This window comes from Kistimonas ophiarachnellae (assembly GCF_057552235.1).
Genome location: NZ_BAAJPA010000017.1, coordinates 1 through 57,100 on the forward strand (window position 1 = coordinate 1; position 57,100 = coordinate 57,100).

Sequence of the window (57,100 nt, forward strand, 5' to 3'; positions counted from 1 at the left end):
GACTTGCTTTATCCTCCTTTTTAACTACTTACAATATTGCCTTAGTTTCCTGTCGATCATGTGGCCATCAGGAGAAAATCACAGAAGATACTACAATTGAAGACTTACAAAAGAATCACACAGAAAACTACTGCATGCGTGATAATATGTTTGCGGTGTCAGAGCGGTGCTGGTTTGTTGATGAAAAAGAAAACAAAATAGATACACTCCGCTATCGAATCATAACACCCGACAACCCACCTGATTGCATGAGCAGGCCCACAAATCCAGCAACACAAGAAACCTACTGTGAAAAAGCCCGGCTATTGGTTCAATCCAGACAACCTGTGAAAACCATTGATATATCGACACTCAAGAAAACCTTCCTGAAAATCGAATTAGAATCTACCATTAAACATAGAGAAGCGTGTGAGCAATCGTTAAATTTATCCATTACACAATATAAAGAATCAGTAAAAAAACAATATGAACAAGAGCTGGATAATACAACATTCAATGCAAGACTATACATTTCCGAAAGCTTGACCAATATCGATCAGCTCATCAAAATAGCAGCACCTGAAATCAATACGACTGTGCAACAAACCCTCCCAGACAACCAACCGGTTGATTCAAGCCTGAAGAATGAACTCCTCGCCCTCAAGGAGTCTATCAACGATACCCTTAATCACATCAACACATTCAGTAATAACCATGTAAAATGCCTGGAACTTGAACATATCAGCAGACATTCACCACCGTTTGCGATGTCACTGCTTACTATTGATGAATCTCAAAAAAAATGTACAGACCCCATGGTAAACCATCTAAAAGAAAAAGCTGATGAACAGCGACAGATGGCCGATCAAAAAACAGTGTCATTAAGCCAAAATATACAAAAATCTTTTTGGAAAACCTGGATAGACAGCAACTCAACATCATCATCAGCAGCTACTGCAGCAGAGGATGAAAATAAACAGCGATTAACGGAAGCTCTCAGGAATAACCTGATTGCACTGAAAAAGGAGGCTGAAGCTCTCATTAATCAGTAAAGAAAAAAACAATCCCGGCAGAGCGACTGTCAGCAATACACCACAGGCTCTACATTCTACCCTCAGGCACGATAATTAACACACCCGTACCCAGCCTGAATGGAAGTATTGCAACAAAATGTGTCTAAGCACTTGTGTTTTTCATACTTTAACGTAAAAAAATACCTGACCAACAATACCGGCACAAAACAAATGCGGATACTGGCTGACCATGATTGACTAGAAGCTTGTGAAAAACCAACATGAAATTCACCCAACACACTGAACACTTAAAGAGTATGAACCAAACGTAATAGGAATTGATCCAATGTTAGCATTTAAACCGGAAAACAGTAGCTTTAATATTCCTCAACCTTCCTGCCTGACACCAACATTAGTGGATGGGTCGGCAATCTCGGGAACCCACCATAGAAACAGGATGTACACCAGCGTCCCTATTGATGTTAACAACACTTACCTTGTTGATAATTGCAGCGGCGCATACAGTATAAAACGAATTAGCGAAGATTACCTTATTCATATAGTCAGTAAAAAAGATTCACTGGACGACATAAAACCATTTACAAAAAAACTTGCAGAAAAAAAAATACTGGTCATAAAAAAAACAGACAGAACCAACCTTATGGCAGAGCTGACAGATTCATTCCTGGACAAAGACTCAGGAAAACCCATTCACGAAAGTTTTACAAAACCAGAAATATCACCTGAGATTATGGCGAAAAAAGGTTTTAAATTTATTGGCGATAAAATAAATGATGCCGCACAATGCATTACTTGCAGCATGACTACTTATCTCTGGTCAAATCCAGAAATACAGAAAACCCATTTGAAACACCAAAGAACAGATGAGAACAGGAGGGGCATTCCATGCAATCCAGATGAAGCCTTCATGCTAGATAAATTACCCAGTTTTTCTAAACCTGACAGATTGCAGCTCATAGATACTGAACGCTATCAACTTATCACACCAGACAGTTCACTTCTCATACGTCAACGTCCCGGCGAGGAAGCAAAAGTAAAAAAAACATATTGTAACAACGCAGTAGTAATCATTAAATCCGGCCACCAACTCAACAGAATTGATCCATCAATATTTCAAGACGAACTAGTACATGCCGCACGGGAAGTGACAAAAGAAGATATGGATAAATCATTAATCACTACAGGCGAAAAATTAAAAAGACACAACAACGCCGTAAACACCTACGTCGAAAGCATGAAGGAATTTTATACCCGAAAATTCAACAACCTGGTTGATCAACACCTACAGAAGGCAGGCACATTAAAAATGTCCTGCAGTCAGCCAATAACAATCACATTACATAATACAGAAAATACAACCATGACCATTCCCGAGCTGAAATCAGAACTAAAAAAAATTGCAACTACAGTCAAAAAAGAAATAGCCTCTCTGAGCCAGGCAACCACGGAACTCATCAGGATAAGAAATACTACTACCAGCATCTTCCAGCTTCTCCAAACCATGACCGATACCACAGAGACCAACTGGCAACAATCACTGGAAAGTCAGCGGATCAAAGAACAGAAACAGGCACAGACGTTGAAGGATCAAATCTCCAAAAGCATTCTTTGCCAATATTGTTCGGATGAAACAAGGAAAGAATACCTGTTATTAGCGGCAAAGTGGGAGGTAGAGTCCTCCCCGGCGGCTGAAGCAATCCCTGCCATGGAGCAAAAGAATATCCTGCTGGGCACACTGCACGAACTCAGCGATAACGGAATTGCATTAATAGAGGAAGCAAAAAAATTTCAGGCACAATTAGCACTCGAAACCAATCTGGACGTGGTCTGGCCAGAGCGGCCTGACGCCTCCGGTTCGTGACCAGCCACTATGCCGCGTGATCCTGACGAAGCGATACGCGGCTTTTGTAAACGTCCCCTTAAATCTGGTTGGCGGCAGCTTCCGACCTCGCCTGAGACAACGCAGCCTGCTCTTTGCCCCCGAGGCTATTCTTGTCGATACGGTTACCCAGCAGCAGCTCAATCCGCCGGTTTACGTGGCTTTGCGGTGCCTCAGGCAACAGGGGATCACGGTCCGCCATCGCCACCACCTGCGTGACCTGCGTTTCCGAAAGCCCGCCGTGAACCAGGGTCAGCAGCGCCTCCCGGGCACGATCATAAGACAGTGTCCAGTTATCCCGGCCCGACCCCCGGGAAAAGGGCACGGCGTCAGTGTGGCCGGTAATGGTGACAGACAGATTCATCGCCGCGATCCTTGGCGCCAGCGCCAGCAGCAAATCCTCGAAATAGGGGGTCAGCGTCGTGCCACCCAGGCTGAACATCGGGCGACTGCCGTCTTCGATGATATCAATGCGAATCCCCTGCCCGTCGCGGCTCATTCGCAGGTTGCCAGCGTAGCCCGACAGCTCGCCGCCGTTCCCGACCGCAGACTCAAGTTTGGTAAACAGAATCGCCTGCGGCGACATGGCCGACGCCCGGGCGGGGGTTTCGTCAATGACGTCCACCACTTCCGCCACCGGCTTGTCAATCGGACCCGAGCGGGGTACGGAGCCCTGGAACTCCATGGGGTAGCGGCTGCCGTTGCTCTCAAAGATCCCGGGACGGCTGAAATAATCGGCGATCGCCAGTTTCTGCTCCTCGGAACTGACTTCCACCAGCCACAGCACCAGGAACAGGGCCATCATGGCCATGGCAAAGTCCGCCAGGGCGACTTTCCAGCTGCCGCCGTGATGCCCCCCGTGTCCCGGCCGGGCGCGACGGCGGATGATAATCGGTTCACTGCTCACGATTGCTTCCCTTCCCGCAGGAAGCCTTCCAGCTGGGCGAACGACGGCCGGTTCTCACCGAACAGCACCCGGCGACCGGCGTCCACGGCGATGGCGGAAGGACGACCACTGACGTGAGCCAGCATGGACTCCTTGGCGCATTCGAACATCAGCATCTGGTCCTTGATCGAGTGTTCAATGGCATAGCTGAGCGGCCCTACCAGGCCATAGCCCAGCAACACGCCGAGGAAAGTACCCACCAGCGCCGCGGCGATGCTCATGCCCATCTGCTCCACCGGCCCGCCCATGGACTGCATGGTGATCACGATACCCAGCACGGCGGCGACAATACCGAATCCGGGCAGGGCGTCGGCCACTTTCTGCAGGGCGTCCGCCGGGCGCCGGATATCCTCGGTGAGGGCGTAGAGTTCGGAGTCCAGCAGGCCATCGAGCTCGTGGGTGGAAATATTGCCCAGGATCACCAGGCGCAGGTTGTCGCAGATAAACGCCGTCAGTCGCTCATCATCCAGCACGCCGGAGGCCTGGAACAACTCGCTGCCGACGGGGTTCTCGATATGCTGTTCCATGGCGGCCACGCCGGTCCGGCGCCGCAGTTCAAACAGCTGGTACAGCAGGGTCAGCAACTGCTGATAATGCATCTGCCGGTAATGGGCGCCGGAAAAGCTGTTGCGCAGGTGCCAGCCGGTGCTGCGCACCACCGACATGGGGTTGGACAACAGAAAGGCGCCCAGCGCGCCGCCGGCGATGATCAGTATCTCCGGCGGCTGCCACAGGGCGGCCAGGTTGCCGTTGGCGAACACGAATCCGCCCAGGACGCTGAAAATCAGCACAGCCAGTCCAGCAATCTTCAACATAGGGGTTACAACACTTGCCTGTTAATCGTTTCAATAGACGGCAGAGGTCAGTCCTGCCATTCGTTCATGGGCTGGCGCAGGGTGGCCAGTGCTTTTTTGCGCAGCTGGCTGATACGCGCTTCCGTCAGGCCCAGCACAGCTGCAATTTCCTTCAGGTTCATCGCCTCCTGGTAGTAGAGGTAGAGAATCTGCTGTTCACGTTCCGGCAATGTTTTCAGCAGCGCAGACAGCTGCTTCTGCCGCCTGTGGGCAAATAAAGGTTCAGCCACGATGTCGTCGGACGCTGAAACAGGCTCCACGCCCATTTCACCCAGTCCCTCAAGACTGGCCAGGGTGGCGGTTTCAATACGCGCCTGCACCTGGCGGACCTCGTCTGCCGTCAGACCCAGCGCCGTGGCAATCTCATGGTCTTTCGGCGCGCGGCCTTCCCGCTGCTCAAAGGCGGCGACCGCCTGGCGGATGGACTGCCCCTGTCGTCTCAGGGTTCTCGGGCACCAGTCACTGCGACGCAGCTGGTCCACCATGCTGCCCCGGATGCGCGGCAGCGCGAATGCCTCAAACGGCACCCCTTCCGCTTCGTCGTAGCGCTGGGCAGCTTCCAGCAAACCGACCATGCCGTTCTGGATCAGCTCATCCAGCTCGGCGTCCCCGCCAAGGCGGTCGAGCAGATGCAGGGCGATGCGCTTGACCATGGCCACATGATCCATGACCCGCCGCTCGATGGCGTCCGCGGACTGAACCGACCGGTAAGCCCCCAGGGCCGCCCGGTCATACCAGGCCAGACTCGACTGCACCATGCTTCCCCCTGTATTCCCCGGACTTACTGGACGACGAATTCGGTAAAGTAGAGATCACTGATGGCAACCCGGCGGTTATTGAGGCTGGCCAGCTGCCGCACCAGCGCCAGCATCTCCAGCCGCACCGTTTCATAGCCATTGACGGACAGCACCTGGTCCGGATCCTGCTCGCGCAGCAACCGGATCATCTCGCTGCGCAGGTGCGGCGTTGTTTTTTGCAACAGCGCCAGCTGGGGTTCACTGTGCGTCATGATGACAGGCTGCGCCTTGAGGAACCGGTAGCTGTCCCCGCCCACAAGGTTCACCACCAGGGGATCCATGGTTAAATAGAGTGGCTCTGCAGATTGCGCGGCTGTCTGTTCCGCTTTCTTGCCGAACCCTGCCCCGTCCAGTCCACCCTGGTAATAGAACCAGCCGCCGCCACCGATCAACGCCAGCACCGGTATGATCAACCACTTCAGCGTTCCCTTACTCTTTTTCTCGCTCATCAGGCACTCCCTTTCTCAAACCGGTCGGACAGGCCGACATCAACCATCAGGCAAACACATCCAGCGCGGTCGGCGCGCCCGTGTTGACAGGCATCGCGGGCAGCTCAACCGGTTCTGCGTCCGCAACCCGGTCATAACGCCCCGGCAACTCGCCGGCCGGGCGTTCATGCCCACCCTCGCGACCACCACTGTTCTGCCGGACATCCACATCCACCCGCGCGAAACCTGCACCATCAAAAGCCGACCGTAAACGATCAACCTGACCTTCAATCATGTCCCGAACGTGCGGCACAGCCGTGGCAAAGCGGATTTTCAGATGATTGTCCTCAACCACAACCTTGACACCCAGCTGACCCAGCTCCGGTGGATCAAGACGGATACGCGCCTCCTTGACCTTGTCGCCTACCAGGGTTACCAGGCGCTGGTTCAGTTGCTGCCCCCACTGGGTTTCATCATCCGCCATACGCAGAGGTGCGCCACGGGTCATATCCGTTGCGGGCGGTTGAGCCATAACCGGCCGGTTGTCTGCCATCGGCATGGTTTCTGTTTTAACGGCCAGTGACGTGTTTGCAGCGCTCTCGGGAATGGATTGCAGCTGGAATACTGCACGTTCAGTGACTTTTAATGCGGGGGAAACCGGGGCGTTATCCTGCGAGTGGGTCTTGCCATGCTCAACCGGCCTGTCTTCCTCACGACCGTTTGTGACTAATCCACCGGTATAAAGCGATTCAGCATCCGGCAGCTGCGCCATTGCGGAACGGGCCGCGTCTCCGGCAGTTGTCGTGGTGGTTGCGGCGACAGGCTCCCGGGATACCGGCGCCTGCATAACCGACAACCATTCACGGGCCTGTTGACGAACCGTGACAGACGACACATCGCCCTGAGCCGATGGCTGACCGGGTAACCCGTCAACCCGGTCCGGCACAGCCTGCCGCCCAACCATGGCAGACGACACATCGCCCTGAACCGGCTGCTGGCTGAGCAAGCCTTCCACCCAGGCCGCCACAGCCTGACGCTGGTTGTCGTCCAACGGTTCGGAATTTACCTGCGCCTGAAACTGCAACAGCTGGTCAGCCACAACCTCCGGGGTTTCACCTTCCTGCTCCAGCGCTGACGCCAGCAGCGCCATCAACTGGTCAAACCCTGCCTCGCCGGATGAAGGCTGCACCGCCTGCCCCTGTGCCGCCTGGGGCCGGGCAACAGGCATATTCAGCAGGGCCATGCCGTTGAACATCATGAACGCCCCACCGTGCTCATGGCCACAGCCTTGTAGGCCTGCAGGGGCGGTTTGCTGGCCCGCAGCTGTTTCAGTTTTGATTCAATCCGGCCACGTTCTTCACGGCAGGCCTCGATCATGACCGGATAAAACGTCTTCAGCCGTGTAACGACCGATTCATCCAAAGCAACGCCTTCGGCTTCTGCCTTGTGGACGGTTATCTGTACCTGGTTGTCTAAACGGGTCAGCTCATCCCAGTCTTCCCGGGCAAGGGCCTGTTCAAGCGCCTGGCAATATTCAGCCAGTTGTTCGGAAGGCGTTAACTCAGCCATTAAGCTGTTCTCCCAGCTGGTCCCAGGCCTGTTGTATTTCACTGACAACCCAACCGGCTTCGTTGAGTTTTTCCAAATCATTGGTCCGGTTGGCGGTCATCAGGGTGCGGGAACAAAAGAGATAAAGTTCCGACAGGTTACCCGCCATCTCCCCACCGATCTCCTGGTCCAGGGACGACCGGAGACACCCCAGGATCTCAATGGCGCGACTGATCGCCATGCCCCGTTCGGCGGGCTGGTTGCGCGCCATGGCGCCCCGCGCCCGGGCGAGGTTGTCCTGCAGGGATTCAAACAGCATCCGCACCATCTGGTAGGGGCTGGCCATGGCCGCGCGCTGGTCGGTCTGGTTGCTCTTGTAGGCGTTCAACGCCTGGTTGGAATAGGTCATAGCCTTTACTGCCCGGTTTGACCGGATCACCGCCGGGCATTCCGGCGACAATCGCTGTTTATCTCGTAGCCTGTCCGGCCTCCCGAAGGACGCCGAAAGTGCCTGAACAAAAATGCTCTCCCGCGGGCATCGCCTGGTCGCCAGCAGCCAGCCATCGGCGGACTGCTGGCCGAGAACACTTGAGTTCGGGAACTTACACCAACAGGGTGTCGTGCATTACATATACGTCAGGGAACCCAGGGTGGCGTTCATCTGCTGGATCGCCATGTCCATGGCGACAAACTGGGCGGTATAACGCTCGGTCAGCGCCGCCGCCCGGCTGTCGAGTTCTTCCCACTGGACGCCGAAATCGTCGAGGTTATCCTCAAGGCTTTCCACCCGCGTGGTGATCAGCCCGTCGAAACTTTTGTCGTTTTCATCCTTGCCGCCGATGTACTGCTCCACCACCGCCTGCAGGTTGGCGACCACCCCTTCCGACCCGGTGAAGGCGTCGGCCACCGCCATCGGGTTGCTCTCGAAGGCTTTTTTCAGCTGGTCGTCGTCAACTTCCAGGTCACCGTTCATGGTGGTGATGACGCCCATCTCCGCCAGGGTGCCGAAGGCGGAACCTTCCAGCGGCGTGGACAGCGCGGAACGCAACTGCGACAACAGCGACTGGGTCATGGAATCACTGGCCAGCGCCGGACGACTGCCGCCTTCCGGCGTGCGGGTCAGGCTTTCAATGGCGCCGAACAGGGTGTTGTAGCTGTCGATCAGTTCGTTCACGGAATCGGTCATGGTGTCGAGGTCCGATTCCACGTCGACCCGGAAAGTTTCCCCGGCAGCGGCTTTTTTCAGGTCGATGGTGACGCCGCTGATGGCGTTTTCTACCTTGTTACTGGCGCTGGTGACCGTGATGCCATCCACAACCAGCTCGGCATCCTGTGCCGCCCGGAGTTCTTTCACCAACACGTTACCGCCACTTTCATTGGTAACGCTGATGGTATTGGCAGCACCCGTCTCATTGCTGGTCAGCACCAATTGGTCACCGTTGACGATGCTGGCTGTAACGCCGGGATTATCCTTCGACTTGTTGATGGCGTTCATCACCGACTCGAGGTCGTTTTCGCCCTCTTTCACGTCCAGCGTGAAGGATTCACCACCGACGTCTATCTTGTAGGTGCCTGCGGCCACGGAATCGCCTTCAAACACTGAAATCTTGTGCTTTTCGGCCAGCTGCTTAACTTCAACCTGATAACTGTTGGGCCGTGCGTCTCCATCCACAGTTACGCCGAACAGCTTTTCAGCGTCCTCATCCATGCTGACCTTGAGCGACCCGAACTCATCGGGGTCAGACAGCTTTTCCAGCGTCTTGTTAAACGCTCCGAGGGCGCTTTCCAGCTGTTCCAGCGCCGCCACCTCGTTGTTGATGGCCGTTTCGCTTTTCTGCAGCTGGTTTATTCGCGGCGCCATTTCCGACTGCACCATGGTCTGGACCATCAAATTGATATCCAGCCCCGAGCCCATGCCGGGCATGCTGATCGCCATAGGGTGACTTCCTTCCGTTCTGCCGTCCCACCGGACGGACGCATCGTGACCGGCCAATAGCAATTAGTGTGCCATCAGCACTCTTCGTTGATAAAAAATCCGCCTTCCGCCAGATCACCGGGATTCAGGCCCAGGAAGGTAAGGGGCGACAATTGACGTACGACAAAGTCATCCGCATCGAGGCATTCCACCACCAGGTCGCCGATGGGTAAACGACGAAGACTGAACCGCCAGCCCCGTTCGGCAACCACCGGATTCATCCGTGCGACATGGGCCAGCAATGGCTTCCGGAAGTTTTTTTCCGCCCCTTCCTGCGGTGTTTCTGGTGATGCCTGTCGACGGTCATCCTGCCCCACAGGCATCGTGCGACCCGCCGAGACAACTTTCCCGACCCGAACCGGGTTAACCGGCACAGACCTGTCGGATATACGTTCCATCCGTGATTCCCGGTGAGTCGAAAGACAATCGTTGTAAACAGGGTCACCCTGTGAAATCGCCGATTAAAAAAACGCCGGCACATCGCTGCAACCGGCGTTATTTATCGCATGCGCTTAACGAGCGATTAGCCCATCAGCTGAACGGCGTACTGCGGCAGACCTTTGGCCTGGGCCAGTACGGAAGAACCGGCCTGCATCAGCATCTGGCTCTTGGTCATGCTGGTGGTTTCCTTGGCGAAATCCACGTCCAGAATACGGCTCTGGGAAACGGTCATGTTTTCCTGGATGTTGGACAGGTTGCTGACGGTGGAGTCCAGACGGTTTTGGACGGCACCGAGGTTGGCGCGTTCGGAGTCTACGTGAGCCATTGCACTATCCAATGTTTTAATGGCTTGCTGAGCACCTGCGGCAGTTGTTAGATCAAGGGCTCCTACGTTCTCAGCCTTAACAACTGTACCTGTATTACCCATTGAATGCTTTGTAGCGTTCGTCAGAGCATCAATGGATGCTTGATCGTTTCCTGCAATGCTGAAGTCCAACACTTTTGCATCTGGATTATCTGAATTGTCGTCAGCCTTAACAGATATAGATACTTCCACATCGTAATCTTCGGCCATATTGTCTTCAATTTGGGTAACCAATCCCTCGATAGTGCTAGCGTTCAGCATTTCGGTATCGGTACCATCACTAGAATAATTGAAAGCGTATCCAGATGTTTCCCCGTCTGTTTCATGACGAAGAACTTCAACATTATTTTTGGATACGGTTTGAGCGAGAGAGTCTGCCCCCATTTCGCCAATACCGAAAGAAATAGTTTCATCAGCATTGGACCCAATCTGGAAAGTCAGTTTTTCTGCTGAACCATCCAGGAGTTTTCTACCTGAAAAAGTGGTGGTATCTGCAATACGGTTCATTTCAGTCTGCAACTGAGTGATCTCTTCCTGCATTGCAGCACGATCAGCTTCTGTATTGGTATCGTTAGCAGACTGTAACGCCAGATCACGCATACGGCCCATAATGTTGGAACTTTCCCCCATAGCCCCTTCCGCAGTCTGAGCCATAGAGATAGCATCGTTAGCATTACGCATAGCCACATCCAGACCGCTGATCTGAGTACCCATACGATTAGAAATCTGCATACCCGCCGCATCGTCGGCAGCACTGTTAATGCGCAGACCAGTGGACAGCTTCAGCATGCTGTTTTCCATGGCCTTCTGGGTGTTACCCAGGTTGTTCTGAGCGATCAGCGCGGTAGAGTTGGTATTGATGGACAGCATGTCATGACTCCGATAATTGCTGTGTTTTAGCGCCACTGGCGGCGTACGCAACAGAAGTCGTCTGTTAATTCAGGAACTTAAATATTTATTTTGTTTTTTTTGCCACTTTCCAGGCCGGAAAGTGGCAGGGAGGAAAAAAGAACCGCGAACGATCAGATGTAATTGAACAGAGAGAGCTTGTTCACCTTGCCATAACTCTGCTGCGTCGCCTGCAGCGCGGTAAATTCCATGGTCAGCTGGGTGATGGCTTCAGCGTAATCCAGGTTTTCCAGCGACCCTTTCATATCGGTCGTCATGGTGACGGACTCCTCATTGGCCTTCTGCGCCATCTCCAACGTGTTCATGCGTGCCCCCACTGACGTTAAGGTAGAACCGACGGATTGCATCGCGTCGTCTATGGTATCCAGGCTGGTTGCCAGTACGTTATCCAGTTCGGCGGGATCACCCGTTTTCAGGGCGTCAGATAATTTTTCCAGGCTGGTAAAAATATCGCTTCCATCCGCAGAACCGATCGAAAAAAAGATGTCTTCCGCCGTATCGCCCTGGGCAATGGTCCGGTTATCGCTGATGGGAATTTCACGACTACTGTCACCCCCGAGGTAAACCCAGTTGCCGTCGTCGTCTTTGGCCACCGGCGCCGTATCGCCCCTGGTGCCGCCAAACAGGTATTCGCCGCTGGCAGAGCGGGTATTCGCCATGTCTACCAGTTGTTCGGTCAGGTGATCCACTTCCTGGGCAATCGCCGCACGGTCTTCCGGGGTCATGCCATCGTTACCGGCGGACAGCGTCAGGTCACGCAGGCGCTGCAACGTGTCATTGACATCATTCAGCACCGTTTCTTCCGCTGACAGCGACAATTCTGCCGCCGCGATATTTTTCTGGTACTGCTCAAGCTGTGCCAGCTCGTCATTCATGCCCATGATCTGCAGGGCGGCCAGCGGATCATCAGACGGTTTCAGTATTTCCTTGCCACTGAGCATCTGCAGCAGCGACTGGTTGACCTTGCCGGTCGTCTGCTGCATGGAACTGTTCATGGTGGCATGCATTTGCATGGTGCTGATGCGCACGGTGTCACTCCTGTCAGCGATCAAAGGTTGAGGATGGTATCGAGCAGCTGCTGCGCGGTGGCGATCACTTTGGCGTTCGCCTGATACGCCTGCTGGTAAACCAGCAGGCTGCCCGCCTCTTCATCCAGGTTGACGCCAGCCACGCTCGCCAGGGCATTGGCCGCTTCCTCGTGGAGCACTTTCGCCGCGTTGTAACTGCTGCCCGCCTGCGCCGTGGTATTGCCCACGTCCGTCACCAGCAGGTTCCAGCTGTCGCCCAATGTATTCGTGCCGCCCACCAGGGGTTCTTTTTCCAGCGCGACCAGGTCCAGCAGGTTACTGTTGTCGCCCGGCTCATCCGGCTTGCCGGAGAAGGCCAGGTCGGCAGGGTCGGTCATGACCACGTCCATGGCGCTGCTGTAACCGCTGGTCGGGTCAACACCGAAACTGTCGCCTGCCGCCAGGCTGCCTTCGGCCACCTTGATGGTCATGCCGTCCACCGCAACGCCCGCCTCCAGGTCAGACGCCGCACCTTCGGACACCACTTTCCCGTCGCTGACCAGGCTGTAACGCAGCTCACCGTCGTCTGCTTCATAGACGTCGAGGGAATAGTCGCCGCCGGTAAGACTTCCACTGTCGCTGATTTCCACTTCCAGCAGGCCGCTGCCGGTATTGCCGCGGGACGCCTCAACCCGCTCGCGCATGGCCTCGGTGCTGTTGATATCGGAAAATAACGCCGAACCGGCGTTGCCGTCGAGGTCATAGCCTTCGCCCAGTTGTTCATTGATGGCGTCCGACATCACGATGGCAATCCTGCCCAGTTCACGCAGGGCAGGCTCAACCACCTGCTCACGGAAATCCAGCACGCCCTGGATACTGCCGCCAACGGATTTCAGCGGTTTTTCCGCCGTATCCGTGATCAGCGCCAGGCTCATCTGGTCACTGTCCGGATCGCCGTTACGAATCACCAGCTCATTGGCTTCGCCCCGCATGACCAGCGGCTCACCGAACGGCAGGTAAACATCCACGGTGCCGTCGGGACGGGTATCCGCCGTGACATCCAGCAGTTCCGACAGTTTCTGCACCGCCTGGTCACGCTGGTCCAGCAGTTCGTTGGGGACGCCGCTGCCAGACTGTGACGCCATGATGGAGTCATTAATTGCCGCGATATCCCCCATCAAACCATTGACGTCTGACACCATGACCTCCAGCTGGTCATTGGTCAGCTGCGCCTGTTTTTGCAGGCCGCCGTGCAAACTGTTGAAACGGGACGCCAGGTCATTGGCCTTGGCCAGCACCGTCTGCCGGGCCGCGTCGGAGGACGGGTCGCTGGCGGCGCTGTTCAGTCCGCCAAAAAAACCTTCCAGCGCCGGGGACAGGCTGCTGCCGTCGCCGGTCACCAGGGTTTCAAGCCGGTCGGCATGACTGTAATAGGCGGTGTGGTAACCGTAGGCGGTGGCGGTATCCCAGACCTGTCCGGCCAGGTAGCTGTCCGTCACCCGGCGGATATCGCTGACATACACGGTGCCGGTGGGCGACGTGGCGTAATTGACCTGTTGTCGTGTGTAACCGGGCACGGCGGAACCGGCGATATTCTTGCTGGCGACATTCAGGGCGGTCTGCGCGGCAAACATGCCGGAGATGCCCGTGTTAATCATGCTCATGGTTGGCTTTTTCTGATGATGCCGCCGGCCGGAGCTGGCGGGAACTAAAAGGGCTGGAACAGGAGTCGACACCTGTCGTTATTTATTAATTGCGGATAACCGAAACCCGTTACCCGCAACCTGATAAAACAGGGATCATTTCAGGCGATCAATACACTATCGAAACAAGGCGGCGTACTGTCGGTCTTCTTGCAGAATATGTTCCATCCACCACTTCTTGAGAAACGGCATGACTTCATAGATGTCCTGGTCTGACCGGACCGTCGACAACAACTGCTGCGTTTTCAGCATGATTTTTTCATGGATTAACCGATGCGCTTCAAGGCCCGGATAATTCACGCTCGCCATGATGGCTTCTTCCGTACTGAAATGCACTTTCGCATACTCTTCAAGCATCTTGAGCGTTGACTGGACAAAGGCCATGGAAGCGCCCATTTGAACATGGAAGTAAAAGGAATTGATGATACTGACCAGTCCCCTGTGCTGCTCATCAATGATAGTGACGCCGATATTGAGATCGTCATTCCAGACGATATATAACGGCTGTTCCATTAGCCTGTCTTTACCACCAGTGATGTTTATCACCTTCGGATTTCCTTTGTGTCAGGTAGTACGTCAGATTGATCACCCTGCAGGGTTTTCACCTGCAGGACCAGTTGCTCCGCCAGCCCGATACCGCCGCCTTCTGCCAGCGACAGGGCCAGTTCGCTATCGTGCCAGTCACGCATAAACGACTGTTCTCTGCTGTTGAACGGGTTACCTTCCGCCAGCACATCCCCCGCCTGGCGCATGCCTTTGAGCAATTGCTGGAGAAACAGCGCCTCAAATTCGGTGGCGACAGATTCCAGGGATGGAGAGTTGGATTTTACCGAGGGTTCCCGGACGCCGGACATCACTCCGGACGACACAAGCCGTGGATCAGGCGAACCGGTAATCATGTGCATATTCTCCGTATTTTCCGGGTACTCATATCACGATCAGCTCCGCCTTCAGGGCGCCAGCCTCTTTCAGCGCCTGCAACACCGCCATCAGGTCAGCGGGCGTCGCGCCCACATTGTTCAGCGAATCCACGACAGATTGCAGGGAACTGCCCCGGGGCAGGACAAACAGGCTGCTGCCTTCCTGTTCAACGGTGATATCACTGTTGGGCGTCACGGCGGTCTCGCCGCCACTGAGAATACCGCCCGGCTGACTGACGTCGGACGACTCACGAATATTCACCACCAGGTTGCCGTGGCTGACCGCCGCAGGCAGTACCTCGACATGTTCATTCATCACCACCGTGCCGGTGCGGCTGTTGATCACCACCCTGGCCGGCGGCTTCTCCGTGACGATGGGCATGGTTTCCATCATCGCCATGTAGGCGACACGCTGATCCGCGTCCCGGGGGGCCTGAACACTGATGGTGGCGCTGTCCAGGGCGCGCGCCGTCCCTTCGCCAAAGCGGTTGTCGATGGTCTGGGCGATATTCCGTGCGGTGGAAAAGCCGGGGTCGCGCAGGGTCATCACGATATCGCCGCCATCGGCAAAGCTGCCCGGCACTTCCCGCTCGACCGTGGCGCCGCCGGGAATACGGCCAACGGTCGGCACGTTCACGGTAATGCTGCTGCCGCTGCTGCCCTCGGCGCTCACACCCGACACCACCACGCTGCCCTGGGCCAGCGCGTAGACATTGCCGTCTACCCCTTTCAGCGGGGTCATCAGCAGGGTGCCGCCTTTCAGGCTGCCGGCGTCACCAATAGACGACACAGTTATATCAATACGCTGCCCCGCCCGTGCAAACGACGGCAGGCTCGCTGTCACGGACACCGCCGCGACATTTTTCAGGTTGGGATCAATCCCTTCCGGCAGCTGCACACCGAGCTGGCGCAGCATATTGGTCAGTGACTGGGTAGTGAACTTGGTCTGGCGGGTTTTGTCACCGCTGCCATCCAGGCCCACTACCAGGCCATAGCCCACCAGCTGGTTACGGCGAACGCCCTGGATATCCACCAGGTCCATCAACCGGAACGCCTGCCCCGGCTCCCGCGCCTGCACAGCGCCCGCCATCAAAACAAGGCTGCCAAGCACCGCAGCCGTCAATAGTCGTTTCATAGATCTCTCAGAACGGGAACCAGGCACTGTTGAAGAGCCGCGTCAGCCAGCCCGGCGAATTCGCTTCCGCCAGGAAGCCGGTGCCGGAATAGGTGATGCGCGCGTTCGCCAGGCGCTGGGATGAGACGATGTTCTCCGGGCTGATATCCTCGGGCCGCAGGATGCCGGAAATCCGGATGTATTCATCGCCCTGGTTCAACCGGATCCACTTCTCGCCGCTGACAGCCAGCGATCCGTTCGGGCGTACTTCCAGCACGGTCACCGTGATGCTGCCAGAGAGCATGTTCTGCTGGGCGCTGGCGGCGCTGCCGGCGAAAGAACGCTTGCCTTCCAGCGAGTTGTCCAGGGAATACCCGCTGCCGAAAATGGACGCCACGCTGCGTCCGAACAGGGTGGGGTCGGTGATCGAGGTGCTGCTGTCCTTGCTGAAATCCGTCCCGGAACTTTTACTTGAACGGGTCTGCTCATCCAGCCGGATGGTCAGGATATCCCCGACCCGGTACGCCATCCGGTCCTCGAACAGCGACGTGGCGAAACCGGCCTGGTACAGGCTGCCGTTCCGGTAACTGACCGGTTGCTCCGGCGGCAGCTGCGGTGGCTGCCAGTCGGTCTCGCCGGGGGTGGGTTTGGGCGGTATCGCGCTGCAGCCTGCCAGCATAAAAACGACAATCGCCGCAAGAAAGATCCGGGGCATGACGTTCCCTTTACAGCGTCTGGTTGGCGAACTGCAGCATCTGGTCGCAGGCGGCGATGACCTTGGCGTTCATCTCGTAGCCCCGCTGGGCGGTGATCATGCCTACCATTTCCTCCACCATGTTCACATTGGAGGATTCCAGGGTGAACTGCTGGATGGCGCCGGCGCCGTCCTCACCAGGTACGGCTTCCAGGGGCTGGCCGCTGGAACCGCTTTCGGCAAACAGGTTGTTGCCCAGCGCGGTCAGGCCGGCCGGATTGACGAAGTTCACCACGGTGATCTGGCCGAGTTCTTCCGGCTCCGCGTTGCCGGCCAGGGTTGCCGTGACAGTGCCGTCTTTCCCGATGGCGATGCCGGTCGCTTCCGGCGGCACTTCAATGCCGGGTTCCAGCAACTGGCCGCTGCTGGTGACAATTTCACCGTCCGCACTCAACTGGAACTGGCCGTTGCGGGTGTATGCCTGGCTGCCGTCGCTCATCTGTACCTGGAAAAACCCTTCGCCGACAATGGCCAGGTCCAGGGGCGCGGTGGTGGTCTGGAAACCGCCCTGGGTGAACACCTTCTGGGTGCCCGCCACCTGGACGCCGGTGCCCAGCTGGATACCGGTGGGAAATTCCTCTTCCTGGGTGTTGCTGGCGCCGGGCTGGCGCTGCACCTGGTAGAACAGGTCTTCAAACACGACACGGTCACGCTTGAAGCCCACCGTGTTGACATTGGCCAGGTTGTTGGAGATCGCCGTCAGCTGGCGGTCCTGTGCGGTCAGGCCTGTCTGGCTGACCCATAAAGCGGCATTCATCGTGTACCCAACCTCTTGACTGGTCACAGGCGACGCCCCGGCAGGGCCAGGGCGTCATCTTGTCGTTTAATCGTTTTAAAAAAACATCAGGTCCGCAGCAGCGTATCCCCGGCAGCAGCCATGTCCCGCGCGGTGCTCATGACTTTCAGCTGCATCTCGAACTGGCGGTTCAGGGACATGAACGACACCATCTCGCCCATGCTGTTGACGTTGCTGGATTCCAGGTAGCCGGCAAGCACTCGCACACTGTCGTCCGCTAACACCGGTGCGCCATCGTCAGTTCGGAACAGGCCGTCACTGCCCTTGGTCATGGTTTGATCAGCACCCACCAGCTCGAGCTGGTCGATCACTGCCATCTCGGTATCCCCTTCCGGCAGGATGCTGATTGTGCCATCGTCGCCGACGACCAGCTGCTCATGGGGGGGAATCGCCACCGGGCCATTCTGTCCCATCAGCTGCCGGCCCACGGAATCGGTCAGCATGCCGTCCGGGCTGACTTCAAGGCTGCCATTCCGGCTGTACGCCGGTTCTCCCTGTGCGTCGAGCACCGTGAAGAAACCCGGCGAGGCCAGGGCGATATCCAACGGGCGCCCGGTATGTTGTCGCGCGCCTTCGGCGAAATCCGTCCAGGGGTTGTCGCTGCCCACCATCACACGGGTCGGCATACCTTCGCCCTGCAGCTGCTCTGCAATAGCCTGGGAATAATCCGCCTTGAAGCCGTTGGTATTGGCGTTGGCCAGGTTATTGGCCAGCTGCTGCTGGGCCAGCAGGGTGCGCGACGCCCCGCTCATGGCGGTATAGACGACCTTGTCCATCAGACGGACTGCATCAGGATCTGGTTCATCTCGTCGCCGGCCTGGACCACCTTGGCGCTGGCCTGGTAGGCGCTCTGTGCCACCACCATGTCCACCAGTTCGCGGGTCATGTCAACGTTGGAGGCTTCCAGCGCGCCGGAAACCAATACACCGGCACCGGCGCTGCCGGGCTGGTCGAACATGGGCTCACCGGATTCATTGGTCGCCACCCAGCTGGTTCCACCCGTGGGACGCAGACCGTTGGTGTTGGGGAAAGTCGCCAAAGTCACCACACCCTGCAGCTTGGTTTCACCATTGTTGTACATGGCGAATACCGAGCCATCTTCCGCTACGGTCAGGCCGGTGTACTGCCCGGCGGCATAACCGTCCTGGCTGTTGGAAGATACTGAGGAACTGTTGCCGAACTGGGTCAGGCTGGTCAGGTCAATGGCAACATTTTGGGTTCCTGCCGCACCGGCATCAAATTCCACAGTAAAATTACCGTTGCTAACCAGTTTGCCGCTGGCATCAAATTCCAGTGATACAGAATCCCCATCATCGACCTTCACCTTTTCGCCATCCACCTCGTAGTGAACGTCCCACTCATTGTCGCCGGTTTTCACATAGTAAGCCGTTGCCGTGTGGGAATTACCCTGGGCGTCATAGATGGTTGATGACGTCGTGTAGTTGTAGCTTTCCGGCTTGGAAGAATCGAAATCCAGTGTGGGCACTTCTTCCCGGGTATCCAGGTTAGCCTTGAGGGTGATGTTGCCTGTCGCTTTGGAAGGCAGGTCACTGGTATCAATCGGGATATCTTCCAGGGAGCCGGTCACCACATTACCGTTGTTGTCTACCGGGTAGCCCTGCAGCCGGTAGCCCATGTTGTTGACAATATATCCTGCCTTGTCGGTCTCGAAATAACCGGCGCGGGTATAGACGGACTGTCCGGCGGCATCTTTCATCACGAAGAAGCCTTCGCCGTTGATCGCCATATCCATGCTGTTGGTGGTATAGCCGATTTCCCCCTGGCTGAAGGACTGCTTCACCTGGGACACATACACACCACCGCCGCTGGCGCCGGTATAGAGATCGGCAAACTGGGTGTCCAGTGACTTGTAGCCAACCGTATTGGCGTTGGCGATATTGTTACTGATCGTACTCAGGTCCTGGGAGGCCGTCTGCAGGCCCGTAATGCCGATATTCATTGCCGACATGCTTCAATCACTCCTGGTCGAAACGCTTGATCTGTGACAGGGCCTGCTGGAAAGCAGGCTGTTTGAACTGGCTGAACTGTTGGAAAAAGGGGCTGGGCGCCATGTCATCGCCGCCCGCGCCGTTACCCTGGATTTCCATAATGTACGACAGCGGAACAAGGCCGATGCCCTCGGCGTCCACCAGGATTTCCTGGCCGCTCCCCGGCATGACCACGCTGTTGACGGTGGTGCGCTGTACGACAGCGACCTCGGTTTCCCGACCGTCAAACGTAGCCATCGCTTCCAACCGGTACTTACCTTCCGGCAGGGGTTCATCCAGGTCCTTCAGGTCAAATTCCACCTGGCCGGATTGCTGGGCGCCCAGCGGCAATGTCGCCACCAGCTCATCGTTCTCGTCGTAGATATTGATCTTCAGGTCACCGGCGCTGGCGGGCAGCAGAATCTCGCCGTCCACCGTCTGTCCTTCCGACAGGTCCGCGCTGTTGGCCAGCACCATCACGTCCTTGCCCACCAGGGCCGAGGCATAGAGCGCCTGTGACGCATAAATCTGGGCGCCCAGGTCCGCCACCGCCCCCTTCATTTCGTCCATGCCGGACATCATGGTCAGGTCCGACAGCTGGCTGACCATCTGGCTGCTGTCCATGGGCGCGGTGGGGTCCTGGTTATTCATCTGCACCATCAGCATCTGCAGGAAGGCGTCGGAATCCAGGCCACTGGTGGAACTGGTTAACTGGGGTGGCGCTGTCGTCTGGGCGCCACTGATGCCGGAAACGGCCATGTCCTTATCTTCCTTTTACTGGCCCAGGGTCAGCAGTCGCTGCTGCATCTGCCGGGCGCTGTTCATGACTTCAATGCTGGTCTGGTAATTGCGCGAGGCCGACATCATGTCCGCCATCTCTTCCACCACGTTGACATTGGGGTAAAACACGTTGCCGTCGGCGTCCGCCATCGGATGATACGGCTGATGACGTACATTTGCCGGTGCGTCGCTTTCCATGATGTCGCTGACGGTGACGGAATAACCGGAGCCCGGCTCGCCGTTGACCTGTTCCATCACCGCGGCGAACAGTGGCTTGCGCGCCTTGTAACTGTCCGCTTCCGACGCCGCGGGCGTTTCCGCGTTGGCCAGGTTGCTGGCCACGGTATTGAGCCGGAGGGTCTGGGCCGTCATGGCCGATCCGGCGATATCAAAGATACGGTTGAGAGACACTGGGGGTTTCCTGCTGATTACTGCCCGTTGATCGCCCGTTCCAGCCCACGGACCTTCATGTTGAGAAAGGTGAAACTGGTTTCGTACTCCATGCGGTTACGGGCGAACGCCGCCTGTTCCTGTCCCAGCTCAACGGTGTTGCCGTTATGGGAGGGTTGCAGCGGCGACCGGTCATACACGACAGGTTGAGCCTGGTTGCCGCCGTCCAGCGACAGGTGACCGGCATCGGTCCGCGCCAGGGACAACTGCTCCTGCTGTTTCATAACGGCGCTGAAATCCAGGTCCTGCGCCCGGTAGCCCGGGGTATCGACATTGGCGATATTGCCGGCAATCACTTCTGCCCGCTGACTGCGCAGCGCCAGTCCCTGCTCATGCACCTGCAGGGTTTTGTCAAAACTGATACCCATTGACTGCTGCCCGATAACTGATGACGTTTTCAAACCGCAGCTTTAGCAATAGATGTGCCAATAAACATGGCATTAAAGATGCTAAGTGAAACCTCCTGTTTTTTTCGTTTTCCCCAGGACAATGCCCCATAGATATCCGCCCGATGGGCCGTGCACTTCCAATGCACAAGCTCACCCAATGAATACGCCCCTGCATACGAGGCGTAATCCGTCACGGCCATCATGCCGTTTATTGCCACGACAAAAAACGCCGGAAATATATTTCCCCCCGGAATCCTCCCGGCGAGGCAATCCATTGCATTTGTCGCTTGCCTGTCGATCCATAAAGATTGCCGCCGTCGTATGTATGACCCTGTTCCCTTCATGGCTTTATGCCGACACATTCGATCAGCAGGTGACCGATACAGCCCGGCAATACCTTCGGGAAAAAGCGAAGAAAACCGCGGCCGATATGCATGCGACCCGTTTCAAGGTGACAATCACGCCCCCGTCCGGCAGCCTCCGGCTTTCCCCCTGCCCTGTCACGCCCGAAATTATCGATATCAGCCGCGCCTCCCTGGGCGACCAGCGACTTAAAATGCGCTGTCCTGAAGGGCGGCAATGGTCATTTTTCCTGCGTGCAGACATCGCCATTTACCGACCGGTGCTGGTCACCACCCGTCCACTGGAAAGCGGCGTTCCCGTTGTCACATCCGCCGTTTCATTTCAGCTCATGAACCTCGCCGAACTGGACCGCGGTTACCTGACTGACCTGAAGGCACTGCGCTATCAAACGACACGGAAACGGATCAGGACAGGGACGCCGCTGAGACCGGACATGCTGACGGCCGCCAGCCTGGTCAAACGGGGGGAGCCTATCACCATCGTGTCCGGCATTGAAGGGGTAGAAGTCAGCGTGCGTGGCGAAGCGTTACAGGATGGCGCGCTCCATGAACAGGTCAGGGTAAAAAACCGTTCCAGCGACCGGATCATTCATGGCATAGTCACGGGGCGAGGCCAGGTCATGGTGAACTGATAAAATCGTCCGGTCGCATTTAACTTTTCCCATGACCTGACGATTACAGTCTGCCCACAGTTACGGTATACGACATGAACACCAGCAAGATCAGCGGCAATGACATCCTGTTACGAATGCCGGACACACGACGAACCGCCGACAAAAAAAGCGATACAGGGACTGACCACGCAGAACTCAGCGGGTCAGCCTCGTTACTGGAACAGGCGACCGCCAAAGCGCTGGCCGCGCCGGATATCGACAGGGACAAGGTGGAATCGGTTCGCAGGGCCATTGCCAACGGCGAACTGAAAATCGACACCGATCGTCTGGCACAGAAGATGCTAGAACTCGAAGATTCGATTTTCGGTACTGAAGCAGAGTAATCGCCCATGACCCAAGCGCGTATCCTGGACATCCTCGCCACAGACCTGGAACTGCTGAAACAACTCAGGCAGCTGTTCCAGCACCAGCAGATCTGTATCGCGGGCCGAAACGCCCAGTCCCTGCAGGAAAGCAGTCGGCTGATGAATACGATTGCCGATGCGACGCAACAGAATAACCGGGCAAAGATACGCCACCTTCAGCAGAACGGCATTGTGTTATCTGCAGATATGCCCTGGGAAAAAGCAGCCGAGCAGCTGATCAGTAACCTGCCGGCCCCTGACGCCAAACAGGCAACAGAACTACTTGACGCTGTAAAAACACTGGCCGAAGAGTGTCGCCTTATCTGCCAGAATAATCAGAAGACAATGGTGATGCAGCAGGCTTTGACCGGAAAGATGCTCAACCGCCTGCGGGGTTCGGAAACCGACAATGGCAGCGCATACGGCGCTGACGGTTCAACCCGGTCAACCAGCGACTCACTCTCACTGGCCATGGCCTGAGCCGCCAGGGAGACAGGATTGAGCCGGCGACACCGGCTCAGGATTCTTCATAACGCCCCAGGGCAAACCCCGCCGACAATTCATCCAGCATCTTCTGTTCACGACGCTGATCGTGCAAGTGCTGCAAAGCCTGTCGTTTTTCCAATAACTTGTCCGCTGTCTTCAAGGTTTTCTGCTGCTCTTTGAGCAACATCTCCCGTCGACGACACTGCGCCTGCTCCACCGCCAGCTGCTGACGCTGGTGCCGGATCACCTGGTCCAGCTGCCGCCGGAACTGCCAGCCGCCACTCAGCTCCAGCGCACTGACACAACTGCCTTCAGAATGACCGGATGCCCGCTGAAAGCCATCCAGCGTGTCGAGACGCGCCTGCTCTTCTTCCAGCTTCTGACGCGCCTGTGCGGTTGCCCGTTTTTCCTGGTCAAACGCTGCCTGCTGCAACTCTCGCCAGCAGGTCAGACCGTCTTTACGCTGACTCATACGTTACCTCCCTGGCCAGACGACCAGATACCCGCCAACGCCGTCACCGATGCATCGAATTCAGCGCTTTCCAGCATCCCCTGCTGCAACAGCCCCGTCATGGATGGCAGTTTTTTAATGGCGTCATCCAGCTGAACATCAGAACCCGCCTTGTAAGCGCCCAGCGTTATCAGGTCCCTGTTTTGACGATACAACGACCAGCTGCGCCGAAAATGCTGGGCAGACCGCAGATGGTCAGCGTTCACAATCTGCGGCATCACCCGGCTGGCGGACGCTTCAATGTCGATTGCCGGGTAGTGGCCGGATTCCGCCAACTCACGGGACAGGACAATATGGCCATCAAGAATGGCACGGGCAGCATCCGCGATGGGATCCTGCTGGTCATCCCCTTCCGACAGCACCGTATAAAACGCGGTCACGGAACCGCCGCCTGTACGGCCATTGCCGGCACGTTCAACCAGGCGGGGAATCAGCCCGAAAACGGAAGGCGGGTAGCCACGGGTTGCCGGTGGTTCTCCCACTGCCAGCGCCACTTCACGCTGCGCCTGGGCATAGCGGGTCAGGGAATCCATCAACAACAGGACATCCCGCCCCTGGTCACGGAAATATTCCGCCACCCGGTGGCAGAGATTAGACGCCTTGAGTCGCATTAAGGGGGGATCGTCAGCCGGCGAGACAATCACAACAGCGCGTCGCAACCCGTCTTCGCCGAGGATATGCTCAATAAACTCACGGACCTCACGCCCACGCTCACCGACCAGGCCGACCACAATGATTTCAGCCCTGGTAAAGCGGGTCATCATACCGAGCAGCACACTCTTACCGACACCACTGCCGGCAAACAGCCCCAGTCGCTGCCCCTTGCCCACGGTCAGAAGACTGTTGATGGCACGCACACCGACGTCCAATGGCTCTGTTACCGGGTGCCGGTTTAATGGATTGATCGTTTCACCTTCAAAAGGCACATGCTGATCAATCACCAGCGGCCCTTTGTCATCCAGCGGCGCACAGGTTGCATCAATGACACGCCCCAGCAATCCCGCACCAACCGGTATACCACTGGTGTCATCCAAAGGGATCACCCTGTCACCGGGACGCAGGCCTGACGCCTTGCCAACCGCCATCAGGTAAATCCGGTCACGGTCAAACCCGACGACTTCGGCTTCAATCCGTCGACGATCGGCCGTTTCTATCTGGCAACGCTGACCGGTACGAAGATCACAACCACTCGCTTCCAGCTTGAGCCCGGCGACACGCTGAAGCCGACCATAGACCTGTATCGGTGTGAGCCCACCAATCGTTCGCAGTGCGTTCTGACAGCGCAGGGCCAGGTCAGACATTTCCATGCCCCCGGTTTTCCCGAAGCTCCTGACGTACAACATCCAGGTAACGGTTCAGTCGTTCTGCCAGCCCGGCATCAATTTCAACCTGGTCGCACAAAAGACGACAGCCGCCTTTTTCCTGTGAGGCATCAGCGATCAGCTCGAACGGTAAATCCTGGCCGACCTCAAGCCCTTCCAGACCGGCTAATTCCTCAGGATGCACAAAAATCCGCAAGTGGGTGGAGTACCGCGGCAGCAGACCAGTAGCGTGACGGATAACACGACGCACCGTATCCGGCTGCAAATGCAGCTCCGCCTGAACCAGCTCCCGGGTCAGGCTGCTGACCAGCTGGATAACGGATTCTGTCAGCTGCTCATCCACGCCGGAAACATGGGCTTCCAGCTGTTCCGCCAGGCTTGCCAGCAGCTGCTGCCGGTCCTGAAACTGAACCCGTTGTTCACGCAAGCCTTCTGCATGCCCCGCCTCAGAACCTTTGGAAAAGCCCTGCTCATAACCAGAGTCGAAACCCTGCTCACGCTGCTTTTCAAGCGCTTCTTCATGGGCAACCGTCGCCTGACGAGAGGCTTCCTCAGCGGCCTGAAACCCTGCATCAAAACCGGCAGCACGCGCCGCATCCAGATCTTCCTGGGTGAAAACCGGTGGCTCCGGCTCACCTGGCGGCGGGTTCTCCACTGCCTGCTCCGGCTCTGTTGAAAACGGCCATGCCGTCGGTGCAGCCATCGTGGTTCGTGTCAGCCCAACAAACGGCATGGCGGGTTCTGTGGACGCCTTTCTGCTCAAGCTCGGAAACAGCGTTTCCATCGCAGAAATATCGTCCTTTCCCCCATCCGGTCGGCCTGCAGACATCAGTTAATCAGCTCCTCAGTCCCAAGCGACACTTCAATTGCACCTTCCACTTCCAGGGTGCGGGCGGTATTGAGAATATCCCGGCGTGCCTGCATCACACGACTCAGGCGCACCTGCCCGATAGCGTCCATCTCATCACGAACATAACCTGCAGCCCGCTGGGTCATGCAGGTGAACACCTTGCTGACCTGGGCCTGGGGCAGCCCCTTGAGCGCCATCGCCAGGACATCCTGCCCGGTTTTTTCCAGGATCACCCGCAACGGCTGTTCATCCAGCAGCAACAGGTGCTCGAAGGTAAAGCGCAGCGACGCCACCTGTTCCGCCACCTCATCGTTGTGCGTACGCAGATGCTCCATCAGGTAATCACCGGTACTCTCTTCCACGTGGTTCAGGATTTCCGCCAGCTGGCCTACACCATCAATGGTGTGGGAACGGCAAACCTGGTCATCGACGGTTTCCAGCAACGCACCGATGGCGTCTATGCTGGCCGCCGGAATCTTGTTGAGCGACGCCAGTCGTCGCACCACGTCCTGCTGTTGTTCCTGCGGCAGCAGTGACAGCACTTCAGCACTGCGATCCGGATCAAGGCAGGCCAGCAATACGGCCTGCAACTGGGGATGCTCGTGTCGTACGGCATCCGCCAGGATCTCCGGTTCCAGCCAGGCCAGCCGCTCCAGTACCGGGTTGAACTCGCCAACGGTCACAGATTGCATGAGGCTGTTGGCTTTCTTGTCACCGACCGCCCGACGCAGTGTGCGCTGCACGTAGTCACGGTCCGTCAAAACAGGCAGGCGTTCACTTTCCCGCAATACCTTTCCACTGACGTATTCAAGCTCCTGCATGGAGACATCGTCGAGGTGGTTCATGGCCCGGGAAAGACGGATCACATCCGAGGCCGGCATTTTTTTCAGCACCTGGGCCGCGGGGCCTTCGCCTAGCCCGAGCAGCATGATGGCAGCCATCTCCAGGGAGGAACGGTGCGGCGCGGCGTCATGGTGATCCGCCATGGATTCAATCGACATATCCATCGGTTACTCCGCCTTGATCCACTGTTTCAGAATATGGGCCACCAGCTCCGGGCGCTCACTGGCCAGCATCCGGGCCTGCTCCAGGGTGACGGGCAGATGACCGCCAACCGCAAAGGCCGGTGCCGGTTCAGGCGTCGCCATATCAACCGGCTCAATAATCGTTGCCGCCTTTTCCAGGCGGACACGTGTCGCACGCCGGCGTAACAGGACAACCCGGACAAACAGCGCCACACAGAGAATGATTAACAGGCAAACCACAACACCCAGGACATTCACCGCAGGCTTGCCGACATAATCCTGCAACACCGATTCCCAACCGGTCGCAGCCGGCGCGGCCGGCAGCGCCTGGACAAACGGCAGGCTGTGCAGGGTGACGGTATCGCCGCGGGCTTCATCAAAGCCCACCGCGTCGCGCACCAGCGATGTCATCAGCGCCAGCTGGTCCGCCGGCCATCCCTCACCGTCGATCGCCCGGCTGTTTACCACCACCGCGACACTGATTTTTCTGACCTGGCCGCTGGCTTCACGGATATTGCTGACCGTTCTCCCCAGCTCAAAATTACGGACGGACTGGGATTTCTGCCGCTGCTGGCTGTCCGCCTGTGCGTTATCTGCACCACCACGGTTACTGGCAACACCCGGCACACCACTGGCAGCCTCGTTATCCACCGCCTCTGAAGACACACTTTCACTGCGTACGACGGCGCTGTCAGGATCAAAGCCTTCACTGGTTTTTTCGACAATGCTGTAGTCAACGTCGACTGTCGTTTGAACCCGGATATTGCCTGAACCTACAACGGGCTCCAGCAGGTTGAGCACCCGTTCGATATACTGCCGCTCAAGCTGACGGGTATGTGTGATCTGTCGCGTTGTCAGGCTCAGGTCATCCGGCTGTCCGGTCAGCAACGTGCCATATTGATCCAGCACACTGACATTTTCCGGTTCCAGTTCTGAACGGCTGCCGGCCACCAGGTGAATCACGGCATTAACCTGGCGATGATCCAGCTCCATCCCCGGAACCAGATCCAGCACTACAGACGCCGACGCCCTGGACTGGCCCCGCATAAACGCGGTTCGCTCAGGGATCGCCAGGTGCACCCGGGCATTACGTACCGCATTCAGGGTCATGATGGTTTTTGCCAGTTCCCCTTCCAGCCCCTGGTTATAGCGGGTCTTTTCAACAAACTGGCTGCGCCCCAGGGCACTGTCCGTTTCCAGCACCTCCATCCCTTTCGGCATATGGGGAGTGATACCCGCGATAGCCAGCTGCATACGGGCATTGGCCTGGTGTTGCTCCGATACCAGGATCTGACCGGAATCCGGATGCAGCCGGTAGGGAATACCCTGCCCGTCCAGTACGGAGACCACACTGGCGGTGTCATACAACTCCTGACGTCCAAACAGGGGACGCCAGGCGCTATCGCCCTGCCAGAACAGCAGGGTGCTGGCAACCGCGATGATCAGCGCCGCACCGATACAAAGGGGAAGAATGGCTTTTCCGGGCTGCCAACTGGAAGCCCGCGATGCCAGAAAAGATGCGCGAAAGGCGCGAATGCGCGCCTTGAGTGTTTCAACGACAGTGGTCCGGGATTGTGTCACGTTACAGTCTCATTACACCGGCATGTTAAAGACGGTTTCATAGGCCGATACCACCCGGTTGCGCACCTGGATCAAGCCCTGGAACGCCAGGCTGGCTTTCTGGCTGACGATCATGGCGCCCGCCACATCATCACTGGCGCCGGTTTCTACCGCCGTGCGCAGACGATCCGCGTCCGCCTGCCGGTCATTGACCTGCTCAATGGCCCGCTCGAACAGATCGGCAAAGGACACCCGCTCCGCCGGGCCCAGGTTAACCGGCGCGCCAAGCGCAACCTGTGGTTTGACAGCATCGGCGTTCGCGGCCGGCATGGAAGCCAGGGGGGTTATGCTCATAAGAAATCCTTGGTAATCGGTTCAGTGTTCAGGCGAACATCAGGTTGCCAGCACGATGGGGCAGTGTGCCTGCCGACGGTTTATCCGGCGCCGGTGACTCGAAGGTCAGGCGGTCAACATCCACCCCCATTTCCCGCAGGCGGGCCAGCTTGTAGCGCAGCATCCGGGTTGAGATGCCAAGGGCCGCGGCCGTTTTGGCACGGTGCCCCCGGTGCTCGCACAAACTTTTCAGCACGTGCTGAAGTTCCGCCTTTTTCCGCCCAGCGCCGGGCAGCCGGTCAATTTCACGGGAAATTGCAGCCCGGGGAATCTCAACCGGTTTCGGCGCCTGCTCCAGCATCAGGTCATCGGGACGAATCACCCCGTCAAACGACATGACCACTGCCCGCTGGAGCACATTATCCAGTTCACGCACGTTGCCCGACCAATGGTGGAACAAGAGGCTGACTTCAGTCTCTGATGACAAGGTGGCAACAGGCACTCGCTGCTCCCGGGCCTGACGTTGTAACAACGCGTTCGCCAGTGGAACAATATCTTCGCGACGTTCACGCAATGGCGCCCAGTGCAGGGGAAATACGTTCAGGCGGTAATAGAGATCTTCGCGGAAGGCGCCGTCCGCCACCTGCTGGCGCAGGTCCCGGTTCGTTGCCGCCAGAACCCGGACATCCAGCTTCACCGGCTGACTGCCACCGAGACGGTCCACCTCCCGTTCCTGCAGAACCCGCAACAACTTGGCCTGTTGCGCCAGCGGCATTTCCGCCACCTCGTCCAGGAACAGGGTGCCGCCATTGGCCTGTTCGAACTTGCCTTCACGCCGGCTCACGGCGCCTGTGAATGCGCCTTTTTCATGCCCAAAGAGAATGGACTCCAGCATGCTCTCCGGCATGGCGGCACAGTTAACCGCCACAAAGGGCCCTTCTGCACGCCGGGAATGATCATGAATAAACCGTGCCAATACTTCTTTGCCGGTACCACTCTCACCGGTAATCAGTACGGTCGCCGGCGTTGCCGCCACCTTACGCGCCAGCTGCACGGTCTGGAGACTGGATGGCGCCACGGCTACCAGGCTCTCCCGGCCAGCCGTATTACCGACGACGGAACGAATGCACTGCAGCACCCCGGCATCATCCAGCGGCTTCACGAGGTAATCCACAGCGCCCTGGCGAATGGCATGGATTGCCCTCACCGTATTACCGCACTCTGCCACCAGCAAAACCGGCAACCCCGGCTGCATGATCACCAGTCGCTCAAACAGTTCATGGCCGTCACAATCCGCCAGCTCGACGGCAATGATCACCAGATCATACAGTCGCCCAGTGACGATACGCTGTGCCTGCTCAGCCCCACCGGCGACGTCCACCTCAAAACCACGGCCGATCAGCAACTCGCCGAGGCGACTGCGACAGACCTGATCATCGTCTACGATGAGAATACGACACATTGTGTATTGCCTTACTTACCCTGCCATTGATTCACAACCTCTCCAGGCTTGCGCTTTCACGCACTTACACCTGGCTGCCACGCTTGTTTTGTATGGATTCCTCTGACTGTTTGTCCTGCTGCTCACCCGGTGTGAGCAGCTGAATATCAACCCGCCGGTTACGGCTACGCCCGTCAGCCGACAGATTGTCCCCCTGCGGATAACGCTGCCCATGATGACGGACGGCTTGAATCAGTGACTTATCAACACCGCCGGCAATCAGGTAGTCTGCAACGGCCCGGGCCCGGTCACGGGAGAGGTCCAGGTTCAGGAGACGATTCCCGGCACAGTCAGAATGGCCGTCCAGGACAATGCCAGACACGCTCTCCGGTGCAAAAGCAAGGTAACGAATGATCAAATCCAGACGATTTCGCCCAGTACCAGGCTCCCGGGAACCTGAAGCAAAAAACACCGAGGATTGCTTGATTTTTTCCAGCCGCACCGGGGGCAACAGCTGTCGACAACGATTGAATTCGGAAAATGGCTGCTGGAAATCAACGGAGGAGATATCAAGAATGACGTTATCGCCATCCCGGTTGCTGATGACGATCTGGCCCCAACGGCCTTTTTTGAGCTGATCGGCCAGTTGGTACACGTTATGAACAAAGGCAACCCGCCCTTCCCTTCGGGCAAACCCATGCTCCAGCACCTGCGGCGCCAACGCCTGCTGCCAGGGCGCAGCAATCAAATACAATGTTGTCCCGGCCCGGGCATCGGGATGCAGCGGAACATCCAGTATCAGCTGAAGCTCTTCCCGGTCCCGGCTTTGCAGATACAGCCTGTTTTCTTCAAGGCTCGTCAGTGTCATGCGACACTCTGCCTGACTGGAAGAAAGCCGCCACACCGTTTTACCCAACCGCCTCACGACATCACCCGGCTCTTGAGCGACACTTCCGGGAGAAAACGTCATCAACGGAAGCACTGCCAGCATGCACAGACCAGTCAACATCCAGCGGATGCTGCTCATGCGATGCAATAACGGGGTTGGCAGACGAAGCCTGCACTTGAGCATTAATACAAACGGATTCACGTTAGCGTCAGGTCACTGATACGGCTACCGGATTCATGAAATACCGAAACCAGGAAAGAAAAAGAGCACCTAATCCCAGGCGCCATCGTACTGCCATAAAATCTGTTTTTTATCAAAACAGGCATGACAGCCAACAACATGACAACAGTAATGCAACGAACCGCCAATGTCGTTGATCACACGCAAGAGAATTGTCATTAGATAAATGATTAATTAATCCTATCCAAACACATAACAATCCCCCTGCAAAAAGGACGCTAATTTATTTCAAATTCAAAAAAATACAAATAGAACAGCCGTAAGATATATCCGAACAACGACAGGTATTTACACCTAGAAATAAAATAAACACAGATCCGTACAGACACGGAAGAACGCATTTAAAAAACAAGAAATCACGATTTAAAAATGCATTTCTGCGAAATTGTCAGAACTTTACACGGATGAATACAGATTGCACCAAGTGAAACCATCTAATTTCCGACCAATAACTATTTACATCTCACTGACACCCGGCCGACGGTTTATACCACCATCATTGTTGGCAAATAAATTGCTCATTTTTAAAACTATGGCATCATAGACTGTTAATCCGTTCAGAGACGGATAGCACACCCAAGCCATTCAATTAGCATTCTGGCACCATTTTGTCCTGACCATCCCGGCCGACAGGATACCGCCACGCTGTGCTTTTGCCCTTACCGAGAGCCGAGGAATACCTGGTGAGAATGAGGCCCATTGATTTACTTCAGGGAGAAATGAACTCCGCCCCCTTTGTGAACCTGTTCGAAACCATGGGCCGCCGCTGTTCTGAAATGCTCTCCAGCCAGCTGAAAAAGGAATGGGGTTCGAGCAACCAGATTGACAATACGTTTCAACGGGCGGAAATAAATTTCCGGAACAACCCGGCGATTAATAACAGCAATCTGCTCACCCATCCTTTTACTCTCAATTTACAGACGCGTGTCGCGTTATTAATTGATCGATCACTGCCTTCCATGCTGGTTGATATTGCCTGTGGCGGCAATGGAGAAATAATAACATGCAATGACCGGCTGACCGCCAGTGAAAGCCACATGCTCAATTGCCTGATCTCGCACCTTACAACACAGTATGCAAAAGCACTCGAGTTAATCAGCAATAACAGCCCTGTTAATTTTCTGGCTATCACAAACAACAACCCCCACCAGGCGATCATTGACCAGCCGGAACTGATACATACCATGACAATCAGGCTGGGCAACAATAGCGCTTCAACGCACTTCATTATCCCGGAAAAAAATTTCCGCCTTTTGCAGGTCAATCAACACAACAAGGCAACACCGTCTGTCGATACACAGTTGCTGAAGCAGGCCATGCATACCGTTCCGATCCCACTGACAGCCACGCTGTGCGAATTCACCCGCTCACTCGGTGAGATCCGGCAACTGCAGCCCGGTGATTTTATTCCTATCCGGCTGGCGTCAGTGGCCAGCGTACGCAGTGGCGGCAAGCACCTGTTTAATGCCCGTGTCGTCAAGCATGACGACCGGCTCTGCCTGCAGATGCTGGAACCTGTCAACAAGCCCAATTCTGACGCCTGAGGTAACTTACCATGTCTGATGCACACGCCGATCTTTCCATGACTCAACCTGCGGCCAGCCCGATCGACCTGGCGGAAGAGACATTGCCGCCTTCCGTTGAAGAAACCCATGATGCCGCCGACCTTTCCGTCATTCTCGACATCCCTGTCACCGTCGCACTGGAAGTCGGCACGGCCGAACTGTCCATTAACGAACTGCTGTCGCTCAAACAGGATGCCGTCATTGAGCTGGACCGCAAGGTGGGCGAACCACTGGATGTACGCGTCAATGGCCGACTGATTGCCCGTGGCGAAGTCGTGGAAGTCAACGGTCAATACGGGGTGCGCCTGAGCCAGGTGGTCAAGCAGCCCGAGGCCGGCCTGAAACTGAACTGATCATGCGTTTACTTTGTTCGGCCTTCCTTCTGCTCATGCCGCTGCCGACACTGGCCAGCGAACGCGCCACCAGCACCGACATATTATCCTGGGCACTTCAGACGGCAGGATTACTGGTTCTGGTGCTGGGGTTGTTCTTTGCGTTGACGTTCCTGCTTAACCGGCTGCGTCAGCACCCGTTATCCACTCGCCAGATGAAACTGCTGGAAACCCTGCCGCTTTCCCGCACCGAAAAAGTCTGCCGGGTACAGGTCGGTGACCGGATCATGCTACTCGGTGTCACGCCCGGCGGCATCACACCGCTGGCTGAACATCCGGCTGAAAAGACGACCACGGCTGATAAAAGCCAGCCCCCGCCTTTCGCTCAAATACTGGGGCGTTGTCGCGCAATGGAGATCAAGCCGTCATGAAATACCGCTTGCCACTCCTGCTGCTGTGGCTGGTTGCGCCAACCGCCATGGCTGACATTCCGTTGCTGCAGATGACCCAGACCGGCAGCGGGCAGGAATACAGCGCCAGCCTGCAGATCCTGCTGCTACTGACATCGCTGTCGTTTCTGCCCGCCGTACTGCTGGTCATGACCAGCTTTACCCGGATCATTATTGTCCTGTCCCTGTTGCGCCAGGCGCTGGGGGTTCAGCAGACGCCGCCCAACCCGGTACTGGTCGGACTGGCGCTGTTCCTGACGTTCTTCATCATGAAACCGGTGCTTGACCAGGTCTACGTTCAGGCCGTGGAACCCTATATGAGTGACCAGCTGACACTGAAAGAAGCGGCCATGGTCGCCGAAGGCCCGGTTCGCGGCTTCATGCTGCGCCAGACACGGGACTCCGATCTGCTGCGCATGCTGGAAATTGCCGGCGAACCCACCGATTTAACCGGCGCCGAGGTACCGTTCAGCGTACTGGTTCCGTCGTTTATTCTCAGCGAGCTGAAAACCGCGTTCCAGATCGGGTTCATGCTGTTTATCCCGTTCCTTGTCATCGACATGGTGGTCGCCAGCGTACTCATGGCGATGGGTATGATGATGCTGTCACCGCTGGTGATTTCACTGCCCTTCAAGCTGATGCTGTTCGTCCTGGCAGATGGCTGGGGCATGACTGTCGGCACGCTGGCCGCGAGTTTCGGATAGTCCCATGTCACCAGAGATTGTCATCGACCTGTTCCGACAGGCCCAGACGCTGGTCGTCATCATGGTTGCCGTGATCATTGGCCCCGGTCTGCTGGTCGGCCTGGTGGTTGCCCTGTTCCAGGCCACCACACAGATCAATGAGCAGACCCTGAGCTTTCTACCCAAGCTGATGGTGACACTGATGACCCTCGGCATTACCGGTCACTGGCTGCTGGGGCAATTGCTGTCACTGTTCGAACAGCTGTTTCTGGCCATTCCCGGGATGATTGGCTGAGATGGTGTCGACGGCAGAACTGACCGCCTGGGTCGGCCAGCTTGTCTGGCCGGCCTGTCGTATCGGTGCAGCCCTGTGGCTGATGCCGTTGTTCGGCCGTAACAACCTGACCCGACATATACGACTCGTACTCTGTATTGCACTGGCAATCCTGACCGCACCGCTGCTGCCACCGCTGCCGACGGTTGAACCGATGTCGTTCAGCGCCATTTTCATCACGTTTCAGCAGATCCTGATTGGACTGGCCATGGGCTTTGTCATTCTGCTCTGGCAGGCCGTTTTTTCGTTTACCGGGCAGGTAATCTCCATGCAGATGGGCCTGGCCATGGCCGTGATGAACGATCCGGCCAACGGCCCGGGTACGCCGCTGATTGGCAAGTGGCTGCAAACCATGGGATTGCTCATATTCCTGGCCATTGATGGCCACCTGGTCGTGGTGCAGGTCCTGGTTGAGAGCTTTCGCACACTTCCCATCGGTACGACACCGGACGAGTCTCATTTCATGCAACTGGTGATGCGCGGAGGCTGGCTGTTCAGCAGTGGCCTGCTGGTTGCGTTGCCTGCGGTCATCAGCATGCTGATGGTCAACATGGCCTTTGGCGTCATGAACCGGGCGGCATCACAACTGAACCTGTTCACGCTCGGTTTTCCCATGACACTGCTGCTGGGCCTGGTCACCCTGCTGTTCACCATGGACAGCATGTCAGGCCTGTTTGTCGATCTGAGCGATCAGTCCCTCCTATTTTTACGACAGTGGTCAGGAGGCTGAATGGCAGACAGCGCCCAGGAACGCACGGAACAACCCAGCGAAAAACGCCTGCGAGAGAGTCGCGAAAAAGGCCAGATTCCACGCTCCAGGGAACTGGTCACAGCGCTGATCCTGCTGGTCGGTTCCGCACTGCTGTATGCCAATGCCGGTGTCATGGCTGAAACCATGACCGGTATCTTACGCCTGAACCTCGCACTGACCCGTGACACCCTTTTTGCCGAGCAGCAGATGGGGATTGCACTCCACAGCTCCCTGCGGGCTGCGTTTACGGCACTGGTTCCTTTCTTCATTATCCTTGTACTCGCCGTCTTTATCGGCTCCGTTGGACTGGGCGGCTGGATCATGAATCCAGACCTCATGCGACCCAAATTTTCCCGTATCAGTCCGGCACAGTGGTTCAGCAAAGTCTTCTCGCTGAGCGCCCTGATGGAACTGTTTAAGTCCATTCTCAAGGTCAGCCTGGTGGTCGGCTGCCTGCTATGGCTGCTGTATACCTATTACCCCCGGCTGCTGACCCTGTCTCGCATCCCGCTCCCCATGGCGTTTACGCAGGGCCTGGAAGTGCTGGCGATCACCATGATGGCCTATGCCGCCACCCTGGGACTGATCGCATTGATTGATGCGCCCTGGCAACTGTTCCAGCACCGGCAAAAACTGATGATGACCAGGGAAGAGGTCAAGGAAGAATTTAAAAACCAGGACGGCAAGCCCGAAGTCAAAGCCCGTATCCGCCAGTTGCAGCGGGAGGCTGCCAACCGGCGGATGATGCAGCGGATACCGGAAGCCGACGTCATCATCGTCAACCCGACCCACTACTCGGTCGCCCTGCGTTACGCCCCGGAAAAGGCGGGCGCACCGTTTGTTATTGCCAAGGGTGTGGATGAAATCGCCCTGAAGATCCGTGAAATTGCCACGGAACACCGGGTCACGATCGTGGAATCCCCCGTGCTCGCCAGGGCTGTTTATCACACCACGAAAATTGACCAGGAAATTCCCGGCGACCTGTACATGGCCGTCGCCCAGATACTGGCGTATGTCCAGCAGCTGAAGCATTACCACCGGGGCGGCCAGCAACAGCCACCGGCGATGCCACCGCTGGACCTGCCGCCCGATTACGAACACCGATACCCATCACCGGATAACGATACCTGATGACATTCATCACGAGGAGAGGATGAAGAGCGCTTCCATTCGACAGCACCTGCCTGCCGCCCATACCCACCTGGGCCTGCCGCTGCTCTTGCTGGCCCTGCTGGCCATGGTGACCCTGCAGATCCCGCCACTGCTGCTGGATATGCTGTTCACCTTTAATATCGCCCTGTCGCTGATTGTCCTGCTGGTCGCGGTGTATACCCTGCGCCCACTGGATTTCAGGGTATTTCCCACCATCCTGCTGGTCGCCACCCTGATGCGACTGGCCCTGAACGTTGCCTCGACCCGTGTCGTTCTTCTGCACGGCCATAATGGCGGCGCCGCGGCTGGCAAGGTCATTGAAGCGTTCGGCAACGTGGTGATCGGCGGCAATTACGTGGTGGGTATCGTCGTCTTTACCATCCTGGTCGTGATCAACTTTGTGGTTGTCACCAAAGGCGGTGGTCGTATTTCTGAAGTTACCGCCCGCTTTACCCTGGACGCCATGCCGGGTAAACAGATGGCCATCGACGCCGATCTTAATGCGGGCCTGATCAACCAGGAAGAAGCCCGGCTCCGGCGTGACGAGGTCCGGCAGGAAGCGGATTTTTACGGCGCGATGGACGGCGCCAGTAAATTCGTCCGCGGTGACGCCATGGCAGGCCTGTTGATCCTGGCCATCAACATTATCGGCGGTGTGATCATTGGCATGCTGCAACACGGCATGCCCTTTGGCGATGCTTTCAAGACCTACTCCCTGTTGACCATCGGCGACGGCCTGGTGGCGCAGATTCCCTCGCTGATACTTTCCACCACCGCCGCCATGATGGTGACCCGGGTGTCTGACTCCGAGGAGATGGGCAAGCAGTTTAGCCGACAGATGTTCGCGTCCCCCAAGGCGCTGGCGGTCACGGCCGCCATCCTGGTCATCATGGGGATTGTTCCCGGCATGCCGCATCTTGCGTTCGTCGGCCTGGGCGGCCTGGCGGGCCTGGTCGCCTGGAAAATGTACACCTGGCAGCTGGGACAACAACAATCGGGCAGCGAACAAAAAGCCATTACGGAAAATATCGACACACCGACGTCCGGTGAATCCAGGGAACTGTCCTGGGATGACGTACCCCAGGTGGATGTGCTGGGACTGGAAATTGGCTACAAGCTGATTGGCCTGGTCGATCGCAAACGTAATGGCGAACTGCTCGACCGGATCAAAGGCGTCCGAAAAGCGTTGTCCACCAAACTGGGTTTCCTGATTCCCAGTGTCCATGTCCGGGACAATATACGACTACCGGCAACCGCCTACCGGATCAGCCTGATGGGCGTGGCGGTCAGCGAAGGCGATATCCAACCGGATCGCCTGCTGGCGCTCAATCCCGGCCAGGTGTTCGGAGAAATCGACGGCACAAAGACCACTGACCCGGCCTACGGCCTGCCCGCCGTCTGGATTGCCAGGGAACAAAGGGACCAGGCAATCGCCCTGGGTTATACCGTGGTTGACCCGGCGACTGTACTGGCAACCCACCTCAGCAAAATCATGGATGAACACGCCGATGAATTGCTGGGATTCGAGGAAACCCAGAAACTGGTCGACAAGCTGGGACGTATTTCCGGCAAACTGGTGGAAGAATTGATTCCCGGCAAAATCACCTTAAGCACCCTGCGCACTGTCTTCCAGCAATTATTGCTGGACAGGGTGCCCCTGACGGATCTCCGTACGATCGGCGGCGCATTGCTGGATGCAGCATCACGCCATACACATCCGGTACTGCTGGCCCAGGATGTACGCTCTGCACTGCGGCGAACCATCATTGATGACCTGGTAGGCATGGAGTTAACGATTCCGGTGATAACCCTGGCACAGCCCCTGGAGCAACTGCTACTGCAGGCTTACCAGACTTCACAGCAGACCGGCCAGTTCGCACCGGATGCGATTCCCCTGGATCCCAACGTGACCCGACAGCTGCAGCAATACATGCCGGAGGTCACCGAAAAGCAGCAGACACTGGGCAAACGCCCGATATTGCTGGTTGCCCCCCAGTTACGCCCACTACTGGCACGTTTTGCCCGTATCTGTGCGCCTGAACTGCGGGTGATCTCTTACAACGAAATACCCGACAACCGGCAAATAGCAGTTGAAGCGACATTAGGCTGACAACAGGTTCAATCCACGTCCGAATGTCAGAGAACAGAGAGCCATCCTGAGCCTATCGAACGACAGGCTCAAGATGATCCACCAGCAATTGCAGTGTCCGGTTGCCACGGAATTCATTGATATCCAGCTTATAGACCGCCCGGACTTTTCTGACCGAAAGATCCGGCCAGGTACCGGTATCGACATTAAAAGCGATACCATCAATCCAGTGATCGGCACCCGGACACATCAATACCATCTTCAGATGTTTTTCACCGACCAGACGTTGTTCGACTAATTCAAAGCAACCGTCAAAAACCGGCTCGGGAAAGTTCTGCCCCCACGGTCCGGCCTCTCGTAACAGCTCGGCCGTTGCCATGGAGAAGTCATTCATTGCCAACTCCCCATCGGTCAACACAAGCGCTTTTAACTGGTCTTCCGTAATAATGCGGCGTGCTTCCTCATCAAAGGCAGCAGCAAACCGATCATAGTCTTTCTGTCGTATGCTCAATCCGGCAGCCATGGCATGACCGCCAAATTTCAACAATAAACCGGGATTGCGGGTAGCAATAGCATCCAGCGCATCGCGTATGTGAAAACCGGGAATGGAACGGGCCGACCCTTTGATCTCCCCGTCCTGACTGGCAGCAAATGCAATCACCGGGCGATGCCGTTTTTCTTTCACCCGGGACGCCAGGATACCAATCACACCCTGGTGCCAGTCCTCCTGAAACAGGCACAACCCCCACGGCAGCGACTGTTCTTCATCCAGTTCCAGTTTGGCCAGCTCCCGCAAGGCATCATCACGCATACCCGACTCAATGGATTTACGTTCTTCATTCAAACTATCGAGTTCTGCAGCCATTTGCCGCGCCTGAAGAATGTCGTCAGTCAGCAACAATTCAATCCCAAGGGACATATCATCCAGCCGACCGGCGGCATTCAAACGAGGTCCCAGCGCAAACCCCAAATCCGTTGCTGACAAGGTATCCCTGCGACGCCTGGCGACATCCACCAGTGCGAGAACCCCTGCACAGGCACGTCCTGCACGAATACGCGCCAGCCCCTGATGCACAAGAATCCGGTTATTGGTATCCAGGCTGACAACATCCGCCACGGTACCCAATGCCACCAGGTCCAGGAAATCCGCCATATTCGGCTTCGCCACGCCGCTTTGTGCAAACCAGTCTCGCTGGTCCAGCGTCGTGCGAAGGGCGCAGAGTACATAAAAGATAATGCCGACACCCGCCGTATTCTTCCCGGGGAAAGGACACTCAGGCTGGTTAGGATTCACTATCGCATCCGCCGCTGGCAGTTCTTTGCCTGCCAGGTGGTGATCGGTCACTACCACCTGTATTCCCAGTGACCTGGCTGCCTCTACGCCGGCCATGCTGGAAATACCATTATCAACCGTCACCAGCACATCAGGCTGCTTCGCCCTGGCGACTTCGACAATTTCCGGTGTCAGCCCATAGCCGTATTCAAACCGGTTCGGCACCAGGTAATCCACCCAGGCCGCACCCATGGCGCGCAGCGCCCTGACGGCGAGGGCGCTGCTGGTCGCACCATCGCAGTCAAAATCCCCGACGATCAATATACGACGACGGTTGATTACAGCATCAGCCAGAATCGTCGCCGCTTCGCGGATGTCCTTCAAATCTTCATAGCTGTACAACCCCTTGAGGGTTCGGACGAGATCCTGGTCATTCAACACGCCCCGCGCTGCGTAAATACGCTGCAACAACAGCGGCATGTCTGCAGGAAAAGAGGCATGGGACAGATCGGGCGTGCGTTGCACAATAGAAAGTGTCATAGGGGCAGTACAGGGTTGTGAGTGAGAAAGCCAACGGCGCTTACCGGTCATCCATTCTACCAGTAGTCGCCAGGACTCTGCACACCCATGATACCGGCTCATTGATACGGCCTTCAGCAGAGCTGATATCAATTTATACATTCATCGTTGCTTATTACCCTGACCTTCACGTCGCCACTGTCTCTTGTCATATAAAGCACCAAACAGCCAAAACAGGTGACAGTGATCAAAAGTAAAACCGGTGACCAGGCGATGTCCGTTTTCTGTATCAACCAGGTTGCCGCCAGCGGCGCGCAACCGCCAAAGATCGCAAAGCCGGTGTTATAGGTAAAACCAATCCCCGTGAAGCGGACTTCTGCCGGGAAAAGCTGGAGCAGGATGCCCGGCCCGGCAATACTGACGACACCGGTCAGGATGGCGCCGAGAATAAATGCAGGCGCCAACCATTGGTCAGACTGTGCCGGTAAATAAAAGATCGGAAACACCAGCAGAAATTCCATGATGACAGCAAAGGCGAACACTTTACGGATACCCACTCGATCCGCGACAACCCCCACACCAACGGAACACAGCCCGGCCAAAAACAACACGACGCCGCCCACCAGCGATAACCACTGCCGGGATTCGGCAAATACCGTTTCGAGATAGGTTGGCCAAAAGACATTGATGAGAGTGGTCGTGGTACTGTTCATGGCAATACACAGCACACCACAAAATACTTCAAGCCTGTGATGCTGAAACAACACTGCCAACGGCACAGTCACAGTGCCACCCCGTAACTGAAGCCGTGTGAATGACAGCGTTTCCTGGAACCGGGTTCTGATCACGAATCCGATCACGCCCAGCAAGCCGCCGATCCAGAATGGTATACGCCAGCCGAAGTCTGTCATGGCATCAATCGTCATAAACAGCAACAGCCCGGCATGCACCAGGTATCCCAGGGTCAGTCCGGCGAACATACCCAGCACAATGCAGCCACATCCTGCATAGCACTGTTTGGGCAGAATCTCACGAATATACGTGAACGCTCCGCCTGACTCCCCGCCCATGGACAATCCCTGCATCAACCGCAGAAGGAGCAGCGAGACTGGCGCTGCAATGCCTATCTCATGGTAACCGGGCAAACACCCCATCAGCGCTGTCGATGACGCCATCAACAGCAGGGTCCAGACAAAGGGCTTCTTCCGGCCCCGGCGGTCGCCATGATGTCCGAACAAAACACCACCGAGCGGACGCACAAGATAGCCGGCACTGAAAGTGGCAAAGGTTAACAGCAGACCTTCCACCTGCGCTTCAGCAGGAAAAAAGACCGATGACAGGTACGGCGCCATCAGGGCATAAATCAGAAAATCGTAGGTTTCCAGCACACAACCCAGTGCTGTGATGATGACGAACTTCCGCGTTTTTATAGGGCTATTGTGTGCGCTGCTCACGGCATGGATCCTTTTTTAAAACAGAAAAACATGGCACACCGCCGGAGTGCTGCCAGATTTTTTCTCTGTAAAGGATTCAGGCAGAACAGGGAACAGAAAAAAGGCCGGTCTGTTTACCGGCCTTTAGTGAACGTTGATAACCACTTAACGCAGCGTAGCGGCAATAAACTCATGCACGGCTGAAAGTGAATGGGGCAATACTGTCATCCGTTCTTCACGGCTATGCAGATCCAGCAGGTGATGTGGCAACGCCGGGGCATCCAGTCCCGCCGCCAGGATAGCATCCGGGAACTTGACCGGGTGCGCGGTTGCCAGCGTAATAACCGGCACTTCACCGGAAGCATGGCAGTCACGCGCCGCCTTAACACCTATCGCGGTATGAGGATCGAGCAGGTATCCGGTCTGGTCAAAGACCTGCCGAATCGTCGCAACGGTTTCGTCATCATTGGCACACTGGCTGTCAAACAGGGTTTTCACTGACTGCCAACGGGATTCATCAATGGAGATCGCCCCTGAAGCATCAAACCCGGCCATTAACTCAGCCATCGCCCTGCCGTCGCGGTCATGAAGGTCAAACAGCAAACGTTCAAAATTGCTCGAGACCATGATGTCCATACTGGGTGACAAGGTATGACCCAGTGACTCCTTACGGTAACTGTTGGCACTGAAGAATCGATGCAGAATATCGTTGCGGTTGGTGCCCACAATCAGCTGCTGTATTGGCAGCCCCATGCCACGGGCAATATAACCGGCAAAAATATCCCCGAAATTCCCCGTGGGCACGGCAAAAGACACCGGCCGGAACGGACCACCCAGCGACAATGCCGCATGGAAGTAGTACACCACCTGCGCCATGATCCGCGCCCAGTTGATGGAATTCACCGCCACCAGCCTGCGTTCCCCGTTCAGGAAACCCTGCTCTGCAAAGCTGGCCTTCACGATCGCCTGGCAGTCATCAAAATTCCCTTCGATCGCCAGGTTATACACGTTGTCACTCAGCACAGTGGTCATCTGCCGACGCTGCACCTCAGATACCCGGTTATGGGGGTGCATGATGAAAATATCGACATGATCACTATGGCGACAACCTTCAATGGCGGCAGAGCCGGTATCGCCGGAAGTCGCACCTAATATGACCGCCCGCTCATCACGCCGGGTCAGGAAATGATCCAGCAGACGCCCCAGCAATTGCAGGGCAAAATCCTTGAACGCCAGTGTGGGCCCATGGAACAGTTCCATCACCCACTCATTCGTGTCCAGCTGTGTTAAAGGAGCGACAGCACTGTGGTTGAAGCCTGCATACGTGTCTTCAATAATCCCACGGAGCTTTTCATCTTCAATGGTGCCGCCCACAAACGGACGGATGATTTCGTAAGCCAGTCCGGCATACGACAACCCGGCAAAACCGGCAATCTGTTCAGTGGTAAAACGAGGTAGTTGTTCGGGAACATAAAGACCGCCATCCGACGCCAGGCCGGCCAGCAGTACATTTTCAAAATCCAGCGCGGGGGCAGCGCCACGGGTACTGATATATTTCACACTGTCTTCCTGCTGTACTTCCGTTTATGACGGCGCCTGCGCACCTGTTATTCTGACCACCCTGCCCGCCGTTGGTTCACAGGCTACGGACAGGGCCACAGGGATGGATCGCTTACTTCTCCAGGTGATCGACACGAATCCGGATGATGGAGCCGGTCACATCGGCGAGTTGCTCCAGCTCAATGATCGCGGTATCCATGATCGCCTCAAGGGTTTCATGGGTCAGGATCACGATGTCAGCACAGCCGTCACCTTCACGCACTTCTTTCTGCATGAGTGCATCAATATTGATGCCGTTGTGGCTGAGGATCTCAGTTACGCGGGTGAGTACACCCGGGTGGTCACTGACATGGAGGCGCAGGTAATAACTGCAGTGAATCTTTTCGATGGGCAGTACAGATGTTTGCTGATCGCTCTCGACAAAACCCAGCGGTGCAACCGCTGCCGTGGGAGCATCCAGCAGCCTCGCCACATCCAGGATATCAGCAATCACGGCGGAAGCCGTCGCTTCGCTGCCGGCACCAGGTCCGTAATAGAGGGTCTGCCCGACGGCATCACCTTCCATCAATACCGCGTTCATCACACCATCCACGCTCGCCAGAAGGTGTTTGGCCGGCACCAGGGTCGGGTGTACGCGCAGTTCGACACCTTCGCCGCGACGACGGGCAATTCCCAGGTGCTTCAGCCGGTAACCTAATTCGGCGGCGTATTGAATATCGCGGGGCGTGATGGCACTGATACCTTCGGTATAGGCTTTATCAAAATGCAGGGGGATTCCAAACGCGTTGGATGCCAGGATGGTCAGTTTGTGCGCGGCATCAATACCTTCCACATCAAAGGTGGGGTCCGCTTCTGCATAACCCAGCGCCTGGGCCTGCTTGAGGACCTCAGCAAACGGGCTGCCCTTGTCACGCATTTCGGTCAGGATGAAGTTACCGGTGCCATTGATGATGCCGGCCAGCCACTGAATTTTGTTGGCAGACAAACCTTCACGCAATGCCTTGATCGCCGGAATGCCTCCCGCCACACCGGCTTCATAGGCAACAATCACACCCTGCTCCCGGGCAGCGGCAAAAATCTCGTTACCATGCTCGGCAATCAACGCCTTGTTGGCCGTCACCACGTGCTTACCATTGGCGATGGCTGTCAGCACCAGTTGCTTTGCGGTGTCATAACCGCCAATCAGTTCAACCAGAACATCGACTTCAGGGTTGTTGGCGACATCAAAGATATCACGGGTCACGTTCATCCCCGTCGTATCACAGGCGGGGTTATCCCGCCTTGCGCCAATCTGCTCGATTTCTACACTGCGTCCCAACCGCCGGGCAATTTCCTCGCGGTTCCGGACAAGTACATTCACGGTTCCACTGCCGACTGTTCCCAGCCCACAGATGCCTACTCTGACCGGTTTCAAACTGGCACCCCGCTTTATGACCCGTCGTCGACGCGACGGTCATTCTTTATGTTTATTGCTTTATGTTTATTGCTTTTTCCGGGTTGATAGCCCGGCAGGTGAACGATTATAGCCTTAACATCAGGCGTTCTGCGACCGTTAACCGTCAGTTAAATGGAACGGGGAAAACGCAGAGAATAAAGACAACCGAGGGAAAATAATCTTGCAGACAGGTGCAGGAAGCACAATCACAAAACCCCGGAATCACGCCCGGGAACCAATCGTCTGTCAGGGATACTGCCCACACAGTCCAGACCCTGTGTACATCAGGCAGCGTGTCTGAACCGGCGGGATCAACGCTCGTCGGGAGCCGGGCGGCCTGCCCCCTGTACAACGTCGTCCCGCGTGGACGCCACGATACCAAGTACCTCTTTGCGCAGAGATTCTTCGACCCCTATCTCGACCAAAGTCTCTTCCAGGCAGCCAGCGACGACATCAAACTCGGCATGCGTAATCCCCAGACCGGCATGCGCTTCACGCAGCCCCCTGACCTCATCATCCAAAGGCCCCTCAAACGCAATCGAAAGAAAGGCGGCCTGTTTCCTGGCCAGCTTATCCAGGTCCATATTATAAAAGTAATGCCCAACAACAGGGTGATGCGACACCTTGTCATAAAAAACATTCACTGCCAGCAAAATAGCCGGAGCACCGCCAATCCGATCATAAAGCGTTGTCATGAAGTCCTTTCCCCCGAGTCATTCCTTTGCCGGGCACCGCCAAAAACGGTGATCACACTCGGCCCGTAACGCGCTACAGGCATCCTTTTGGCTGTTACGGATAACCTTTCCCCTATTAATACAGCTTATGCGCTCATTACCTCATTACAAGCGCCCAGGCGATATTCTCTCCCACCAGTAGCAGCGCTGCTGCTGACCGCACTGCAAAAAATCACTGACACCCTAAAAAAACTTTTGAATTACAGAACGTTATCCTATAAAGTACGCGCCGCACCCAACGAGACGGTTCACGAATCACGGGTGAAATAACGGGGTATAGCGCAGTCTGGTAGCGCGCCTGCTTTGGGAGCAGGATGTCGGGAGTTCGAATCTCTCTACCCCGACCAAACACTGAAAGCCTGTCACTGACAGGCTTTTTTTATGCCTGATACTTTCTCCTGCCACGAGCACCCACACTGCACAACGCAATCATTGCCTACAAAAAAGCCCTGTCTTAACAACAGGGCTTTTTGCGCGGATTTTGCCAGGACGTCCACCCCGGCCTATTGCATTCTTTTGTCATGGGGAATCATTTAGACACCAGGGCGTCCTGATCGGTTCGCGGGTTAATTTCCGACACCACCGGCGTATGACCCGGCATTGGCACAAAAACCTCTTCCGGCCCGGTAATAATCGGCGGACGCTGCTGCAGACGGAACATAAAGAAAACCGCCAGCGCCAGCATAATCGCGGCCAGCGAGACAAACAGGCCATTCGGGGCCACCTTCATCATCACCGATGAACCCAGCGGCCCGATGGTCGCGCCCAGGCTGTAAGCCAGCAGCATTCCCTGCGTTGCCGCCACCATGTCTTCCGGCGGCATATGGTCACAACCATGGCTGATGGCCAGGGGATACAGGGTAAATATCACGCCACCCAACAGGAAGAGCCACACCCACATCAGGGCATTGAACAGTGACAATATCAGGAATACCGACACCGCCACCCCCAGGAAACTGATCGCAATCAGCACCTTTCGACGGTCCATCCGGTCAGAAAGACGACCTACCGGGTATTGCAGCAACATACCACCCACTATCGTGATCGCCACCAGGTTACCGGTGCTTTTCTCATCCACCCCCTGCTCTGCAAAATGCAATGGCAGCAGGCCATACAGAGAGCCAATCGCAAGACCACTGGCCATACAGCCCAACAGGCCGGACGGCGTCAGCCTGTAAAGCTTGAGGATATTCAACGCTGATGGCGGATGAATAGGCGGCGCCGGCAAACGGGTCAGCGACGGCGGCATACTGGACGCCGCCAGCAAGGCCAGAATCACCAGGAATGGCTCATAACCCTGAACACCAAACGGCCCGAGGAACATCTGACCTGCCGCACTCGCCCCGTAATAGGAAATCATATACAGCGCCAGCAGCGTGCCCCGGTTGGACGGCTCACTCCCCGACAACAGCCACGACTCAACCACCAAAAAGATGCCAGCCACTGCAATACCCGACAGCAGTCTCAATACCTGCCAGAGCACCAGGTCAGAGACCAACCCCTGTATGCCCACAATCGTTCCCAGCAAGGCCATAAAGGCGGCAAAAGCCCGGATATGACCGATGGCGCTGATCAGCCGTTCCGTTCGGAAAGCGCCCAGCAGCAAGCCGAAATGATACAACGCGGCCGCCAGACCGATTTCAAAGCTGCCGCTCCCCTCCAGATTGAGGCGCAACGGGACCAGCGACATCAGGTAGCCATTTGCCGCAGAAAAAATGGTCAACCCCACCAGCGGCGCCACAAAGGAACGAAACCCGCCAAACATAAAACACCCTCAAAACAGGAAGTGAGCAGAAAATGGCGCAATCTATCACGTAGAAAGCCCCTGCAAGCATCAGCATATACCGTCATCCGAAATCGCACGTGCAAAGGCGCGTCAGGACAACCCCTGTCAATGCTGAACCCGATCTACCGGGCATCCGGCGCAAGCAGGGCTTCGACAGGCGTGGAACCGGGAAGTTCAATGCCGAAGGCCGATGCCAGTAAAGGGAGGTACTCAGATGCTCCCACCTGACGATGCGCGCAATCCCATCCCTTCTGACAGGTCAGCCTGTCAGTATTCAGCAGCAAGCGGCCATCCCGGTTTGAGCGATAAACAACGGTCCGGTTCCGATAAGCCGACTGCGACGAAGACTGGGTCCAGGCAACACGCGAGGCAAACTGTGAAAAAGTACAAGGACGCAGGGTGAACCGGTACTGTGGCACCCAGCCCCGGTCATCGGATCGCCTGACAAGATGCCAACAATCCCCAATTACGCGGAAACAAAAATCCCCTACAGGTTCAGACTGAACACAACCCTCAACCAGCCGCATAGGCCAATCAAAGACATCACCATGACCCACATCAACCAACCAGGGCGGATCATCTTCAACCAGCAAGACCAGGTGCTCAAACTCAGGTCCGAACCCTTTCTCCCCATGCCATAGCGAAGCCGATAAATAGTGCAGCTTATAACCCAGCTTTCGCAGCAGCCACGCAAATAGCCGATTCAACTCATAGCAATATCCGCCCCGACGCCTGCAAACCACTTTTTCATAGATGGCATTTATCTCCATCGATACCGGGATATCCAGCCGAAGATCAATCGTTTCATAAGGAACATGGTTCAGGTGCGCGACATGTAACGCTTTAAGGCATTCAGCGCTGCAGTCGGAATTGTAGACGTATTCAATCCTGTCCAGATAACGCTGTACATCGGCCGTCATAATCGCTTTCAGGAAAGGTCAAAATAAGGACTGATAATAGACGATGCATCTCCCCTCACTAACGAGAGGTGAATCATTACAGGCAGGAAAACCGAAATGGCCGAGAATCAAAAATAACAACGCCGTGATAAACACGGCGCATCGATAAAAAACTGAAAAACAGAAACAGTTACTGCTTGGTCACCGCCTGTTCAGGCAGAAGCCCCATCATCTGGGCAATATCCGCAGCGGGGCGGTAGCCGGGAATAGAAGTGCCATCTTCCAGGAAAATCGCCGGTGTACCACGAATACCCATTTTCACGCCCAGTTCGTACTGGTCATCAACCGGATTAATGCAGGACTTCTCAGGAATGGAACCGCCACTCTTGAGAATGTTCATAGCCTGCCTGGGATCATCAGAACACCAGGCGGATACCATCTTTTTGTAGGCTGAGGAACGCTGCCCGCCACGGGGGAAAGCCACGTAACGCAACTCTATACCCATGCGGTTCAACTCACCCACTTCGGAATGCAGCTTCCGGCAATAGCCACAGTCCACATCGGTGAAGGCGTAGACCACACCCTTAACCTCACCTTCCGGGGAAAAGATAATCATGTTCTTTTTCGAGAGTTCTGCCAGCTCCGCCTTGTTGGCCCTGGCCCTGACACTGTTGGTCAGGTTATCGATCTTGCCATTTTCCAGCTTCAGCAGATCGCCCTGGAAAAGGTACTGGCCATCCGCACTGGCGTAGAGCACATTACTGCCAGACAGTACGACTTCATAAACCCCTTTCAGAGGCGTCTCACTGACAGACTCAATGGGAATGGTGGGATCCAGCGCCTTCAGGCTGTTACGGATACTCACCGACGCTTTATCACTGGAGGATGCCTCAGCCGCCTCCTTTGCATGACCTCCCGCGGAGACCAGCAAGAGCAGCGACGCAAGATAAATTGAAAAGAACCGCATAAGCATCCTCATTCAGTCAGTAACGGATAGTTTAACCATAGTCCCAAACGGCATAGTGTACCGAGTCATCCCCCGATTCACGACACCCAAAATAAACGATTCATACCACTACCCTCTCGGGTGATGCTCAGCATGGAGCTGCTGCAGTCGATGCCTGGCCACATGGGTATAAATCTGGGTAGTCGATAGATCACTATGCCCCAGAAGCAGCTGAACAACCCGTAAATCGGCACCATGATTCAACAGGTGAGTCGCAAAGGCATGCCGCAATGTATGGGGCGACAGCGGCTTGTTGATACCGGCTTTTACCGCATATTTCTTGATGCGATGCCAGAACGTCTGCCGCGTCATTGACCTGCCCTGCCGCCCGGGAAACAAGGTGTCAGTTCGATTTTCACCCAACAGCACTGGCCGACCATGCGTCAGATAACGCTCCAACCAGTCGAGAGCATTCTCACCCAGCGGCACCAGTCGCTCCTTGCTGCCTTTACCCAGCACCCTGACAACGCCCTGCCGAAGATTGATATTGCCGGTTTTCAGTGCAACCAGTTCTGAGACCCGCAAGCCGCTGGCATACAGCAATTCCAGCATGGTACGGTCACGCAACTCCAGCGGTCGCCCCACTGACGGCGCCTGAAGCAACGCCTCTACATCCGCTTCACTGAGCGACTGTGGCAGCTGACGCCCCAGCTTAGGTGACTCAATCAGTGACACAGGATCTTCGCTAATCAACTCCCTGCGCAACAGGTAACGATAAAACCCCCGAATCGCCGACAACACCCGGGCTGTCGACCGGGCACTGTAAGCCCGCTCTACCCGCCAGCCAAGAAATTGCTGAAGCAATAAATGGCTGGCCTCAGCAAGTGTTTTACCGTGCTGTTCGAGCCAGCCAGAAAGCTGCTCCAGGTCCCTTCGGTACGCTGACAGACTATTGTCCGACAGGCCTTTTTCCAGCCAGAGACTTTCAAGGAACTGATCAATCAGGGTATTCGACACAAAATAATCCAGCCAATAAACGATAGTGTTAGCGTATCAACCACTCTACGCTTCAGACAACGGCAACACCCGAGAGGTTCAATTCTTAACCCAGAATCACAATGATGAAATATTCATACCAGTGAATATTCCAATAACGCGAGTGGTCGTCAGCGGCAACCCAATCCTTTTTAGACAAAACCCATTCATTACTTTCTACGATGTAATAAAAAAAGGGCAGCCAACAGGCTGCCCTTTTTCCGCCGGAAAGCGAGAATTAAACGGTCGGGATTAGTTAAGCTTTTCCTTGATGCGCGCAGCACGGCCGCTACGCTCACGCAGGTAGTACAGCTTGGCCTTGCGCACGTCACCGCGACGCTTGACCTGGATTTCTGCTACCAGCGGGCTGAAAGTCTGGAATACACGCTCAACGCCCACACCGTTGGAAATCTTACGAACAGTGAAAGCAGAGTTCAGACCACGGTTACGCTTGGCGATAACCACACCTTCGAACGCCTGCAGACGCTCACGGGTGCCTTCCTTTACCTTGACCTGTACGATCACGGTGTCACCGGGACCGAAAGCAGGTACTTCTTTCTCCATTTGCTCAGCTTCAAGCTGGGCAATAATCTTGTTTTTGCTCATGTGCAAAATGCTCCCAAAGTCAGTCAATTACGGTCCGCAGATTACTCTGCTTCAGGACTGTCGTTTACCGCCGTCCGGCCGGACTGGGCGATAAATTCTGCCAGCAGCCGCTCTTCTTCCCGGCTCATCGCCCGCCCTTCGAGAAGGTCCGGTCGACGCAGCCAGGTACGTCCCAGCGACTGCTTCAGACGCCACTTGCGGATCCGTTCATGGTCACCGCTCAACAGCGTCTCAGGCACCTGGCGCTCCTCGAACACCTCAGGTCGGGTGTAGTGAGGGCAGTCCAGCAGTCCTTCGGCAAAAGAATCCTCTTCAGCGGAATTCTTATGACCCAGGGTGCCCGGTACAAAGCGCGATATTGCATCAATGAGTGTCATTGCCGGCAGCTCGCCGCCGCTCAGCACGTAGTCCCCCAGAGACCACTCTTCGTCGATCTCGGTTTCCACCAGACGCTCATCAATGCCTTCGTAGCGTCCTGCAACCAGTATCAGCCGCGATCGTGCGGCCAGTTCTTCCACGCCGGCCTGGTCGAGCTTGCGACCCTGCGGCGACAGATAGATAACACGGGCTTCAGGACCTGCGGCAGCCTTGGCTGCCCGAATCGCATCACGCAGAGGTTGAATTTTCATCAACATGCCGGGACCACCGCCATAAGGCCGGTCATCCACTGTCCGATGTTTATCGTGGGTGAAATCCCGGGGATTCCAGGTATTCACCTCGATCAGTCCTTGCTTCACCGCGCGCCCGGAGACACCGAAATCGGTAATCGCCCGGAACATGTCGGGAAACAGGGTGACAACACCGAACCACATTTTTAAAAGTCCGGATCCCAGAGGACCCGCATAAACCCTTCTTCAAGGTTTATCTCTTGCACCACCTGGTCGAGCAGGTAAGGCACCATCCGTTCCCGCTTGTCGATACTGCCTTTGGCAGCACGCAGCACGAGGACGTCGTTGGAGCCTGTCTCGATCAGATGGTCTACCTTGCCCAGGTTTACCTCATCGCCAGATTCGGTGAGGGCAAGCACTGTCAGACCTTCGAGCTGGTGCCAGTAATAGTCACCCGCTTCCAGTTCCGGCAGCTCATCACGGCTGACCAGAATATCCGCCCCGGCAAATGTCAGGGCCTTGTCCCGGTCATCACAACCTGCGACATGGGCAACAATGCCCTTGCCGTGCTTGCGACCGCCATCGATGCTAACGGTCTGAACGCGACCGTCGGGGTAGCGCAACAACCATTGCCGGTATTTCAGGATGTTCTCCATCGGATCGGCAAAGGAATAGACTTTCACCCAGCCCTTGACGCCGTATACCGAGGTGATACGTCCCATGGTCACACCCTGTTCAGCCCCGAAGGACTGTCCAGACGGACGCACGGCTGCACCGGCAACGCTCATCAGGCAGCCTTAACCAGCTGCTTGACGCGGTCGCTCATCTGGGCGCCCTGTGCCAGCCAGAAGTCAACACGCTCACGATCGATGCGAACGCGCTCTTCCTGACCACGGGCAACGGGGTTGAAGAAACCCACACGCTCGATGAAACGGCCACCCTGTGCATTGCGGCTGTCAGCAACGGTCAGGTGGTAGAAGGGACGCTTTTTGGAGCCGCCCCGGGCAAGACGAATAGTTACCATGGAATCTGTCTTCCTGTAGTCTTTGCTTTCCGGCATTACGGGGTTTCATGGCCACCCTGAATACTCAGGACAACCCATCAAACAGAACGTCTGTACAGCAGTACCGGACGCACAGAGACCCGAGCCTCTACCCGTAAAGGCGGTGTATTCTACGGGAAATCAAGTGGGATGCAAATACGGCAAACCTCATTGTTTCACCGTAACGCCACGGCATCACCGATGGGCAGATCACCTGGCCATCATCCGACATCCATACAGCCTGCCAGACCAGGCAGTCCGGCAGGCTGTCAAAACGATGGAACCACATTGACAGCCTCCGGGCGCCTGATAAGAATTCTGTTTTTTAATCTAACGTACCAGCCTCCTGAACCAGCAAACCGTGATTACCAGCCAACCGGGCAAACGTACCCCAACCACACCCACAGGCAGAGAAACGGATGAAAATTGCAACGCCATTACCGTAGTGACGCCATCCGGTCACACCGCCAGGCTTGAACGCAACATCCATATCAGTCCTGATGACTTCAAAACAATCCGGCAATACCAGTGCCGCGTCTGTTATGAAACCTGGGTTCGACCGCTGCTGCTGACACACTGCCAGGCAATGATTGACCACTTCTGCTACACAGAAGTAGTTGAATACCTCGGAGAGAAACAGCTGGGGAACCTGTGCCTTCTCTGCCGGAGACCTCAGATGACCCTGCACCCGCAAACTGACCTGCAGGCAGCAGGTGAGGCTGTCGCCAACAGACTGTCCCGGCTGACGGTCAAATGCCCGGCGTCACAATGCGGCACATTATTGAACCTGAAAGATCTTGATGCGCACCTGGACAACGCCCACCTGGGCACACCGCTGCCGTCCTATGCGGACACAGCGTTTTTTCACAACCGCCGTTACCCACCCCCCTCTCCCGCCAGGCCCTTAATGCCACAAACGACCGCCCCTGCGACAGCTTCAACTTCCGCCCCTGCCCTTTCACGACAATCCGCCAGCGCCTACAACCGCGCCATCTTCCAGCTGGCCGACCTGCAACGAGCCCTGAGACAAGCTCTCCGGGAGGATGGCGAATCATTCGATTGCGCAACCTTCGACGAGATCAAGCTGAGCACAACCAAAAGCGATATTCAGCTAACCCGACACCCCGACCCTCAGCCACCAAACCAAATCATCCTGCTGTCGTCCCACCCGGCCAAACGGCAGGGCAGGACAATCTGCCTGGAAGATTCGGATTCAACCGTCACCCTCAAACTGCCGGATAATTTCTCCCGCCGGCTGTGCCTGTACAGTCAGTTCGGCAAAATCAGCAGTGATACGCCACTGGCGTGCCCAGGCAGCCTGACGACCGCATTCAACAATATTGATATCAGGGTCAATCCGAACAGGACAGACGTCGCCGCCACAACCAGAAGCAACCAGCTACTGCATAACAATGCAGGCATTAACCTGCAACATCCGCCAACCCATAACGTCGACAAGATGTTAATCCTCAAATCCACCAACGGATACATCACCCTCAATCCGTGACCGGCATACTGCCAGCCAGCCCAACAGCCACCCCGTCGACTTGAAGCCCTCACTGACCCAACCTGTTAGCTTAATTAACCCTTTATCGTAAAAAGCCAGCCTTAACATTCCACCCGATGAACCAAACATCCCCGACACAGTCAAAAACGACAGGATCGTGCCTTTTACCCTCCAGGGGCGTCATAACCGGATCGACAAGACAGCCTGAAGATTCCGATTAACCACTGGATAAACCAATACGGTCAACCAGCAACAGGACGCGCAAGCGAAAAGGCAAAACACAGGCGCTTTTAACCAACCCCCATTTCAAGGAGAAACGAAGATTATGGATGCTGCAAAATCCGCACAGGGAACAACCAAACGCCTCCCAACCGAAGCCAACCTAGCCTCCTCCACAGAACCACAGGCCACACATTTGTCTCCCCAGCCTTTAGTTTCGGACCCCAAAAACCAGCTCGATGCAACATCAAAACAGCCTCAACAGACAGTTACCAAACGAAAAATCACCTCGAAATCAAAATCTGCTGACACAGTTTCCCTCGTAGCGGAGAACAAAATTTTCGAACTCGTGGAGGGGAAGCATTATCTGGCCCAACATCTTCGCTCCCCCTCTTTGTTTGAAGGCAAGAAAAATATAAAACTCTTCGAGAACGGCGAAGCAAGAACAATGTCCCAAGATGAATACAACCGAATTGAGCGCATGGATTACGCAGCCTTCACCACCCCGGACGATGCCAATGATTACCTGGAAAATAATCTTGCCAACGCAAGAAAACAGCAGGAAAGTCAGGAAGATCATGACTTATTTAAACAACTGTCATCCAAACTTATGGCTCAAGCGCTTTCAGCTTTCCCGGATACAACAAGCCAACCCGGCCAAGCTGAAAAAGTTGATGCTGTCACTCGCAGATCAGGTAATGAAACATCAATCTATCAGCAAAAAGCCTGGAAATCAGGAGCAAGCCTTGAATTAATCACCGACCAGCCAGTCACAAACATCTGCATGCTTTTGATGGCTGACAATTTAGAAACCAGCCCGGCAATCTGCGGCAAGCTGCCAGTTCTCGCCGGCCTGATCAGCAGCGACGGAGACGATGCCTCTTTGGCCGAGCACATTGCTGAACACTACGCCACTGACCTTTCAGACATCCTTTCCCACTTGCATCCGACAGATCAGCCAATCGGTATAGATACACTTTGCAATGCATTATCAATGGCCCTGGTTAACAGGCACCGAAACCCCACAACACCCGGTGATGGTTCCAAGGCGACAAGCGCCGTTATACCCCTTATATCAACAGAGAATGGGGATGATTTATACATCAGCAATACAGGCCACTGCAGGGCTGTTCTGGTCAAGCCTGATGGAACAGCGATCCAGCTGAGCGATGACGCACATGTATTGGATTGCTCAAAGCATCCGGATTCACAAAAGAAAGAATATTACACACTGCTCCCCAAGCCGCTTGCCAATGAGGTGCTTGAACGGGGCGGACATATAGAGAACCCTCCTGATGAAATAACCAAAAAAAATCAAATGTTGAAATGGGTTAAAGCAGTCAACAATGACCCGGAAACAACAGTCACAAACGCGATAGGACGGTATAAATTCAAGACAGATGATAGCGAAGAACCCTTTTACTCCTTTGCCGTCAGCCCTCGCGCAACGGTCACCCGTCATAAAAAACCGAACGAAGGATGGGAGGGCTACACCCTGATACTGTGCAACGCTGCATTAGCCGGTAGAGCTTCTTCAACCCAGATCGGACAACTTGTCTCGCAAGCATTACATGAAAACCAACTGAACCACGATGACACGGCAAAATACCTTGCTAAAGCCGCAGCGGCCTGCGCCACCACCGATACAGCCATGGCGGCGATTGTTCTGGATGTCAACGCACTGGCGCTGGCGAGCCAGGCATTTAAAACAGAACGCGACAAACAGCTCACCCTTGCCAGCACACCCGAGGCTTGCCCTTTCACACCGGTAATAGCCAGTAGCACCACGGCAGTGAAAACCTGCCTCGAAGATATCGTTGCATCAAGAAAAACAATCAAACTACAAGACATTACAACCACTCGAAAAGGAAATGCTACCGATGATCTTTATTTGAAAGCAGAGCTTTGTCGCCCATTTCCCCACAGGGCAGAGTTGACGTATTACTTTTCGGGGCCAGAAGCAAAAATAGAGACGACCAACGAATGGATTACTGACCAGGAAATGGCTGATTACAAAGTGCATGGCAGCAGAGAATCAGCAGAAAAAGAACTTCAACAAAATTACGAAGCTGCACAAGAACAAATGCAGGCTCAGAAGACATACAGAAAATTCAACAGTGTCGCCAAACAATTGATTACCGAGCAACTGCCATACATCCACCTGCAGGATGGCTGGAAAGCGACTCAGACATATGTCGGACAACTCCATCACACCATTTATTTCCAGAACAATGGCAATGTGGGTTGGGCAGAATGTATCGGCAATAGAGAATCTATGGAGGACAGAATACTATTAGCGTCCGCCACCGCCACCACTTCAGACAACAAACCCTACACATTCCGCACTGTCGGCATCTATGACGGACACGGCGGCACAACGGCATCGGATTTCGCCATGAACAATTACCCCCGGACGCTGGCCCAGTGCTTGTCTGAGTGGAACAGGGTCGAGGATATTGACTCAATGACCAGGAATATCAATGCACAGAAAAATGCACCCGTCAACATGGATCGCCACCAATACTTTGAAACTTCCGGCACAACCGCAATCACGACACTGCTTCTGGATGACGGCCTTTATACCAGCAACATTGGCGATTCCAGCGGAATCCTGATTTCGCCCGAGGGCAAAATTACAAAACTCAGTGAAGACGCAACGCCTTGCGGTATAACATTGATATCGCATCGCGGCATCAACATGTGGCAAACCAAAGAAAACAGATTCACCCGTCGGATCCATGAAAAAGGAGGATATGTTAATCTGGCAGCCAACCCAATCCCTGTACAAGATTGGTCTATACCCACCTCAGGACGCATGGGGTGTGTCCTCGGCGATCTACGGGCAGCAGGCAGCGTGGGAGATCACAATTTAGGTTTTTATCATAAAGGCTTTTATGCAACCTGCGCCATCAGCCCGGAACCCGATCTCACGTTGATACCACCACCCGATGAAGGGTGGGAGGGAAACACTGTCGCCTTGTTTTGCGACGGGGTCACTGATGTAGCTTCCCCACTACAGGCTGGCAATTTTTTAAAGCAACGGATTGATAA

59 protein-coding genes and 1 tRNA gene (1 of these 60 cut by a window edge) are annotated in these 57,100 nt (G+C 55.8%); 16 read left to right on the plus strand and 44 right to left on the minus strand.

What is annotated here, in order from left to right; all coding sequences use genetic code 11:
- A partial coding sequence (locus tag AC27K1_RS18375; RefSeq protein WP_487152247.1) for a hypothetical protein occupies positions 1–1,031 on the plus strand: 1,031 nt, incomplete at its 5' end.
- A 307-nt stretch (positions 1,032–1,338) separates the two neighbouring features.
- Positions 1,339–2,874 carry a hypothetical protein gene (locus AC27K1_RS18380; RefSeq protein WP_487152248.1) on the plus strand — a complete coding sequence of 512 codons (1,536 nt, stop codon included), beginning with the start codon at positions 1,339–1,341 and terminating at the stop codon, positions 2,872–2,874.
- 58 nt (positions 2,875–2,932) lie between these two features.
- On the opposite strand, the gene AC27K1_RS18385 is transcribed toward AC27K1_RS18380, so the two are convergent.
- The 22 genes from AC27K1_RS18385 to flgB form a co-directional block, all read right to left on the minus strand.
- A complete protein-coding gene (locus AC27K1_RS18385; RefSeq protein WP_487152249.1) occupies positions 2,933–3,799 on the minus strand; it encodes a flagellar motor protein MotB in 867 nt (288 codons plus the stop codon).
- Positions 3,796–4,653: a flagellar motor stator protein MotA gene (gene motA / locus AC27K1_RS18390; RefSeq protein ID WP_487152250.1), complete on the minus strand. Its 858-nt coding sequence runs from the start codon at positions 4,651–4,653 to the stop codon at positions 3,796–3,798. The genes AC27K1_RS18385 and motA overlap by 4 nt, the downstream gene beginning before the upstream one ends.
- Before the next feature lie 47 nt (positions 4,654–4,700).
- Positions 4,701–5,450, minus strand: a complete 750-nt coding sequence (locus tag AC27K1_RS18395) for a sigma-70 family RNA polymerase sigma factor (protein ID WP_487152251.1) — start codon at positions 5,448–5,450, stop codon at positions 4,701–4,703.
- 23 nt (positions 5,451–5,473) lie between these two features.
- The gene (locus AC27K1_RS18400; RefSeq protein ID WP_487152252.1) at positions 5,474–5,938 is read right to left on the minus strand and encodes a flagellar basal body-associated FliL family protein; all 465 of its coding nucleotides are present in this window, start codon (positions 5,936–5,938) and stop codon (positions 5,474–5,476) included.
- 46 nt (positions 5,939–5,984) lie between these two features.
- A complete protein-coding gene (locus tag AC27K1_RS18405) occupies positions 5,985–7,175 on the minus strand; it encodes a flagellar hook-length control protein FliK (RefSeq protein ID WP_487152253.1) in 1,191 nt (396 codons plus the stop codon).
- Complete coding sequence (locus AC27K1_RS18410) at positions 7,172–7,486, minus strand: hypothetical protein (protein WP_487152254.1); 315 nt, start codon at positions 7,484–7,486, stop codon at positions 7,172–7,174. The genes AC27K1_RS18405 and AC27K1_RS18410 overlap by 4 nt, the downstream gene beginning before the upstream one ends.
- Positions 7,479–7,874, minus strand: a complete 396-nt coding sequence (gene fliS, locus AC27K1_RS18415) for a flagellar export chaperone FliS (protein WP_487152255.1) — start codon at positions 7,872–7,874, stop codon at positions 7,479–7,481. Before fliS ends, AC27K1_RS18410 begins: the two co-directional genes overlap by 8 nt.
- 216 nt (positions 7,875–8,090) lie before the next feature.
- The gene (fliD, locus tag AC27K1_RS18420; RefSeq protein ID WP_487152256.1) at positions 8,091–9,401 is read right to left on the minus strand and encodes a flagellar filament capping protein FliD; all 1,311 of its coding nucleotides are present in this window, start codon (positions 9,399–9,401) and stop codon (positions 8,091–8,093) included.
- 74 nt (positions 9,402–9,475) lie between these two features.
- Positions 9,476–9,838: a hypothetical protein gene (locus AC27K1_RS18425; protein ID WP_487152257.1), complete on the minus strand. Its 363-nt coding sequence runs from the start codon at positions 9,836–9,838 to the stop codon at positions 9,476–9,478.
- A 125-nt stretch (positions 9,839–9,963) separates the two neighbouring features.
- Positions 9,964–11,115 (minus strand): flagellin, encoded by a 1,152-nt coding sequence (locus AC27K1_RS18430; RefSeq protein ID WP_487152258.1) that lies wholly within the window; start codon positions 11,113–11,115, stop codon positions 9,964–9,966.
- A gap of 152 nt (positions 11,116–11,267) precedes the next feature.
- Positions 11,268–12,182 (minus strand): flagellar hook-associated protein FlgL, encoded by a 915-nt coding sequence (gene flgL / locus AC27K1_RS18435; RefSeq protein WP_487152259.1) that lies wholly within the window; start codon positions 12,180–12,182, stop codon positions 11,268–11,270.
- A gap of 20 nt (positions 12,183–12,202) precedes the next feature.
- The gene (gene flgK, locus AC27K1_RS18440) at positions 12,203–13,825 is read right to left on the minus strand and encodes a flagellar hook-associated protein FlgK (RefSeq protein WP_487152260.1); all 1,623 of its coding nucleotides are present in this window, start codon (positions 13,823–13,825) and stop codon (positions 12,203–12,205) included.
- A gap of 156 nt (positions 13,826–13,981) precedes the next feature.
- Positions 13,982–14,410 carry a bacteriohemerythrin gene (locus AC27K1_RS18445; protein WP_487152261.1) on the minus strand — a complete coding sequence of 143 codons (429 nt, stop codon included), beginning with the start codon at positions 14,408–14,410 and terminating at the stop codon, positions 13,982–13,984.
- Positions 14,407–14,763: a rod-binding protein gene (locus AC27K1_RS18450; RefSeq protein WP_487152262.1), complete on the minus strand. Its 357-nt coding sequence runs from the start codon at positions 14,761–14,763 to the stop codon at positions 14,407–14,409. Before AC27K1_RS18450 ends, AC27K1_RS18445 begins: the two co-directional genes overlap by 4 nt.
- Positions 14,764–14,791: 28 nt before the next feature.
- Positions 14,792–15,919 carry a flagellar basal body P-ring protein FlgI gene (locus tag AC27K1_RS18455; protein ID WP_487152263.1) on the minus strand — a complete coding sequence of 376 codons (1,128 nt, stop codon included), beginning with the start codon at positions 15,917–15,919 and terminating at the stop codon, positions 14,792–14,794.
- A gap of 7 nt (positions 15,920–15,926) precedes the next feature.
- Positions 15,927–16,613 carry a flagellar basal body L-ring protein FlgH gene (gene flgH, locus AC27K1_RS18460; RefSeq protein ID WP_487152264.1) on the minus strand — a complete coding sequence of 229 codons (687 nt, stop codon included), beginning with the start codon at positions 16,611–16,613 and terminating at the stop codon, positions 15,927–15,929.
- Positions 16,614–16,623: 10 nt separating this feature from the next.
- Positions 16,624–17,409 carry a flagellar basal-body rod protein FlgG gene (gene flgG, locus AC27K1_RS18465; protein WP_487152265.1) on the minus strand — a complete coding sequence of 262 codons (786 nt, stop codon included), beginning with the start codon at positions 17,407–17,409 and terminating at the stop codon, positions 16,624–16,626.
- Between the two features lie 86 nt (positions 17,410–17,495).
- Positions 17,496–18,224, minus strand: a complete 729-nt coding sequence (locus AC27K1_RS18470) for a flagellar basal body rod protein FlgF (protein WP_487152266.1) — start codon at positions 18,222–18,224, stop codon at positions 17,496–17,498.
- Positions 18,224–19,417 carry a flagellar hook protein FlgE gene (flgE, locus tag AC27K1_RS18475; protein WP_487152267.1) on the minus strand — a complete coding sequence of 398 codons (1,194 nt, stop codon included), beginning with the start codon at positions 19,415–19,417 and terminating at the stop codon, positions 18,224–18,226. Before flgE ends, AC27K1_RS18470 begins: the two co-directional genes overlap by 1 nt.
- A gap of 7 nt (positions 19,418–19,424) precedes the next feature.
- Complete coding sequence (locus AC27K1_RS18480) at positions 19,425–20,195, minus strand: flagellar hook assembly protein FlgD (protein WP_487152268.1); 771 nt, start codon at positions 20,193–20,195, stop codon at positions 19,425–19,427.
- Between the two features lie 15 nt (positions 20,196–20,210).
- A complete protein-coding gene (gene flgC, locus AC27K1_RS18485; protein WP_487152269.1) occupies positions 20,211–20,627 on the minus strand; it encodes a flagellar basal body rod protein FlgC in 417 nt (138 codons plus the stop codon).
- A gap of 17 nt (positions 20,628–20,644) precedes the next feature.
- A complete protein-coding gene (gene flgB / locus AC27K1_RS18490; protein ID WP_487152270.1) occupies positions 20,645–21,034 on the minus strand; it encodes a flagellar basal body rod protein FlgB in 390 nt (129 codons plus the stop codon).
- 346 nt (positions 21,035–21,380) lie between these two features.
- Between flgB and flgA the strand changes: the two genes are divergently transcribed.
- From flgA to flgN, 3 genes are all read left to right on the plus strand, one after another.
- Complete coding sequence (gene flgA / locus AC27K1_RS18495; protein ID WP_487152271.1) at positions 21,381–22,049, plus strand: flagellar basal body P-ring formation chaperone FlgA; 669 nt, start codon at positions 21,381–21,383, stop codon at positions 22,047–22,049.
- 74 nt (positions 22,050–22,123) lie between these two features.
- Positions 22,124–22,414, plus strand: a complete 291-nt coding sequence (gene flgM / locus AC27K1_RS18500; protein ID WP_487152272.1) for a flagellar biosynthesis anti-sigma factor FlgM — start codon at positions 22,124–22,126, stop codon at positions 22,412–22,414.
- A gap of 6 nt (positions 22,415–22,420) precedes the next feature.
- Entirely contained in the window at positions 22,421–22,915 is a 495-nt protein-coding gene (flgN, locus tag AC27K1_RS18505; RefSeq protein ID WP_487152273.1) for a flagellar export chaperone FlgN, read from the plus strand.
- 37 nt (positions 22,916–22,952) lie between these two features.
- On the opposite strand, the gene fliJ is transcribed toward flgN, so the two are convergent.
- The 8 genes from fliJ to AC27K1_RS18545 all read right to left on the minus strand — a co-directional run bounded on the left by fliJ (position 22,953) and on the right by AC27K1_RS18545 (position 31,035).
- Positions 22,953–23,393, minus strand: a complete 441-nt coding sequence (fliJ, locus tag AC27K1_RS18510; protein WP_487152274.1) for a flagellar export protein FliJ — start codon at positions 23,391–23,393, stop codon at positions 22,953–22,955.
- On the minus strand, positions 23,390–24,733 hold the full coding sequence (gene fliI, locus AC27K1_RS18515; RefSeq protein WP_487152337.1) for a flagellar protein export ATPase FliI: 1,344 nt from the start codon (positions 24,731–24,733) through the stop codon (positions 23,390–23,392). Before fliI ends, fliJ begins: the two co-directional genes overlap by 4 nt.
- Entirely contained in the window at positions 24,726–25,583 is an 858-nt protein-coding gene (locus AC27K1_RS18520) for a FliH/SctL family protein (RefSeq protein ID WP_487152275.1), read from the minus strand. Before AC27K1_RS18520 ends, fliI begins: the two co-directional genes overlap by 8 nt.
- Positions 25,583–26,611 carry a flagellar motor switch protein FliG gene (locus AC27K1_RS18525; RefSeq protein WP_487152277.1) on the minus strand — a complete coding sequence of 343 codons (1,029 nt, stop codon included), beginning with the start codon at positions 26,609–26,611 and terminating at the stop codon, positions 25,583–25,585. Before AC27K1_RS18525 ends, AC27K1_RS18520 begins: the two co-directional genes overlap by 1 nt.
- A gap of 3 nt (positions 26,612–26,614) precedes the next feature.
- Positions 26,615–28,210, minus strand: a complete 1,596-nt coding sequence (gene fliF, locus AC27K1_RS18530) for a flagellar basal-body MS-ring/collar protein FliF (RefSeq protein WP_487152278.1) — start codon at positions 28,208–28,210, stop codon at positions 26,615–26,617.
- Positions 28,211–28,222: 12 nt separating this feature from the next.
- Positions 28,223–28,543, minus strand: a complete 321-nt coding sequence (gene fliE, locus AC27K1_RS18535; RefSeq protein ID WP_487152279.1) for a flagellar hook-basal body complex protein FliE — start codon at positions 28,541–28,543, stop codon at positions 28,223–28,225.
- Positions 28,544–28,571: 28 nt separating this feature from the next.
- The gene (locus AC27K1_RS18540) at positions 28,572–29,984 is read right to left on the minus strand and encodes a sigma-54-dependent transcriptional regulator (protein ID WP_487152280.1); all 1,413 of its coding nucleotides are present in this window, start codon (positions 29,982–29,984) and stop codon (positions 28,572–28,574) included.
- 64 nt (positions 29,985–30,048) lie between these two features.
- On the minus strand, positions 30,049–31,035 hold the full coding sequence (locus AC27K1_RS18545; RefSeq protein ID WP_487152281.1) for an OmpA family protein: 987 nt from the start codon (positions 31,033–31,035) through the stop codon (positions 30,049–30,051).
- A 746-nt stretch (positions 31,036–31,781) separates the two neighbouring features.
- Here AC27K1_RS18545 and AC27K1_RS18550 point away from each other — a divergent pair.
- From AC27K1_RS18550 to flhA, 8 genes are read left to right on the plus strand one after another with little or no spacing between them, the layout of a single operon-like run.
- Positions 31,782–32,636 (plus strand): FliM/FliN family flagellar motor switch protein, encoded by an 855-nt coding sequence (locus AC27K1_RS18550; protein ID WP_487152338.1) that lies wholly within the window; start codon positions 31,782–31,784, stop codon positions 32,634–32,636.
- Positions 32,637–32,647: 11 nt separating this feature from the next.
- Positions 32,648–33,010 carry a flagellar motor switch protein FliN gene (fliN, locus tag AC27K1_RS18555; RefSeq protein ID WP_487152282.1) on the plus strand — a complete coding sequence of 121 codons (363 nt, stop codon included), beginning with the start codon at positions 32,648–32,650 and terminating at the stop codon, positions 33,008–33,010.
- A gap of 2 nt (positions 33,011–33,012) precedes the next feature.
- Positions 33,013–33,420, plus strand: a complete 408-nt coding sequence (gene fliO, locus AC27K1_RS18560; RefSeq protein ID WP_487152283.1) for a flagellar biosynthetic protein FliO — start codon at positions 33,013–33,015, stop codon at positions 33,418–33,420.
- Positions 33,417–34,142 carry a flagellar type III secretion system pore protein FliP gene (gene fliP, locus AC27K1_RS18565; RefSeq protein WP_487152284.1) on the plus strand — a complete coding sequence of 242 codons (726 nt, stop codon included), beginning with the start codon at positions 33,417–33,419 and terminating at the stop codon, positions 34,140–34,142. The genes fliO and fliP overlap by 4 nt, the downstream gene beginning before the upstream one ends.
- A 4-nt stretch (positions 34,143–34,146) precedes the next feature.
- Positions 34,147–34,416 (plus strand): flagellar biosynthetic protein FliQ, encoded by a 270-nt coding sequence (locus AC27K1_RS18570; protein WP_487152285.1) that lies wholly within the window; start codon positions 34,147–34,149, stop codon positions 34,414–34,416.
- 1 nt (position 34,417) lies between these two features.
- Positions 34,418–35,185, plus strand: coding sequence for a flagellar biosynthetic protein FliR (gene fliR / locus AC27K1_RS18575; RefSeq protein WP_487152286.1), 768 nt, complete (start codon positions 34,418–34,420; stop codon positions 35,183–35,185).
- Positions 35,186–36,337, plus strand: a complete 1,152-nt coding sequence (flhB, locus tag AC27K1_RS18580) for a flagellar biosynthesis protein FlhB (protein WP_487152287.1) — start codon at positions 35,186–35,188, stop codon at positions 36,335–36,337.
- A 22-nt stretch (positions 36,338–36,359) separates the two neighbouring features.
- Positions 36,360–38,468: a flagellar biosynthesis protein FlhA gene (flhA, locus tag AC27K1_RS18585; RefSeq protein WP_487152288.1), complete on the plus strand. Its 2,109-nt coding sequence runs from the start codon at positions 36,360–36,362 to the stop codon at positions 38,466–38,468.
- A 52-nt stretch (positions 38,469–38,520) separates the two neighbouring features.
- Here the strand turns inward: flhA and recJ are convergent, their stop codons facing one another.
- The 5 genes from recJ to AC27K1_RS18610 all read right to left on the minus strand — a co-directional run bounded on the left by recJ (position 38,521) and on the right by AC27K1_RS18610 (position 45,362).
- Positions 38,521–40,362: a single-stranded-DNA-specific exonuclease RecJ gene (recJ, locus tag AC27K1_RS18590; protein ID WP_487152289.1), complete on the minus strand. Its 1,842-nt coding sequence runs from the start codon at positions 40,360–40,362 to the stop codon at positions 38,521–38,523.
- Positions 40,363–40,388: 26 nt separating this feature from the next.
- Complete coding sequence (locus AC27K1_RS18595) at positions 40,389–41,693, minus strand: MFS transporter (RefSeq protein WP_487152290.1); 1,305 nt, start codon at positions 41,691–41,693, stop codon at positions 40,389–40,391.
- A gap of 144 nt (positions 41,694–41,837) precedes the next feature.
- Entirely contained in the window at positions 41,838–43,232 is a 1,395-nt protein-coding gene (thrC, locus tag AC27K1_RS18600) for a threonine synthase (protein WP_487152291.1), read from the minus strand.
- Positions 43,233–43,344: 112 nt separating this feature from the next.
- Complete coding sequence (locus tag AC27K1_RS18605; RefSeq protein ID WP_487152292.1) at positions 43,345–44,646, minus strand: homoserine dehydrogenase; 1,302 nt, start codon at positions 44,644–44,646, stop codon at positions 43,345–43,347.
- Between the two features lie 332 nt (positions 44,647–44,978).
- Entirely contained in the window at positions 44,979–45,362 is a 384-nt protein-coding gene (locus tag AC27K1_RS18610; RefSeq protein ID WP_487152293.1) for a group I truncated hemoglobin, read from the minus strand.
- 309 nt (positions 45,363–45,671) lie between these two features.
- On the opposite strand from AC27K1_RS18610, the gene AC27K1_RS18615 reads away from it, so the two are divergent.
- Positions 45,672–45,748, plus strand: a tRNA-Pro gene (locus AC27K1_RS18615).
- A gap of 182 nt (positions 45,749–45,930) precedes the next feature.
- Here AC27K1_RS18615 and AC27K1_RS18620 read toward each other — a convergent pair.
- The 9 genes from AC27K1_RS18620 to AC27K1_RS18660 form a co-directional block, all read right to left on the minus strand.
- A complete protein-coding gene (locus AC27K1_RS18620; RefSeq protein WP_487152294.1) occupies positions 45,931–47,166 on the minus strand; it encodes an MFS transporter in 1,236 nt (411 codons plus the stop codon).
- 143 nt (positions 47,167–47,309) lie between these two features.
- Complete coding sequence (locus AC27K1_RS18625; protein ID WP_487152296.1) at positions 47,310–48,107, minus strand: arylamine N-acetyltransferase family protein; 798 nt, start codon at positions 48,105–48,107, stop codon at positions 47,310–47,312.
- Between the two features lie 169 nt (positions 48,108–48,276).
- Positions 48,277–49,053, minus strand: a complete 777-nt coding sequence (locus tag AC27K1_RS18630; protein WP_487152298.1) for a DsbC family protein — start codon at positions 49,051–49,053, stop codon at positions 48,277–48,279.
- A 108-nt stretch (positions 49,054–49,161) separates the two neighbouring features.
- A complete protein-coding gene (gene xerD, locus AC27K1_RS18635) occupies positions 49,162–50,049 on the minus strand; it encodes a site-specific tyrosine recombinase XerD (RefSeq protein WP_487152299.1) in 888 nt (295 codons plus the stop codon).
- A gap of 270 nt (positions 50,050–50,319) precedes the next feature.
- A complete protein-coding gene (rplS, locus tag AC27K1_RS18640) occupies positions 50,320–50,673 on the minus strand; it encodes a 50S ribosomal protein L19 (RefSeq protein ID WP_345195991.1) in 354 nt (117 codons plus the stop codon).
- A gap of 41 nt (positions 50,674–50,714) precedes the next feature.
- Complete coding sequence (trmD, locus tag AC27K1_RS18645; RefSeq protein ID WP_487152300.1) at positions 50,715–51,485, minus strand: tRNA (guanosine(37)-N1)-methyltransferase TrmD; 771 nt, start codon at positions 51,483–51,485, stop codon at positions 50,715–50,717.
- Between the two features lie 2 nt (positions 51,486–51,487).
- Positions 51,488–52,069: a ribosome maturation factor RimM gene (gene rimM / locus AC27K1_RS18650; protein WP_487152301.1), complete on the minus strand. Its 582-nt coding sequence runs from the start codon at positions 52,067–52,069 to the stop codon at positions 51,488–51,490.
- The gene (gene rpsP, locus AC27K1_RS18655) at positions 52,069–52,305 is read right to left on the minus strand and encodes a 30S ribosomal protein S16 (RefSeq protein ID WP_345195995.1); all 237 of its coding nucleotides are present in this window, start codon (positions 52,303–52,305) and stop codon (positions 52,069–52,071) included. Before rpsP ends, rimM begins: the two co-directional genes overlap by 1 nt.
- Before the next feature lie 343 nt (positions 52,306–52,648).
- Complete coding sequence (locus AC27K1_RS18660) at positions 52,649–53,011, minus strand: hypothetical protein (RefSeq protein WP_487152302.1); 363 nt, start codon at positions 53,009–53,011, stop codon at positions 52,649–52,651.
- Between AC27K1_RS18660 and AC27K1_RS18665 the strand changes: the two genes are divergently transcribed.
- Together AC27K1_RS18665 and AC27K1_RS18670 are read left to right on the plus strand one after the other, a co-directional pair.
- Positions 53,000–53,830: a hypothetical protein gene (locus AC27K1_RS18665; RefSeq protein ID WP_487152303.1), complete on the plus strand. Its 831-nt coding sequence runs from the start codon at positions 53,000–53,002 to the stop codon at positions 53,828–53,830. The genes AC27K1_RS18660 and AC27K1_RS18665 overlap by 12 nt on opposite strands.
- 325 nt (positions 53,831–54,155) lie before the next feature.
- Positions 54,156–57,100, plus strand: the 5' portion of a protein-coding gene (locus AC27K1_RS18670; RefSeq protein ID WP_487152304.1) for a PP2C family serine/threonine-protein phosphatase. It continues 133 nt past the right edge of the window; 2,945 of the gene's 3,078 nt are visible here — the first part of the coding sequence; its start codon is at positions 54,156–54,158; its stop codon lies off the right edge, out of view.

What these genes read in the sequence shown, in the direction of transcription:
- flgN (WP_487152273.1), top strand. Translation starts at nt 22,421, where the DNA reads ATGACCCAAGCGCGTATCCTGGACATCCTCGCCACAGACCTGGAACTG.
- motA (WP_487152250.1), bottom strand. Translation starts at nt 4,653, where the DNA reads ATGTTGAAGATTGCTGGACTGGCTGTGCTGATTTTCAGCGTCCTGGGC.
- flgE (WP_487152267.1), bottom strand. Translation starts at nt 19,417, where the DNA reads ATGTCGGCAATGAATATCGGCATTACGGGCCTGCAGACGGCCTCCCAG.
- AC27K1_RS18630 (WP_487152298.1), bottom strand. Translation starts at nt 49,053, where the DNA reads ATGCGGTTCTTTTCAATTTATCTTGCGTCGCTGCTCTTGCTGGTCTCC.
- AC27K1_RS18395 (WP_487152251.1), bottom strand. Translation starts at nt 5,450, where the DNA reads ATGGTGCAGTCGAGTCTGGCCTGGTATGACCGGGCGGCCCTGGGGGCT.
- AC27K1_RS18540 (WP_487152280.1), bottom strand. Translation starts at nt 29,984, where the DNA reads ATGTGTCGTATTCTCATCGTAGACGATGATCAGGTCTGTCGCAGTCGC.
- AC27K1_RS18665 (WP_487152303.1), top strand. Translation starts at nt 53,000, where the DNA reads ATGACCCTGCACCCGCAAACTGACCTGCAGGCAGCAGGTGAGGCTGTC.
- rimM (WP_487152301.1), bottom strand. Translation starts at nt 52,069, where the DNA reads ATGAGCGTTGCCGGTGCAGCCGTGCGTCCGTCTGGACAGTCCTTCGGG.
- flhB (WP_487152287.1), top strand. Translation starts at nt 35,186, where the DNA reads ATGGCAGACAGCGCCCAGGAACGCACGGAACAACCCAGCGAAAAACGC.
- fliO (WP_487152283.1), top strand. Translation starts at nt 33,013, where the DNA reads ATGCGTTTACTTTGTTCGGCCTTCCTTCTGCTCATGCCGCTGCCGACA.
- rplS (WP_345195991.1), bottom strand. Translation starts at nt 50,673, where the DNA reads ATGAGCAAAAACAAGATTATTGCCCAGCTTGAAGCTGAGCAAATGGAG.
- flgH (WP_487152264.1), bottom strand. Translation starts at nt 16,613, where the DNA reads ATGCCCCGGATCTTTCTTGCGGCGATTGTCGTTTTTATGCTGGCAGGC.
- flgA (WP_487152271.1), top strand. Translation starts at nt 21,381, where the DNA reads ATGACCCTGTTCCCTTCATGGCTTTATGCCGACACATTCGATCAGCAG.
- fliE (WP_487152279.1), bottom strand. Translation starts at nt 28,543, where the DNA reads ATGAGCATAACCCCCCTGGCTTCCATGCCGGCCGCGAACGCCGATGCT.
- AC27K1_RS18525 (WP_487152277.1), bottom strand. Translation starts at nt 26,611, where the DNA reads ATGGATATGTCGATTGAATCCATGGCGGATCACCATGACGCCGCGCCG.
- AC27K1_RS18430 (WP_487152258.1), bottom strand. Translation starts at nt 11,115, where the DNA reads ATGCTGTCCATCAATACCAACTCTACCGCGCTGATCGCTCAGAACAAC.
- AC27K1_RS18425 (WP_487152257.1), bottom strand. Translation starts at nt 9,838, where the DNA reads ATGGAACGTATATCCGACAGGTCTGTGCCGGTTAACCCGGTTCGGGTC.
- fliR (WP_487152286.1), top strand. Translation starts at nt 34,418, where the DNA reads ATGGTGTCGACGGCAGAACTGACCGCCTGGGTCGGCCAGCTTGTCTGG.
- AC27K1_RS18520 (WP_487152275.1), bottom strand. Translation starts at nt 25,583, where the DNA reads ATGTCTGCAGGCCGACCGGATGGGGGAAAGGACGATATTTCTGCGATG.
- fliI (WP_487152337.1), bottom strand. Translation starts at nt 24,733, where the DNA reads ATGTCTGACCTGGCCCTGCGCTGTCAGAACGCACTGCGAACGATTGGT.
- fliP (WP_487152284.1), top strand. Translation starts at nt 33,417, where the DNA reads ATGAAATACCGCTTGCCACTCCTGCTGCTGTGGCTGGTTGCGCCAACC.
- AC27K1_RS18455 (WP_487152263.1), bottom strand. Translation starts at nt 15,919, where the DNA reads ATGAAACGACTATTGACGGCTGCGGTGCTTGGCAGCCTTGTTTTGATG.
- fliN (WP_487152282.1), top strand. Translation starts at nt 32,648, where the DNA reads ATGTCTGATGCACACGCCGATCTTTCCATGACTCAACCTGCGGCCAGC.
- flgM (WP_487152272.1), top strand. Translation starts at nt 22,124, where the DNA reads ATGAACACCAGCAAGATCAGCGGCAATGACATCCTGTTACGAATGCCG.
- flhA (WP_487152288.1), top strand. Translation starts at nt 36,360, where the DNA reads ATGAAGAGCGCTTCCATTCGACAGCACCTGCCTGCCGCCCATACCCAC.
- trmD (WP_487152300.1), bottom strand. Translation starts at nt 51,485, where the DNA reads ATGTGGTTCGGTGTTGTCACCCTGTTTCCCGACATGTTCCGGGCGATT.
- AC27K1_RS18545 (WP_487152281.1), bottom strand. Translation starts at nt 31,035, where the DNA reads ATGCTCAAGTGCAGGCTTCGTCTGCCAACCCCGTTATTGCATCGCATG.
- fliD (WP_487152256.1), bottom strand. Translation starts at nt 9,401, where the DNA reads ATGGCGATCAGCATGCCCGGCATGGGCTCGGGGCTGGATATCAATTTG.
- rpsP (WP_345195995.1), bottom strand. Translation starts at nt 52,305, where the DNA reads ATGGTAACTATTCGTCTTGCCCGGGGCGGCTCCAAAAAGCGTCCCTTC.
- AC27K1_RS18570 (WP_487152285.1), top strand. Translation starts at nt 34,147, where the DNA reads ATGTCACCAGAGATTGTCATCGACCTGTTCCGACAGGCCCAGACGCTG.
- fliS (WP_487152255.1), bottom strand. Translation starts at nt 7,874, where the DNA reads ATGACCTATTCCAACCAGGCGTTGAACGCCTACAAGAGCAACCAGACC.
- flgB (WP_487152270.1), bottom strand. Translation starts at nt 21,034, where the DNA reads ATGGGTATCAGTTTTGACAAAACCCTGCAGGTGCATGAGCAGGGACTG.
- AC27K1_RS18410 (WP_487152254.1), bottom strand. Translation starts at nt 7,486, where the DNA reads ATGGCTGAGTTAACGCCTTCCGAACAACTGGCTGAATATTGCCAGGCG.
- AC27K1_RS18625 (WP_487152296.1), bottom strand. Translation starts at nt 48,107, where the DNA reads ATGACGGCCGATGTACAGCGTTATCTGGACAGGATTGAATACGTCTAC.
- flgG (WP_487152265.1), bottom strand. Translation starts at nt 17,409, where the DNA reads ATGAATGCCGCTTTATGGGTCAGCCAGACAGGCCTGACCGCACAGGAC.
- AC27K1_RS18400 (WP_487152252.1), bottom strand. Translation starts at nt 5,938, where the DNA reads ATGAGCGAGAAAAAGAGTAAGGGAACGCTGAAGTGGTTGATCATACCG.
- AC27K1_RS18550 (WP_487152338.1), top strand. Translation starts at nt 31,782, where the DNA reads ATGAGGCCCATTGATTTACTTCAGGGAGAAATGAACTCCGCCCCCTTT.
- AC27K1_RS18620 (WP_487152294.1), bottom strand. Translation starts at nt 47,166, where the DNA reads ATGTTTGGCGGGTTTCGTTCCTTTGTGGCGCCGCTGGTGGGGTTGACC.
- flgK (WP_487152260.1), bottom strand. Translation starts at nt 13,825, where the DNA reads ATGAGCATGATTAACACGGGCATCTCCGGCATGTTTGCCGCGCAGACC.
- recJ (WP_487152289.1), bottom strand. Translation starts at nt 40,362, where the DNA reads ATGAGCCGGTATCATGGGTGTGCAGAGTCCTGGCGACTACTGGTAGAA.
- AC27K1_RS18470 (WP_487152266.1), bottom strand. Translation starts at nt 18,224, where the DNA reads ATGGACAAGGTCGTCTATACCGCCATGAGCGGGGCGTCGCGCACCCTG.
- AC27K1_RS18480 (WP_487152268.1), bottom strand. Translation starts at nt 20,195, where the DNA reads ATGGCCGTTTCCGGCATCAGTGGCGCCCAGACGACAGCGCCACCCCAG.
- AC27K1_RS18405 (WP_487152253.1), bottom strand. Translation starts at nt 7,175, where the DNA reads ATGATGTTCAACGGCATGGCCCTGCTGAATATGCCTGTTGCCCGGCCC.
- AC27K1_RS18450 (WP_487152262.1), bottom strand. Translation starts at nt 14,763, where the DNA reads ATGATTACCGGTTCGCCTGATCCACGGCTTGTGTCGTCCGGAGTGATG.
- AC27K1_RS18610 (WP_487152293.1), bottom strand. Translation starts at nt 45,362, where the DNA reads ATGACAACGCTTTATGATCGGATTGGCGGTGCTCCGGCTATTTTGCTG.
- fliJ (WP_487152274.1), bottom strand. Translation starts at nt 23,393, where the DNA reads ATGAGTCAGCGTAAAGACGGTCTGACCTGCTGGCGAGAGTTGCAGCAG.
- AC27K1_RS18380 (WP_487152248.1), top strand. Translation starts at nt 1,339, where the DNA reads ATGTTAGCATTTAAACCGGAAAACAGTAGCTTTAATATTCCTCAACCT.